At 48.5% G+C, this 50,483-nt stretch carries 61 protein-coding genes and 1 tRNA gene; 47 read left to right on the top strand and 15 right to left on the bottom strand.

What is annotated here, in order from left to right; genetic code table 11:
• Positions 1-25 precede the first annotated feature (25 nt).
• On the bottom strand, positions 26-3,511 hold the full coding sequence (locus ACQ5ES_RS11550) for a translocation/assembly module TamB domain-containing protein (RefSeq protein ID WP_445017000.1): 3,486 nt from the start codon (positions 3,509-3,511) through the stop codon (positions 26-28).
• Positions 3,508-5,283 (bottom strand): autotransporter assembly complex protein TamA, encoded by a 1,776-nt coding sequence (locus tag ACQ5ES_RS11545; RefSeq protein WP_445016998.1) that lies wholly within the window; start codon positions 5,281-5,283, stop codon positions 3,508-3,510. The genes ACQ5ES_RS11550 and ACQ5ES_RS11545 overlap by 4 nt, the downstream gene beginning before the upstream one ends.
• Positions 5,284-5,439: 156 nt before the next feature.
• Between ACQ5ES_RS11545 and ACQ5ES_RS11540 the strand changes: the two genes are divergently transcribed.
• The 3 genes from ACQ5ES_RS11540 (at position 5,440) to rimI (ending at position 6,397) form a co-directional block, all read left to right on the top strand.
• A tRNA-Trp gene (locus ACQ5ES_RS11540) sits at positions 5,440-5,516 on the top strand.
• Positions 5,517-5,553: 37 nt separating this feature from the next.
• Positions 5,554-5,958: a hypothetical protein gene (locus tag ACQ5ES_RS11535; RefSeq protein ID WP_445016996.1), complete on the top strand. Its 405-nt coding sequence runs from the start codon at positions 5,554-5,556 to the stop codon at positions 5,956-5,958.
• Positions 5,951-6,397 carry a ribosomal protein S18-alanine N-acetyltransferase gene (rimI, locus tag ACQ5ES_RS11530; RefSeq protein ID WP_445016994.1) on the top strand — a complete coding sequence of 149 codons (447 nt, stop codon included), beginning with the start codon at positions 5,951-5,953 and terminating at the stop codon, positions 6,395-6,397. Before ACQ5ES_RS11535 ends, rimI begins: the two co-directional genes overlap by 8 nt.
• Here the strand turns inward: rimI and ACQ5ES_RS11525 are convergent.
• Both ACQ5ES_RS11525 and ACQ5ES_RS11520 read right to left on the bottom strand, forming a co-directional pair.
• On the bottom strand, positions 6,394-6,705 hold the full coding sequence (locus ACQ5ES_RS11525) for an ArsR/SmtB family transcription factor (protein ID WP_445016992.1): 312 nt from the start codon (positions 6,703-6,705) through the stop codon (positions 6,394-6,396). The genes rimI and ACQ5ES_RS11525 overlap by 4 nt on opposite strands.
• Positions 6,706-6,714: 9 nt before the next feature.
• Positions 6,715-6,930 (bottom strand): YgaP family membrane protein, encoded by a 216-nt coding sequence (locus ACQ5ES_RS11520; protein ID WP_445016990.1) that lies wholly within the window; start codon positions 6,928-6,930, stop codon positions 6,715-6,717.
• 170 nt (positions 6,931-7,100) lie between these two features.
• Between ACQ5ES_RS11520 and ACQ5ES_RS11515 the strand changes: the two genes are divergently transcribed.
• Genes ACQ5ES_RS11515 through deoD form a run of 5 tightly spaced genes read left to right on the top strand, consistent with a single transcriptional unit; the run spans position 7,101 to position 11,599 of the window.
• Positions 7,101-7,532: a cytidine deaminase gene (locus tag ACQ5ES_RS11515; protein WP_445016988.1), complete on the top strand. Its 432-nt coding sequence runs from the start codon at positions 7,101-7,103 to the stop codon at positions 7,530-7,532.
• Positions 7,529-8,305: a deoxyribose-phosphate aldolase gene (gene deoC / locus ACQ5ES_RS11510; RefSeq protein WP_445016986.1), complete on the top strand. Its 777-nt coding sequence runs from the start codon at positions 7,529-7,531 to the stop codon at positions 8,303-8,305. Before ACQ5ES_RS11515 ends, deoC begins: the two co-directional genes overlap by 4 nt.
• A 1-nt stretch (position 8,306) precedes the next feature.
• Entirely contained in the window at positions 8,307-9,644 is a 1,338-nt protein-coding gene (deoA, locus tag ACQ5ES_RS11505; protein ID WP_445016984.1) for a thymidine phosphorylase, read from the top strand.
• A gap of 4 nt (positions 9,645-9,648) precedes the next feature.
• Positions 9,649-10,875 (top strand): phosphopentomutase, encoded by a 1,227-nt coding sequence (locus tag ACQ5ES_RS11500; protein ID WP_445016982.1) that lies wholly within the window; start codon positions 9,649-9,651, stop codon positions 10,873-10,875.
• A gap of 16 nt (positions 10,876-10,891) precedes the next feature.
• The gene (gene deoD / locus ACQ5ES_RS11495; protein ID WP_445016980.1) at positions 10,892-11,599 is read left to right on the top strand and encodes a purine-nucleoside phosphorylase; all 708 of its coding nucleotides are present in this window, start codon (positions 10,892-10,894) and stop codon (positions 11,597-11,599) included.
• A gap of 18 nt (positions 11,600-11,617) precedes the next feature.
• On the opposite strand, the gene ACQ5ES_RS11490 is transcribed toward deoD, so the two are convergent.
• A complete protein-coding gene (locus ACQ5ES_RS11490; protein WP_445016978.1) occupies positions 11,618-14,080 on the bottom strand; it encodes a S8 family serine peptidase in 2,463 nt (820 codons plus the stop codon).
• 169 nt (positions 14,081-14,249) lie between these two features.
• On the opposite strand from ACQ5ES_RS11490, the gene prfC reads away from it, so the two are divergent.
• Positions 14,250-15,839, top strand: coding sequence for a peptide chain release factor 3 (prfC, locus tag ACQ5ES_RS11485; RefSeq protein WP_445016976.1), 1,590 nt, complete (start codon positions 14,250-14,252; stop codon positions 15,837-15,839).
• 15 nt (positions 15,840-15,854) lie between these two features.
• Positions 15,855-16,652: a TatD family hydrolase gene (locus tag ACQ5ES_RS11480; protein WP_445016974.1), complete on the top strand. Its 798-nt coding sequence runs from the start codon at positions 15,855-15,857 to the stop codon at positions 16,650-16,652.
• On the opposite strand, the gene ACQ5ES_RS11475 is transcribed toward ACQ5ES_RS11480, so the two are convergent.
• The gene (locus ACQ5ES_RS11475; protein WP_445016972.1) at positions 16,612-17,175 is read right to left on the bottom strand and encodes a hypothetical protein; all 564 of its coding nucleotides are present in this window, start codon (positions 17,173-17,175) and stop codon (positions 16,612-16,614) included. The genes ACQ5ES_RS11480 and ACQ5ES_RS11475 overlap by 41 nt on opposite strands.
• 41 nt (positions 17,176-17,216) lie before the next feature.
• Here ACQ5ES_RS11475 and serB point away from each other — a divergent pair, with 41 nt between their 5' ends.
• From serB to ACQ5ES_RS11450, 5 genes are read left to right on the top strand one after another with little or no spacing between them, the layout of a single operon-like run.
• Entirely contained in the window at positions 17,217-17,876 is a 660-nt protein-coding gene (gene serB, locus ACQ5ES_RS11470; RefSeq protein WP_445016970.1) for a phosphoserine phosphatase SerB, read from the top strand.
• A 1-nt stretch (position 17,877) separates the two neighbouring features.
• Positions 17,878-19,239 (top strand): DNA repair protein RadA, encoded by a 1,362-nt coding sequence (gene radA / locus ACQ5ES_RS11465; protein ID WP_445016968.1) that lies wholly within the window; start codon positions 17,878-17,880, stop codon positions 19,237-19,239.
• A 2-nt stretch (positions 19,240-19,241) separates the two neighbouring features.
• Complete coding sequence (locus ACQ5ES_RS11460) at positions 19,242-20,003, top strand: substrate-binding domain-containing protein (RefSeq protein WP_445016966.1); 762 nt, start codon at positions 19,242-19,244, stop codon at positions 20,001-20,003.
• Positions 19,990-20,943, top strand: coding sequence for a FecCD family ABC transporter permease (locus ACQ5ES_RS11455; protein ID WP_445016964.1), 954 nt, complete (start codon positions 19,990-19,992; stop codon positions 20,941-20,943). The genes ACQ5ES_RS11460 and ACQ5ES_RS11455 overlap by 14 nt, the downstream gene beginning before the upstream one ends.
• Complete coding sequence (locus ACQ5ES_RS11450) at positions 20,940-21,692, top strand: ABC transporter ATP-binding protein (protein WP_445016962.1); 753 nt, start codon at positions 20,940-20,942, stop codon at positions 21,690-21,692. The genes ACQ5ES_RS11455 and ACQ5ES_RS11450 overlap by 4 nt, the downstream gene beginning before the upstream one ends.
• Here ACQ5ES_RS11450 and ACQ5ES_RS11445 read toward each other — a convergent pair.
• Complete coding sequence (locus ACQ5ES_RS11445; protein WP_445016960.1) at positions 21,689-23,017, bottom strand: S41 family peptidase; 1,329 nt, start codon at positions 23,015-23,017, stop codon at positions 21,689-21,691. The two genes, ACQ5ES_RS11450 and ACQ5ES_RS11445, sit on opposite strands and share 4 nt — an antisense overlap.
• A 146-nt stretch (positions 23,018-23,163) precedes the next feature.
• On the opposite strand from ACQ5ES_RS11445, the gene nagZ reads away from it, so the two are divergent.
• Positions 23,164-24,174, top strand: a complete 1,011-nt coding sequence (gene nagZ, locus ACQ5ES_RS11440; protein WP_445016958.1) for a beta-N-acetylhexosaminidase — start codon at positions 23,164-23,166, stop codon at positions 24,172-24,174.
• 1 nt (position 24,175) lies between these two features.
• On the opposite strand, the gene queC is transcribed toward nagZ, so the two are convergent.
• A complete protein-coding gene (queC, locus tag ACQ5ES_RS11435; RefSeq protein WP_445016956.1) occupies positions 24,176-24,832 on the bottom strand; it encodes a 7-cyano-7-deazaguanine synthase QueC in 657 nt (218 codons plus the stop codon).
• Positions 24,833-24,843: 11 nt separating this feature from the next.
• On the opposite strand from queC, the gene queE reads away from it, so the two are divergent.
• The 14 genes from queE (at position 24,844) to ACQ5ES_RS11365 (ending at position 34,709) form a co-directional block, all read left to right on the top strand.
• Complete coding sequence (queE, locus tag ACQ5ES_RS11430) at positions 24,844-25,596, top strand: 7-carboxy-7-deazaguanine synthase QueE (RefSeq protein WP_445016954.1); 753 nt, start codon at positions 24,844-24,846, stop codon at positions 25,594-25,596.
• 94 nt (positions 25,597-25,690) lie between these two features.
• Entirely contained in the window at positions 25,691-25,969 is a 279-nt protein-coding gene (locus ACQ5ES_RS11425; protein WP_445016952.1) for a Flp family type IVb pilin, read from the top strand.
• The gene (locus tag ACQ5ES_RS11420) at positions 25,969-27,165 is read left to right on the top strand and encodes a hypothetical protein (RefSeq protein ID WP_445016950.1); all 1,197 of its coding nucleotides are present in this window, start codon (positions 25,969-25,971) and stop codon (positions 27,163-27,165) included. Before ACQ5ES_RS11425 ends, ACQ5ES_RS11420 begins: the two co-directional genes overlap by 1 nt.
• Positions 27,158-27,694, top strand: coding sequence for a hypothetical protein (locus ACQ5ES_RS11415; protein ID WP_445016948.1), 537 nt, complete (start codon positions 27,158-27,160; stop codon positions 27,692-27,694). Before ACQ5ES_RS11420 ends, ACQ5ES_RS11415 begins: the two co-directional genes overlap by 8 nt.
• Positions 27,694-28,194 (top strand): hypothetical protein, encoded by a 501-nt coding sequence (locus ACQ5ES_RS11410; protein ID WP_445016946.1) that lies wholly within the window; start codon positions 27,694-27,696, stop codon positions 28,192-28,194. Before ACQ5ES_RS11415 ends, ACQ5ES_RS11410 begins: the two co-directional genes overlap by 1 nt.
• Before the next feature lie 4 nt (positions 28,195-28,198).
• A complete protein-coding gene (locus ACQ5ES_RS11405; protein ID WP_445016944.1) occupies positions 28,199-28,354 on the top strand; it encodes a hypothetical protein in 156 nt (51 codons plus the stop codon).
• A 3-nt stretch (positions 28,355-28,357) separates the two neighbouring features.
• Entirely contained in the window at positions 28,358-29,095 is a 738-nt protein-coding gene (locus ACQ5ES_RS11400; RefSeq protein WP_445016942.1) for an SAF domain-containing protein, read from the top strand.
• Between the two features lies 1 nt (position 29,096).
• Entirely contained in the window at positions 29,097-30,311 is a 1,215-nt protein-coding gene (locus ACQ5ES_RS11395; protein WP_445016940.1) for a type II and III secretion system protein family protein, read from the top strand.
• Entirely contained in the window at positions 30,304-31,491 is a 1,188-nt protein-coding gene (locus tag ACQ5ES_RS11390) for a TadA family conjugal transfer-associated ATPase (RefSeq protein WP_445016938.1), read from the top strand. Before ACQ5ES_RS11395 ends, ACQ5ES_RS11390 begins: the two co-directional genes overlap by 8 nt.
• Positions 31,481-32,344 (top strand): type II secretion system F family protein, encoded by an 864-nt coding sequence (locus tag ACQ5ES_RS11385; protein ID WP_445016936.1) that lies wholly within the window; start codon positions 31,481-31,483, stop codon positions 32,342-32,344. Before ACQ5ES_RS11390 ends, ACQ5ES_RS11385 begins: the two co-directional genes overlap by 11 nt.
• Positions 32,331-33,122 (top strand): type II secretion system F family protein, encoded by a 792-nt coding sequence (locus tag ACQ5ES_RS11380; RefSeq protein WP_445016934.1) that lies wholly within the window; start codon positions 32,331-32,333, stop codon positions 33,120-33,122. Before ACQ5ES_RS11385 ends, ACQ5ES_RS11380 begins: the two co-directional genes overlap by 14 nt.
• A gap of 9 nt (positions 33,123-33,131) precedes the next feature.
• The gene (locus tag ACQ5ES_RS11375) at positions 33,132-33,506 is read left to right on the top strand and encodes a DUF192 domain-containing protein (RefSeq protein ID WP_445016932.1); all 375 of its coding nucleotides are present in this window, start codon (positions 33,132-33,134) and stop codon (positions 33,504-33,506) included.
• A gap of 43 nt (positions 33,507-33,549) precedes the next feature.
• Positions 33,550-33,978, top strand: coding sequence for a hypothetical protein (locus tag ACQ5ES_RS11370; protein ID WP_445016930.1), 429 nt, complete (start codon positions 33,550-33,552; stop codon positions 33,976-33,978).
• The gene (locus tag ACQ5ES_RS11365; RefSeq protein WP_445016928.1) at positions 33,975-34,709 is read left to right on the top strand and encodes a hypothetical protein; all 735 of its coding nucleotides are present in this window, start codon (positions 33,975-33,977) and stop codon (positions 34,707-34,709) included. The genes ACQ5ES_RS11370 and ACQ5ES_RS11365 overlap by 4 nt, the downstream gene beginning before the upstream one ends.
• On the opposite strand, the gene ACQ5ES_RS11360 is transcribed toward ACQ5ES_RS11365, so the two are convergent.
• Genes ACQ5ES_RS11360 through ACQ5ES_RS11335 form a run of 6 tightly spaced genes read right to left on the bottom strand, consistent with a single transcriptional unit; the run spans position 34,706 to position 40,476 of the window.
• On the bottom strand, positions 34,706-35,068 hold the full coding sequence (locus ACQ5ES_RS11360) for a Na+/H+ antiporter subunit G (protein WP_445016926.1): 363 nt from the start codon (positions 35,066-35,068) through the stop codon (positions 34,706-34,708). The two genes, ACQ5ES_RS11365 and ACQ5ES_RS11360, sit on opposite strands and share 4 nt — an antisense overlap.
• A gap of 13 nt (positions 35,069-35,081) precedes the next feature.
• The gene (locus ACQ5ES_RS11355) at positions 35,082-35,351 is read right to left on the bottom strand and encodes a K+/H+ antiporter subunit F (RefSeq protein WP_445016924.1); all 270 of its coding nucleotides are present in this window, start codon (positions 35,349-35,351) and stop codon (positions 35,082-35,084) included.
• On the bottom strand, positions 35,345-35,833 hold the full coding sequence (locus ACQ5ES_RS11350; RefSeq protein ID WP_445016922.1) for a Na+/H+ antiporter subunit E: 489 nt from the start codon (positions 35,831-35,833) through the stop codon (positions 35,345-35,347). The genes ACQ5ES_RS11355 and ACQ5ES_RS11350 overlap by 7 nt, the downstream gene beginning before the upstream one ends.
• Positions 35,826-37,343: a monovalent cation/H+ antiporter subunit D gene (locus ACQ5ES_RS11345; protein ID WP_445016920.1), complete on the bottom strand. Its 1,518-nt coding sequence runs from the start codon at positions 37,341-37,343 to the stop codon at positions 35,826-35,828. Before ACQ5ES_RS11345 ends, ACQ5ES_RS11350 begins: the two co-directional genes overlap by 8 nt.
• A complete protein-coding gene (locus tag ACQ5ES_RS11340; RefSeq protein ID WP_445016918.1) occupies positions 37,343-37,687 on the bottom strand; it encodes a Na+/H+ antiporter subunit C in 345 nt (114 codons plus the stop codon). The genes ACQ5ES_RS11345 and ACQ5ES_RS11340 overlap by 1 nt, the downstream gene beginning before the upstream one ends.
• The gene (locus ACQ5ES_RS11335; RefSeq protein ID WP_445016916.1) at positions 37,687-40,476 is read right to left on the bottom strand and encodes a monovalent cation/H+ antiporter subunit A; all 2,790 of its coding nucleotides are present in this window, start codon (positions 40,474-40,476) and stop codon (positions 37,687-37,689) included. The genes ACQ5ES_RS11340 and ACQ5ES_RS11335 overlap by 1 nt, the downstream gene beginning before the upstream one ends.
• 443 nt (positions 40,477-40,919) lie before the next feature.
• Between ACQ5ES_RS11335 and rplN the strand changes: the two genes are divergently transcribed.
• From rplN to rplQ, 17 genes are all read left to right on the top strand, one after another.
• Positions 40,920-41,288 carry a 50S ribosomal protein L14 gene (gene rplN / locus ACQ5ES_RS11330; protein ID WP_445016914.1) on the top strand — a complete coding sequence of 123 codons (369 nt, stop codon included), beginning with the start codon at positions 40,920-40,922 and terminating at the stop codon, positions 41,286-41,288.
• 10 nt (positions 41,289-41,298) lie between these two features.
• Positions 41,299-41,613, top strand: a complete 315-nt coding sequence (rplX, locus tag ACQ5ES_RS11325; protein ID WP_445016912.1) for a 50S ribosomal protein L24 — start codon at positions 41,299-41,301, stop codon at positions 41,611-41,613.
• A 21-nt stretch (positions 41,614-41,634) separates the two neighbouring features.
• Positions 41,635-42,174, top strand: a complete 540-nt coding sequence (rplE, locus tag ACQ5ES_RS11320) for a 50S ribosomal protein L5 (RefSeq protein ID WP_445016910.1) — start codon at positions 41,635-41,637, stop codon at positions 42,172-42,174.
• 11 nt (positions 42,175-42,185) lie between these two features.
• Entirely contained in the window at positions 42,186-42,491 is a 306-nt protein-coding gene (gene rpsN, locus ACQ5ES_RS11315) for a 30S ribosomal protein S14 (protein WP_301722172.1), read from the top strand.
• A gap of 26 nt (positions 42,492-42,517) precedes the next feature.
• Entirely contained in the window at positions 42,518-42,910 is a 393-nt protein-coding gene (gene rpsH, locus ACQ5ES_RS11310) for a 30S ribosomal protein S8 (protein WP_445016908.1), read from the top strand.
• Positions 42,911-42,924: 14 nt separating this feature from the next.
• Positions 42,925-43,458: a 50S ribosomal protein L6 gene (gene rplF / locus ACQ5ES_RS11305; RefSeq protein WP_445016906.1), complete on the top strand. Its 534-nt coding sequence runs from the start codon at positions 42,925-42,927 to the stop codon at positions 43,456-43,458.
• A 9-nt stretch (positions 43,459-43,467) separates the two neighbouring features.
• Complete coding sequence (rplR, locus tag ACQ5ES_RS11300; protein WP_445016904.1) at positions 43,468-43,821, top strand: 50S ribosomal protein L18; 354 nt, start codon at positions 43,468-43,470, stop codon at positions 43,819-43,821.
• Positions 43,822-43,830: 9 nt separating this feature from the next.
• Positions 43,831-44,337, top strand: a complete 507-nt coding sequence (gene rpsE / locus ACQ5ES_RS11295; RefSeq protein WP_126764563.1) for a 30S ribosomal protein S5 — start codon at positions 43,831-43,833, stop codon at positions 44,335-44,337.
• Between the two features lie 6 nt (positions 44,338-44,343).
• Positions 44,344-44,526, top strand: a complete 183-nt coding sequence (gene rpmD / locus ACQ5ES_RS11290) for a 50S ribosomal protein L30 (RefSeq protein ID WP_055439827.1) — start codon at positions 44,344-44,346, stop codon at positions 44,524-44,526.
• A gap of 4 nt (positions 44,527-44,530) precedes the next feature.
• The gene (gene rplO / locus ACQ5ES_RS11285) at positions 44,531-44,965 is read left to right on the top strand and encodes a 50S ribosomal protein L15 (protein ID WP_445016902.1); all 435 of its coding nucleotides are present in this window, start codon (positions 44,531-44,533) and stop codon (positions 44,963-44,965) included.
• Positions 44,966-44,970: 5 nt separating this feature from the next.
• The gene (secY, locus tag ACQ5ES_RS11280; RefSeq protein ID WP_445016900.1) at positions 44,971-46,299 is read left to right on the top strand and encodes a preprotein translocase subunit SecY; all 1,329 of its coding nucleotides are present in this window, start codon (positions 44,971-44,973) and stop codon (positions 46,297-46,299) included.
• 24 nt (positions 46,300-46,323) lie between these two features.
• Positions 46,324-46,437, top strand: a complete 114-nt coding sequence (gene rpmJ, locus ACQ5ES_RS11275; protein ID WP_055439830.1) for a 50S ribosomal protein L36 — start codon at positions 46,324-46,326, stop codon at positions 46,435-46,437.
• 132 nt (positions 46,438-46,569) lie between these two features.
• Positions 46,570-46,926 (top strand): 30S ribosomal protein S13, encoded by a 357-nt coding sequence (gene rpsM, locus ACQ5ES_RS11270; protein ID WP_445016898.1) that lies wholly within the window; start codon positions 46,570-46,572, stop codon positions 46,924-46,926.
• A gap of 11 nt (positions 46,927-46,937) precedes the next feature.
• Positions 46,938-47,327 (top strand): 30S ribosomal protein S11, encoded by a 390-nt coding sequence (rpsK, locus tag ACQ5ES_RS11265; RefSeq protein WP_026861007.1) that lies wholly within the window; start codon positions 46,938-46,940, stop codon positions 47,325-47,327.
• A gap of 30 nt (positions 47,328-47,357) precedes the next feature.
• Positions 47,358-47,978 (top strand): 30S ribosomal protein S4, encoded by a 621-nt coding sequence (gene rpsD, locus ACQ5ES_RS11260; protein WP_445016896.1) that lies wholly within the window; start codon positions 47,358-47,360, stop codon positions 47,976-47,978.
• Between the two features lie 25 nt (positions 47,979-48,003).
• Positions 48,004-48,993, top strand: coding sequence for a DNA-directed RNA polymerase subunit alpha (locus ACQ5ES_RS11255; RefSeq protein WP_126764569.1), 990 nt, complete (start codon positions 48,004-48,006; stop codon positions 48,991-48,993).
• Between the two features lie 38 nt (positions 48,994-49,031).
• Positions 49,032-49,433, top strand: coding sequence for a 50S ribosomal protein L17 (gene rplQ, locus ACQ5ES_RS11250; RefSeq protein WP_445016894.1), 402 nt, complete (start codon positions 49,032-49,034; stop codon positions 49,431-49,433).
• Positions 49,434-49,516: 83 nt separating this feature from the next.
• Here the strand turns inward: rplQ and ACQ5ES_RS11245 are convergent, their stop codons facing one another.
• Positions 49,517-50,323 carry a hypothetical protein gene (locus ACQ5ES_RS11245; RefSeq protein WP_445016892.1) on the bottom strand — a complete coding sequence of 269 codons (807 nt, stop codon included), beginning with the start codon at positions 50,321-50,323 and terminating at the stop codon, positions 49,517-49,519.
• Positions 50,324-50,483: the final 160 nt, after the last annotated feature.

Raw genomic sequence — 50,483 nt, 5'->3', positions numbered from 1 at the left:
GCCAACATCGCCTTTGCTCTTTCTTCTAACGTTCAAAGGTATAAAAGATATCGCCGCCTTGGGCTCTACTGCTGGTCATTGTTTCGATCAATAACCGTTCGGTCAGTTGATAACGAACCATAAAGGTGTTGGTACTATCAAGTAAGCCGATGCCGTATTTTACGTAGAGCTTGGGTGATAGGTATTTACCAACGTAAAAAGAGGTTTCACGCGTACCTGAGTCAGAGTCAAGACCAAATTCGTCAAAGCCGAAAGTATCTTGTAGTGACTCACCGATAGCCTCAGTTCCTTTGGCACCCAACATCAGTAAGGCTTGCAGTTGTAAATCATTGGAACTGGTAGAAGAAGAGGCGGACTGCATGCTGCGCCCGAGTATTAAATAAGATAAGACTTCGGAGTCGGGCATCGCTGGTGTTGAAAACAATCTAAAGTTTGGCTCAATAAGCGTACCGGCAACTTGAGCACCTACATTAACATTTCTTGCCGCAGCACCGCCCGCGATTTCCCTTTGTACTCTGAGGTTGAGCCCCGGGTTGCTGATAGTGCCGCCATTATAGATAAACGATCCTCGGTCAATCGTAAGCTCTTGTCCATATAACGTATAAAGCCCCTCGGTAACATTAATACTGCCGACCGCAGTTAATGGGCGTCGTGGTTGTTCAACGACCTCTAAACTCCCGGAAAGCTTGCCTTCAAAACCATAGGCGTTAACACTAACATTGTCGCTCAGATTGACCCTTACTGCCGCCTGCACCTGTATTCCGCCGAGATTGTTATTAGCAGCAGAGACTTGTTCACCATTACGAGTAACGACAACATCGGGAGAACGGCTTACAGCATTGTCGAACTCAGGTGCAGTTATAGTGGCAAAAGGGACATCTACGGTGCCAGCAATATCAATCAGCTGATCTTTTAAATAGACCCGTAAGTTTGGACTGATGTCGACGGTCGCCGTTGGAAGTTGTAGCGCCCGAAAATCTTGACCTTCAATCGCCAAGTAAGCCTCTTGCGCTAAGGGTACTGCGAGCCCTTCTATCAGTAACCATCCCTTATCACCAGAACGCGCCTGACCGAGTATTTCTAGTTCGCCTTGAGTTTCGGGATTATCTATCAGAGCAAGTCGCACCTCTTTAAATACCAAGTTGGTTTGCGCGAAGCCTACAGTTTCGGCAAATACTTCCATATCTCCCTCAAGTTGAGGATACCCCAGTGTGCCATTCAACGTGAGAGCCGCTGTTGCCTTACCGCCCTCATAGCGAAGGCCCGGAAGTACCCAGTCCAACATTGCTAAATCATCTAATTGAAATAGTAGCGAGCCTTGGACGTTTTGTTCTCCATAAAGGTCGGAGAGTTGGAAATCGCCAATTAACCCGCCTTGGTCCTCGGTTAGTGTTCCGGATAATGTTGCGGTAATTGCATTAGCATCGCCTTTGGCCTCAAGTTCCCAATAGGCAAGACGTGTGCTGGTTTCTTGGTCAAGTGCGAAGAAAACGGTAGTGTCACTATTTAAGGTTGCGGTGAAACCAACCAGATTAAAGGTATCCCGTTTGAGTTGTGCATTGGCAAATACATTAATATGGCCAGCAACACGCTGCGCAACGTCTTGCTCACGGAAACGATTTAACAGCCGAAGTGATAGTCCCCGGCCTTCAAACTCAACAAATAGGTTAGCTTGATTAGAAGTTAGAGTTTGACAAATTGAACCCAAACTTCCCTCGTCGTGATGAAGGCAAATCGCCTCAGATTGGAACTGCCAATGTGTATCGGTCTGACTAACCTTCAACGAACTCGCGTTTGTTGTTGACCAGCTGTCTAAGCTCTCGGTGGCGATCGCCAGTTCACTTATTAGTACCTCAAAGTTTTCAAGACTATCGTCGGCGGTAAGTTCGAAGTTTAACGTCAGACTTTCCAGCTCTGTAACTTCCACAGGCATACCAGGAAGTTCTTGCAGAGCGCCTATAACAAGTTCGGCATAAACCTTATTGTCACCGGCAGTAGTCCCGTTCAGTAACATACGTGATTGACCTACGGCCAAAGTTAACTCGTCGGCACTAATCACGTCACCGGTTACTAGTACTCCACCAGCAATGCTCACCGAGCTAGACTGATCGTCGTCAGCTAAAACTGCTGTGCCGTTTGAAATATCTAAGCGTACAGCCAACTCAGGTTGCCAGGCAACGTGAGCCGTTGCAGCTAGGTCGAAATTGTTACTTGACGCTTCCAGCTTGTCTAGCGTGATCTCTTGTAAATCACCCGATCCGACGGCAACAATCTTGCTAAGCATCTGTTGCGGTTCGGCATCTTTAGTTGTCAAGTAATAAGAAACCTGATTCTCGGTCGCAAATTTATAATTTTCAGGTGTTCCGTTTAAGTTTACGTCACCTTTAATGATGGCCAGGCTATTGGCTGCTAGCGTCTCAGCAATGGGGCCTAATGAAAGGTTGGTGTAGTTCGCCGTAAAATCAAAGTGTTGCGAGTTATAATTTGTGGAAAAGTTGTTGTGCTGCCAAGCACCATTCAATCTAACACTACCGTTACCTGGCCCAAAATCGATCAATGAGACTTCTATCAACTCGATCAACGCTGTCGTGGCGGTTACTTCACCGGATAGCTCAGTGGACGCATTAATATATTCAGGCAACTGTGGAGCACGCTGTTTGATGACATCGTCAAAAAGCTGCAATGGCAGCTCTTGCAGTTGTAACCTGAGCGCCCATTGAAGGTCGTTCAGGGGCTCTGAGAGGGTCGCAGTAATACGTTGAGACGCAATTCCATCAGCGCTAAAGTTACTTTGTAGTTTAATAGGTGTTTCTTTTAACGCGCCATCAAGCTCGATTGTGCCATTGATTGCGTTCACGGCTATGGCATCTTGCTCGACTTGCCATTGATAATCGGCTTGGAACGCAAACGGATAATTTTTTGCTGTTGTCAGTATTCCTTTCCCACGAAGTGATGATGTTTGGTAGACAATAACAAGTTGATTTAAACTGAGTGTAGTGTCCTGCCATTGTAGCTGGGTGACCAAGTCGGTTACTAGCAGCTGAGCGGGCTCGGGTCCGTCCGACTCTAACCATGCATCCGTTAGTCGAAACTCATTAACACTGAGGCTGATGGGTAAACGTAAGGTAGGCAACTGTATTTCTTGTTTGGGGTTTTGCTCTGGATTCTGACTACTGATGAGGGTTAGATGCACACCCTCAAGGGCGAGGCTATCGATCAAGAGTTCGTTATCGAGCAGAGCCAAGGGTTGCCAGTTTAGTTTGGCAGTTGCCATTTGAATTGTGATCGCGTCGGTTTTGACGGTTGCATCGCTCAGCTGCAGTCCGTCTAACAAACGTCCATCGAACTTGTCGTAAGTAACACGGATACCCGCCGGTTCGAGACCCAGCTCAAGCGCGTAGTCCAACACCCATTTTGAACCTGTGGTTGTGCCGACCAGAAGTAAAGCTGAAACCGGAATCAGTATAAATAATGCAACAACGGTGATCGCCAGACCTTTGAGCCATCTCATAAATCAGGTCCTATGGTTAGGTGCAGACGCCAAGGTCGATCAGGTTCATCAATCGCTTGGGCTACGTCAAGTCGAACCGGACCGATAGGGGATAACCAGCGAGCTCCTATACCTATTGTCTGCCGCCACGGCATAGACCACTTCATACCGGTGTTACCGAAATCGGAAAACAAGGCAACACGCCATTTTGGCGCGATGAGATAGTCAACTTCAGCACTTGCTACGCCAAGATACTGTCCGCCAATGACAACACCTTCAGCATTGGTTGAACCGAGTTGCTGATAAGCATAGCCGCGTACACTATGGTCACCTCCAGCGAAGAACCGTAACGATGGCGAGAGTTTAGAAAAATCTGAGGTTGCAATTGCCCCAACTTCACCGCGCATCAGCAAACGCCACTTCGGATTAAAGGAATAAACAGCTTTAGCACTGAACGACAGAGATAGAAAGCTTGCATCAGAAAGTAAGGCATCGCTTGCGCCTTGTATACGGGCACTGAGTCGATATCCGTTATCAATGAGATTACGGTTATCGTGGTCAAACTCGGTTGAGACTAAACTAAATTCTGCGCTAGGCACAAAGAATCCCGAGGTTTGCCGCGCTGCGGTACCGAACCTATAGTCTTCACTCTGGTAAGCGAGTTGATAAGTGCGTTGCCATGAATCGTAATGACGCGCATCACGAACACTTGCGCGATAGAGCGTTGAATCGATGTCTTCATAAGTACGGTCAAGAATTTCGCCGGTAATGCTGTATTGATCACGGCTTGGGTTTTTACCCGGAATAATGTAATCAACGAAGCCGGTGTTCTGCACTTCCGATAAACGCAGAATACTACTTAAGCGATGACCACGGTCGTTCACCCAGCGGCGATCGAAACCAAGTGTTAAACGTGCACCCGTATCGGTGCCGTAGCCAGGGCCTATTTGGTAATGATCACGTTCGTTTGCAGTAACCCGCACCGAAACCGGAACGCGTAGTCCGTCGGCTTGACTCCAAAGTGGTGCAACTTCGACGGTTTCGAAATAGTCACTTCCAGCCAGCGCTACCTGCAAATCAAGCAGTTCTCTGGTATGAAAGTTATCTCCTTCTTCGAATTGAAAATAGCGTTGCAGGAAATCAGTATCGAGGTGATTGCAACAAATAGTGACTTCGCCGAATTGGTAACGCTCGCCACTATCAAAATGCAAACTAATGGTTGCGCTTTGGTTAGCTAGTTCAACAGCAATTTTTTGCTGGGTAAATTGAGCATCATAATAGCCGCGCTCTGCGGCCAAACTCCGCAGCATACTCTTGCTACGTTCATAATCACTATGCAGTAAAACGTGGCCTTGTTTTAGCGGCAGTTCGCGCCGTAGTCGGCGAAATATATCGTCGTGGGTGGCGGCGCCGGTTAATTGATAATCGATGTTAGTAATTCTTGTGGCTGGACCCGGAACTATGCTGTAACTGACTGTTGTTACCTCTGCGTCGGAGGAAATAGTATGGTTGACCTCACTGTGGTAATAGCCAAAGGGTTCTAGTGCTTGCTGAATCGAAGCGTCACCGCGGCGAGCCAGATAGCGTAATCGGAATGATGCCGGTGTCGGTTTACCATTGTAATGTAGCAGCTCGAGATAGCTACGAACGTTTTCAGCAAGCGCGCCATCAACGCCAGCAAAGACGACATTTAACGTCGTTAAGTCACGTTGTGGTTGTTGAGCAACAACAGTTTGACTGAACCCACAACCGATCAGTACTACCAGCAGCCATCCAAATCGGCTCAATGTCATCCGTTCCTACCTTAATCAGTGCTAAAACTTGATGTTAGCTAGAGTATATCAAAGCAAAGCAGATAAATCGGTGAAAAAAACCGCAAGTGATTGGTAAAGTTCTATAAAAGACTTGCCAGTGCACAAGGTGCCAGTATAATTCGGGTTCTACGTTGCAGGGGTGTAGTTCCAATTGGTAGAACAGCGGTCTCCAAAACCGACGGTTGGGGGTTCGAATCCCTCCACCCCTGCCACTTCCAAGTTTCTCCGAAATTGGCTAAGCTGGTCTTCATGAACGAAGCATCCACACCATCGACAGCAGATCCACAATCTCAGCTCTGGACTAAATCTCAGCGCGAAGCTTTGGCTGCGCTTAAGTTACCGCTTTGGCAGAAAGCTGCTGCGAAAGTAGCGGATGCAAGTGATGCGGCAACAGCAACAAGCTATTTTTATAAACTTCAGGATTGGCTTTTGATTTGCCCGGCGCCATTGCCCGTTACCCTACAAAGCTGGCAGCAAGATGTCTTGCGCACGCTTGCACCGGATAATCCGCAACAACCGACAGAAGTTTCAGCATCGGTAGCTAATAATAGCGCAAACGCGAAATACCTGGAGCTTCCTGAGCTAACCTTGGCAGAGCTTAGTGCTGTGCAAAAGCGCGACTTATGGATGCGCATCTGCAAAATCGATGATTAAACGCATATCGGCCTACCAAAAACAACTCTATGTTATAGAACAATCGAGCCATCAAATGCCCTGGAGCGAGGGCATGCTGCAGGGCTGTTTTACCGATAGTTATGAGCTCTATGGTTGGTTTTCTGACGCTCAAAGCGTACAAGGTTTCTCTATCCTACAGCGGGTCTGCGATGAGTTTACCTTGATGAATATTGCGGTAATTCCGGAGTATCAAGGGCAGGGGATTGGTGGCCAGCTTTTGCGGCACGTTCAAGACCTTGTTGCGCGGCAACAGGCAAAACTTTGGCTGGAAGTTCGCGCTTCTAATGCATCGGCTTTACGGTTATATGAGCGTCATGGCTTTGATGAGATCGGGCGCCGGTTGAATTATTATCCCTTGGGCGACAAACGTGAAGACGCTATTGTAATGAGCTGGCAGACCAAAGTTGCGGACGATTAATAGTCAGGGCAGAACTTAGTCTTGAGTAGCTGCATGAATTTCAGCGTATCCTGATCCTTTATAGAGTAATAGATGGTCTGAGCCTGTTTTCTGAACTTAACCAGATCTTGCTGTCGCAATACCGCCAAGTGTTGTGAAAACGCTGACGCACTTAATGGGAAATGCTGATTTAACTCACCGACACTCTGTTCGCCACCGGCAAGATGGCAGAGAATTTGGAGGCGATGCTCATTGGCAATGGAACGCAAAAATGTTGCTGCGTTCTGTGCTTCATCTTGTTGCATTTCTTCAATTGTCAGCGTTGTCATTAATGCTTCCTATTCATATTTCGCAAGTTCTCGTTCAGTTTTTAAACCAAAAAGCTTACGTAATGCAATACTTGCCGGACAGAAGCCTGTAAACGATTGTTGAAACAGGTTGGCCCCCACAAATACCGTCAGCCAGATAAAGTTCGGGTGAACCCAAACAGTTAAAGCGACCGATAATACTATCATAAAGCCAGCAAAAGCTGTTAACGCGCGTTCTACACTCATGATGAATCCCAATTTAGGCATCTCTAATTTAGAGGTAACTAAATAATAGAAGGTGCAATTGAATTTGTCCATATTTTTGTGCAGAAAGGACATAAGCCGTGGCGCCAGCAACTTGGCTTAAAGTTCTTAAAAGAGTAAGCTGTCCTGCCATAGAACAAGAATGCAACAGTATGAGTAAAACAATCGAACAGGTAGAGTTCCTTCGCCAACATGCAAAGCGAGCTAGTGAAAAAGCTTACGCTCCTTATAGTCAATTTCCGGTTGGCGCTGCAATTTTGATGCGTAATGGCGATGTCGTCATCGGCTGTAATGTTGAAAACGTTTCTTATGGATTATCGAATTGTGCCGAGCGAACCGCTATTTTCAGCGCGCTTGCGCAAGGGTATGAGGCTAAGGATATGGAAACTGTTATGGTTTACACTCCCGGACCGAAAGCTTATGCCCCCTGCGGTGCGTGTCGACAGGTATTAGCCGAGTTTTTTAAGGCTGAATCTACAGTTTCCTCTACCTGTGACGGCCAGTTACGGCAATGGCGAGTTGCTGAGCTACTGCCTGACGCATTTGAATTTGATATCGAAGCCTATCGGAAACCTGTCTCATGATTGAAACAGCAGCAGCCGCTAAGCTAGCAATCCAACTGATGGATTTAACTTCGCTAAATTTGCAGGATACGCCAGCAGCAATTACCGCACTGTGCGAGAGCGCCCACACACCATTTGGTCAGCCGGCGGCGCTATGTGTTTATCCTGAGCATGTCGTATGGGCGCGACATGAGTGCAAACGGCTTGCGTTAACCAACATTAAAATCGCCACAGTGACAAACTTTCCCGGTGGCTATGAAGACGCTCACCGTGCGGCAGAAGAAACTGAACGAGCCGTGTACGCAGGCGCTGATGAAGTCGATGTAGTATTTCCCTATCAAGCATTTTTGACGGGAAACAAAAACCTTGCAGAGCAACTTGTAGCAGCCTGTAAGCAGGCTTGTGGTGACCGGTCGAAACTCAAAGTCATCCTTGAAACGGGGGTACTCGAGCAACCAGAACTGATTCGCGAAGCGAGTTATTTGGCCATAGGCTCAGGCGCAGATTTTATTAAAACATCGACCGGCAAAGTCAGCGTAAATGCAACTTTATTAGCGGCGCGAGAGATGTTAACAGTAATTGCGGAAACCGGTGGCACGTGTGGCTTCAAAGCAGCTGGTGGGGTACGCACGGCGACCGATGCTCAGAGCTATCTGGAACTTGCTGAAGAGCTACTCGGCCGCGATTATCTAACTCCAGACACTTTTAGGTTTGGCGCTAGCGGATTGTTGAAAAATATTCAAACAATGCTTGCAGGCGATGAGTCTGGAGATCAATCAGGGACGAATTATTAATATGTTTTTACCGCAAGAAATTATTCGTAAAAAACGTGATGGCGGCACTCTAAGTCGTGCAGAAATTGAATTTTTCGTAGACGGATTAACCGACCAATCTATTTCTGAGAGCCAGATATCGGCACTCGCCATGGCTATATTCTTTCAAGATATGAATATGGACGAACGGGTTTATTTAACCGAAGCCATGCGTGATTCGGGACAAGTATTGCAATGGCAGGATCTTCAGCTCGATGGCCCAGTGCTCGACAAACATTCGACTGGTGGTGTCGGTGACGTTGTAAGCCTGATGCTTGGGTCAATCATTGCAGCTTGTGGTGGTTACGTGCCGATGATATCAGGACGTGGTCTCGGGCATACCGGTGGTACTTTGGACAAAATGAATTCAATTCCAAACTATCAGACCTTGCCGAGCGATAAGAAATTTCGCCAGGTGGTGCAAGCTGTCGGCGTGGCCATAATTGGTCAAACCGGTAGCCTCGCGCCTGCGGATAAACGCTTTTATGCAACGCGAGATGTGACCGCGACGGTCGAGTCCATTCCGTTAATCACCGCCTCAATTTTATCTAAAAAACTAGCTGCCGGACTTGATGGTTTAGTTCTCGATGTAAAAGCAGGCAATGGTGCAATTATGCCTGACGTAGCCGCCGCCCAGGAGCTGGCGAAAAGTTTGGTGCAAGTCTCACAAGGTGCGGGGCTGGCGACGAGTGCGTTAATCACTGATATGAATCAGGTGTTGTCTTGTTCTGCTGGCAATGCGGTTGAGGTGCGTGAGGCAATACGTTATTTGCGTGGCGATTGGCGAGCACCTAGGTTGCACCAGGTGACGGTATCCCTGGCAGCGGAAATGTTGGTTTTAGGTAGCTTAGCGAAAGACTTGGACGAAGCACGAGCGCAAGTTGAGAAGGTTCTGGCCAACGGTAATGCCGCCGATAAGTTCGCACAGATGGTGCGGGCGCTCGATGGACCAGCTGATATTCTCGAAAATTACCAGACACATTTGCCATTGGCGAAGGTTGCAGCGCCGATCTACGCTTCAGCTGAACAGCTTGCGGTGGGGCCTTGGGTGACCGATATCGATACCCGACAAGTGGGCATGGCGGTTGTTGCATTGGGAGGCGGTCGTCGGCGTAGCGAAGATCAACTCGACTATAGTGTCGGGCTAGATGAAATCATTGGTGTAGGTACTAAAGTAGATGAGCAAACCCCACTTGCCATGGTGTTCGCGACCGATGAAGCAAGTTGGCAAGCCGCGGCGGAGACAGTACGTAACGCCTATACTTTTGGCAGCGAGCGAACTGAACTTCCACCTGCGGTATACCAGCGCATAGGAGATTAGCGAAATGGCTCGCGTTGTGGTTATGGTCCTAGATTCATTTGGTGTTGGCGCAGCGGAAGACGCCGCAAAGTTTGATGATGTTGGGGCTGATACCTTCGGACACATCGCCGAGCTATGCGCGGCGGGTAAAGCAGACCAAGGGCGCAGCGGCAGACTTTATGTGCCAAATCTGGTCAATCTTGGTCTTGCGGAAATTAGTAAGGGCGCGACAGGTGGTTATCCTGATGGTATTGACCCAATCGCGAAGCCTGTCGGGCGTTATGGCTGGGCTCAAGAAATTTCGTCGGGCAAAGATACTCCCTCGGGTCACTGGGAAATGGCCGGCGTACCAGTATTGTTTGACTGGGGCTATTTTTTACAACAACAAGATTCGTTCCCGTCAGAATTACTGCAACAGATGGTCAAGCAAATGCAGTTGCCAGGTTACCTTGGAAACTGCCACGCGTCGGGTATAGAAATTATTGAACGCCTTGGTGAAGAGCACTGCGAGTCTGGTAAGCCTATTGTCTATACTTCGGCTGATTCAGTATTTCAAATTGCCTGCCATGAAGAGTCTTTTGGCTTGGGGAGACTTTACCAGCTATGCGAGTGCGTACGTGCGCTGCTTGAACCCTATAATATCGGGCGTGTTATCGCGCGCCCATTTATTGGCAGCAAAAAAGATGGTTTCCAGCGCACGGCAAATCGCCGTGATTACTCCGTTCCTCCGCCGGCACCAACGGTATTGGATAAATTAAAAAATGCCGGTGGTCATGTCATCAGTATTGGTAAAATCGCGGATATTTTTGCGCATCAAGGTATTACTGAAACGCACAAAGCTGATGGCCTTGAAGCATTGGTCGCCAAGAGTATTGAAGTTGTTAACAAAGCCCCTCAACGCAGTTTGATTTTTACCAATCTAGTCGACTTCGATACACTTTATGGCCATCGTCGTGACGTTGCCGGTTATGCGCGCGCTTTAGAAACCTTCGATGCTTTGCTGCCAGATATCATGGCTGCACTGGCAGAAGACGACGTGCTGATTCTAAGCGCTGATCATGGTTGCGACCCGACGTGGGAAGGTACAGACCACACCCGCGAATTTGTGCCAATAATGATGTATGGCAAAAATTTACCTGCTGCGGCTCTCGGCAAAAGAGAAACCTTTGCTGATATAGGTCAAAGTATTGCTGAGCTACTAGAGCTCGAGTCCATGGACTATGGTACATCTATGCTCCCGCAAAAATTCTGAGGCGAGGACGACTATTGTGGCAACCCCTCACATTAATGCCGCGGATGATGCTTTTGCAGCTACCTGCTTACTGCCCGGCGATCCATTGCGAGCAAAGTTCATTGCCGAGAATTATCTTGAAGCTGTTACCTGTGTCACTAGCTTAAGAAATATGCTGGGATTTACTGGCTATTATAAAGGTCACCCTATTTCCGTAATGGGGACCGGCATGGGGATGCCATCATGCGTACTCTACAGTACCGAGCTGATGAAGTTTTACGGGGTGCAACGACTGGTACGTGTCGGCAGTTGCGGTGCCATCGATGCAACACTTCGACTTAATGACATCATTATCGCCCATTGCGCAAGTACTGATTCGAACATGAACCGCAAATGTTTCACTGGCATGGATTACAGCGCCGCCGCATCGCCAAGACTGTTGCAAAAGCTACTTAATTATGTGGACAGGGAAGAAGTTGATGTTGCCGTAGGGCAGGTTTTTTCTACGGACAGTTTTTATAACTTTCCAGCAGAGCAATTGCAGGTGCTGCAAGACATGGGAATTGTCGCGGTGGAAATGGAGGCTGCGGGGTTATACGCTGCTGCAGCTAAATATAAAGCGCAAGCTTTAACCGTCTTAACTGTCTCGGACAGTTTGCTTACCGACGAGCACCTTGCAGCAGCTGATCGGGAAGCAGGTTTTTCTAATATGATCGGATTGACGTTAGAAGCGCTGGTGACCTAGGCCACCAGCGCCTTGTTATTAGTTACCGATGCGCGGTAACAAAAAACTTAGATCACGAGCCAATTCAGCCCGAGTCACCGTTCTTTCTGCGCCAAATGTCGCTGTCAGTTGTGGAGTTAATTCAAACGGGTCTTGCTCGACACTCAGTTCAACTTGGGCAATTCCTAAGTTGAGCGCCAATTGTACATGGCCACGTTTGTCAGCGGGGATGTCAAAGCTATCTTCAAGCTCAATAATCTGATCAAACCGAGTGACTTGAATCGGTTGTTCCGGATCAAAGCTGGCGGCAAGTTGCTCAAGTCCTAGTGCTTGGACAAGTGCGAAAGCAACGTCGACGCGCGAAACTTGTTCGTTAGCACCGAACCATTGACCTGAGCCTGGTTCTAGCAGGGCTGCGCTCGCATCAGCTCCGGCAAGCAATGCACCATTTTCCGCAGCTGCAGCGTTGGCAAACGCAGCATTCTCTGCCGTGGTGTCAAAATACTGTTGCGTAGATCCTTGCTGTGACTGACGGAGTAAGCCACTAAGCGATAGTGCATCGGCGAACTCGATTTTGGTTACTGCAGCATCAGGCGCAAAGCCACTGGCTTGCGCATCCATCAGACGCTCGTTGATGGCAAGTTCGACAAACGCGCGAGCTGGATGTGTCTCGGTGTCGTCGATACCTGTGACGCCGGCTGATTCAACAGTGCGGATTGAGACTTCAGTGGGTAGTGGTAAACCGATGCCATTAGTTACACCCAATGGGTCGAGTGAAAGCCCACTAATTGAGCCAATGCCTCGGGCATAAACTTTCCATGTACCAGCTACAGCAGGTGCGGTAACGCCTACAGAAGAGCCCAGCAAGGGCAGACCAATACCAGAGCCATAGCGATTACCGAGTGGATCCTCAAGTACAAATGCAGTACCCGATTCAATTTGAGCACTTGCTAGCACCATGGTCGCTTTTTCATCGACCACGAAGGTTTCTGCAGAGGTAGTACCGACAGGAAAATATTCCACTGTACGGGTGAAGCTATCGCCTTGAGAGAGTTGCACGTTGGCATTGAAAGTACGATTCTGTTTGACCGTATCACCGAAGGCATCGGCATTTTCTTGAGCGGCTTTTACTGCAGCATGCGCATTGATATAGCCAGCTCCAGCCTCCCAGGAGTCGCGCCCCGGCATTACCGTCGCGGTGTCTTGAATTATTTGCTTAACCTGTTGCCATTGCAAGTTTGCATTGGCCTCAAGCATTAATGCAACTATACCGGATACGTGCGGAGCAGCCATTGAAGTACCGCTGGAAATGGTATAGTAAGCAAGTTGATCGGCTGGGATTTCCTCGGCATCCTTTTCTGCACTCAGGCCACCTAAACTAGAAAGCGAAGCGCGGGCAGAGATAATGTCAACACCAGGTGCGGTGATGGTAGGACGGTCCAACCAGGTGTAATTCTCGCCGTCGACGACAACCTCTCCGGATTTGCCATCAACCCCACGCGAACTAAAGTCGGCAAGTTTACCGCTCTTATCACCTGCTGCGACCGTGATAACCCATGGAGCTTTTTTGAAGTTACCGGTAATCGTTGATTCACCGGCACCAGAATTACCAGCCGAAAATACGGTGATAATGCCATTATCTGCCAGTTGCTTAGTGGCAACGTTGGTTGGATCATCAGGGTTGAAATCTGTGCCGACATCACCGGTGTTACCAAATGAGTTTGAAATGACTCGAATATTATAGGTAAATTGGTTATGTAAAGCGTAATCAAAACCGCCAATGGTATCTAGAATGAAAAGACCCGCTCCTGAACCATAGCCAATTAACGAAGCACCAGGAGCTACGCCTGTGTGTTCTCCTTTACTCATACTACCACTACCGCCGACAGTACCGGCAACGTGGGTACCGTGACCACCAAGAATGTCGGTATTGGCAACGTTCTCTTGGTATGTAATTGGGAGCATTCCGCTTAGGCTGTTGAGATTGACCTGAGCGAGCACGTTTTGTACCACATGCTGCGGGTACATCAAATCGCTATGGGTACCATCTACGCCTGAATCGTTAATTACGACGCCGATACCACGACCAGAGAAAGGAATACCATTGTTTCGTAAATCGTGGTCAGCGCGAAGGTTTTGCACGCCCGTAATGGCCGTGGCGTCGCCGTTTTCTAAGGACAGCGGGTCATTGTGCCAAACCGATCTTACGTCATCACGTTGATAGATGGTTTCGATTTGGCTACGAGTCGCTAACACCCCTACCATAGGAAGTTCTTTAAGCACTAAGCCGCTAAGGCCAAGTTGCTCAAGAAAATCGACTTGGTTTTCGGTCGGCGCTTTGGATTGTTCAAAGGTTACAATGACCGAATGTAACGTCGCGTCGTCCGACGCTTGAATAATTGAGCGTAAGTCTGGGTCGAATGTTTTTGCGACACCGACACTGGTTGATAATGAAAACGCAAGAGCGAGCGTGATACTCGATAGTTTGGTTTTGTTCATCATGGTTGCAGTCCTGTTTTATTGGTTTAATTGACCCCGTCAGACTGACATGATGTTGAGAACTGAATATATAGGGGTAAACCCCCGTTTTTTAGTTTTCTAAAAAGCTCACGACTGGCGTTTTTTTGCTGGATCAGCGACAATGCGCGGATAGCTAAAAAGGAACGAATTGATGTCGCAATCTGCAATCGCAAAAGAAGTCGCCAAACGCCGAACCTTTGCCATTATCTCGCATCCTGATGCGGGTAAGACCACCATTACTGAGAAGGTATTATTGCACGGTAAGCGCCTGCAGAAAGCCGGAACGGTTAAAGGCAAAAAATCCGGTCAGCATGCTAAGTCTGACTGGATGGAAATGGAGAAGGAGCGTGGTATCTCGGTAACCACCTCGGTCATGCAGTTTCCTTACCGAGAGTCTCTGGTCAACCTGCTTGATACTCCGGGACACGAAGACTTTTCGGAAGATACCTATCGGACGTTAACCGCGGTTGACTCTTGTTTGATGGTCATCGATGGTGCCAAAGGTGTCGAAGATCGCACCATTAAACTTATGGATGTCACGCGCCTTCGTGATACACCGATCATTACCTTCATGAATAAACTCGATCGCGATATCCGTGATCCACTTGAGTTGCTTGATGAAGTCGAGAATGTCTTAAAAATCATGTGCGCACCTATCACCTGGCCAATTGGTTCCGGGAAGAACTTTAAAGGTGTTTACCATTTACTCGACGACCAAGTGATTCTTTATAAAACCGGGCAAGGGCACCGTATTCAAGAGCGGGAAGTTATCAAAGGGTTGGATAACCCAGAACTCGATAGCCGTCTGGGTGAGTATGCCGCAGAGTTGCGCGAACAAATAGAGTTGGTACAGGGCGCTTCGAACGAATTTGATCTTGAGCTATTTCTCGCTGGCGAGCTAACTCCGGTCTATTTTGGTACCGCATTAGGGAATTTTGGTGTCGACCACATGTTAGACGGATTAGTACAGTGGGCACCGAGACCTTTGGCGCGTGAAACCGACATTGGCGAAGCTATTGCGGCAGCTACACCGGAATTTTCAGGCTTTATTTTTAAGATCCAAGCGAATATGGATCCTCGCCATCGTGACCGCGTCGCATTTATGCGTATCGTCTCAGGTAAGTATGAGAAAGGTATGAAAATGCACCAGGTACGATTGGGTAAAGACGTTCGTATTGTGGACGCTCTGACGTTCTTAGCCGGTGATCGTGAACATGTGGAAGAAGCTTATCCGGGCGATATCATTGGTCTGCATAACCACGGGACCATTCAGATTGGTGACACCTTTACCGCTGGTGGAAAGTTTAAGTTCAGCGGCATTCCTAATTTCGCACCGGAATTGTTCCGTCGTATCCGTTTGAAAGATCCGATGAAGCAAAAACAACTATTAAAAGGCTTGGTGCAGCTCTCGGAAGAGGGAGCGGTACAAGTATTTCGCCCGCTAGCAAATAACGATCTGATTGTTGGTGCGGTCGGCGTACTGCAGTTTGATGTGGTGGTTCACCGGCTCAAATCTGAATACAATGTTGACGCCGTTTATGAAAATATCAATGTTGCGACAGCGCGTTGGGTTACCTCCGACAGCGAGCGTAAGTTAGATGAATTCCAGCGTAAAGCTGAGGTGAATTTAGCTTTAGATGGTGGCGACAATCTCACTTATATTGCGCCGACGATGGTCAACTTGAATCTTGCTGCAGAACGCTACCCAGACATCGAGTTCCATCATACGCGAGAACACTAATCCGTCGGACTCGCTATGGATAACAACCTTTTTGATAGTCACTGCCATTTAGATTTTGAGGTTTTTGACGACGATCGCGAAGAAGTTGTTGAACGCGCTTACGCCGCAGGTGTAAGAGCGATTTTCATTCCAGGTACGCGGCGGGATACCCCGCGAATTCGGCAGCAGCGTATTGCCAGTGTTGAACTTTACTATGGCGTTGGTTTACATCCTTACTTCATTGACGAGCACAAGCTCGGCGATATCGATTGGGTTGAGCAGCAGTTGCAGCAGCATTCGGCGTATTGGGTAGGTGAAATCGGGCTCGATAAAACCTGCTCCGACTGGGATAAACAGTGCAAGCTGTTTGTCCGTCAAGTCGAGTTAGCGGTAGAGCATCAACGTTCGTTAATTTTGCACCACCGTAACTCGCAAAATGATTTATTGCACCACTTAAAGCCTTATCTTGATGACTTGCCTCAGCATAAGGGGATTTTGCATGCTTTCAGTGGTAGTTATGAACAGGCGCAAGATTGGGTGAGTAAAGGTTTTAAGTTGGGAATTGGCGGAACCATTACCTATACCCGAGCGAAGAAAACCAGAGCTGCGGTACAAGCAGTCCCGCTTGACGCTTTGGTGCTTGAGACCGATGCTCCGGATATGCCTTTAAGGGGTCATCAAGGCCAACGTAATGAGCCTTGTCGGGTCGCAGAGGTTATCAGTGTGCTGGCTGAGTTGCGCGGTGAAGCCTATCAAGATGTCGCTCGTCAGCTGTGGCAAACCAGTCGGCAACTTATTCCTTCGCCCGTAACCGACGATAACGCCACTTGTTGAAGGTAAGCGCAACCAGCACACCAGCTAACACGGCAAAAAATAACAGGAACTGACCGTAATAGCTTAAATACTGATGCACCGATAGCGGTTCGGCGAGCAACATCGGCTGATTAATGGCAATATGCAGGTAACCGTGGATGAGTTGGTCCTCACGGATTTCTTCAATCAATACAAAAACGTTATTGGCGCGCTCGGCGATAGGATCTGCACTTACCATCGGACGGCCATAGTTATCGTAAATTGCACTGTAATCGATCAGAGGATGTTGCGATAAGTTCGTAACTAACGTCTGCAATTTAGCTTCGTCATTGTCGATAAGCCAGTAACGTGCTTCATTTGCAGCTTGTTTAGCCGTAAGCTCGACCAGTTGCTGGCTGTGCGACTGTAAGTCGGCCAAACTCGTTTCCTGCATCGTACTCCAGAGGTTTTCGATCAAGATAATGAGCAGCACGGCGACCAGAAGTCGGCGTCCACGGCGATAGACAAGCTTGATGATATTGATAACATGTTGTGCTGTTGTCATAACAAAACTATACGCTGAGCAACCCTACAAGAGCAACAATAATGGTAAATATCGACGCCCCTGGCATCGTTCTATTTGATATGGATTCTACACTTATTACGATTGAGTGTATTGATGAACTTGCGGCACTAGTGGGCCAAAAAACACAAGTAAGCGCCATAACAGAGGCGGCGATGCGCGGCGAGCTCGATTTCGCCGCAAGTTTGCGCGCTCGCGTGGCATTGTTAGAAGGGGTCAATGAGCAACAATTACAGCAGTTACTGGAGCCGATTCCGCTGTCACCGGGAGCGCTCACTCTTGTGCAATGGTTTCAGCAACGCGGCTGGCGCGCTGCAGTTGTTTCTGGTGGATTTACCTGGTTTAGCGAAAAGATAGCGACCGCATTGCAACTTGATGCTCACAAAGCCAACGAATTACAGTGGCGCGATCACTTACTCACCGGGCAAGTCGCCGAGCCTATCGTTGACGCACAAAGTAAGGCAGACTATTTGCGTGTACTTGCCGAGCAATGGCAAATTCCGATGGCAAATACCATTGCCGTGGGTGATGGCGCAAATGATCGGGCCATGCTGGAAGCTGCTGGAATGGGCGTTGCCTACTGTGCGAAGCCTGCGTTACGAGAGGTTGCTGATTGGTGTATTGAGCAACCTGACCTTATGCAACTTGCTCATCATTTAGCAGTACTTAACGAGACCAATTAACATGGCAAAAGCAAAAACAGCGTACGTGTGTAATGAATGTGGAGCAGATTTTGTCCGTTGGCTTGGACAATGTAAAGAGTGTAAAGCGTGGAACTCATTGACTGAGGTGCGCCTTGCCAGTGCTAAAGCAGCAAGTGTTGAGCGTCGTGGCTTTGCCGGATCAACCCAAGCCAAAGTACAAACGCTCGGCGAGGTTGATTTACAAGATTTACCGCGGTTCAGCAGTACCTACAAGGAATTCGATCGGGTGCTGGGTGGTGGGATTGTGCCAGGCTCAGCTATTCTCATAGGTGGTTCGCCAGGTGCTGGTAAAAGCACCTTGTTATTGCAAACCATGTGTCAGCTAGCTGCACAAATGAAAACGCTCTATGTAACCGGTGAGGAATCCTTGCAGCAGGTTGCGTTAAGAGCACAGCGGCTAGGGCTGGCCACTGACCAGTTACGGATGCTAGCGGAAACCTCAGTTGAAACGATTTGTGACTTGGCTGACAAAGAACAACCTAGAGTTATGGTTATCGATTCAATTCAAGTGATGCATCTTGCTGATATCCAATCTGCACCGGGTAGTGTTTCGCAAGTGCGAGAGTCGGCAGCCTATCTAACCCGTTATGCCAAGCAAAAAGGGGTTGCCATCATTATGGTAGGCCATGTCACAAAAGATGGCTCCCTCGCGGGTCCGAAAGTTCTGGAACACTGTATTGATGCTTCCATCCTGCTTGAAGGGACAGCGGATTCGCGCTTTCGTACGTTACGAGGTAATAAAAACCGTTTCGGGCCTGCCAATGAACTTGGTGTCTTTGCTATGACGGAGCAAGGTTTGAAAGAAGTGAGTAACCCATCGGCGATCTTCCTACAACGGGGCGAAGAACATGGTAATGGTTCGGTGGTCATGGTCATTTGGGAAGGAACACGACCGCTGCTGGTTGAGCTTCAAGCGTTGGTTGATGCCAGCCAGTTGGCGAATCCAAGACGGGTTGCGGTAGGCACAGAAGCCACCCGCTTAGCCATGTTGTTGGCAGTGTTGCATCGCCATGGCGGTTTGCACATGTCGGACCAAGATGTCTTCGTTAACGTGGTTGGTGGTGTGCGGGTGACGGAGACTGGCGCGGATTTGGCGCTATTGCTGGCCATCGTTTCCAGTTTCCGCGAACAGCCGCTACCGCGAGATCTCATCGTTTTCGGTGAAGTCGGTTTGGCCGGGGAGATCCGACCGGTACAAAATGGTCAGGCACGCTTGAATGAAGCAGTGAAACACGGGTTTACCCGCGCCATCGTACCTGCTGGCAATCGGCCGAAAGCAGCGATTGAAGGCATGCAAGTGACGGTAGTAAAAAACTTGCAACAAGCACTAGAGGCCATTTAAAGGTGATGTATTGGCTAGCGCTAATTGCGCTGCTGGTTAGCGCTACAGCTACGGCAGCTAACCAGCGTCTGGTAAGTATAAACCCCTGCTTTGACGATTGGTTACCGCAATGGGTTGAACACGCTTGGCACGTGATCCCTTCCAGTGACCATGGTAATCGCCTGGAGCAGGTTCTTGCGCTCGAACCTGATCGGGTCGTAGCCGGGAGCTTTGTCGGACGTCAGTTACGTCTGGCGTTACAAGAACACACGCAATTAACCACCATGCCCTATGTTGCCAACTGGCAGGACTGGCGTGCTGCGGTACTCCGCCTGGGCGCAGAACTCAAGCAATCATCAAATGCAGAAGCTTGGCTGAGAACTCAGGAACAAGCGCTGCAAGAGCTTAATCTAAATGGCCTAAATGAGACCTTGGTGCTGATGCCGAATGGTTTTACTTGGGGACGTAAAAGTTGGATTTATCAGTTGTTAGAGGGGCAGGGTGTGCGCCTTTCAGCGCTATCAGGGGAAAATGATTTAGTACGTCTGAGCCTTGAAGATGTTCTGCAAAGTAACCCGAGTACAGTCATCCTGGAAGGCTTCTCAGATCGCTACGCGCGCGCTCACGATTGGCTCTGGCATGATGGCTTACAAGACTGGCTAGCGCAACGCCGGGTGATCGAGGTTGCGGGTGACCTCAGCAGTTGTGCCGACAGTCGCGCTATCGAGTATCTGAGAATTTTGCATAACGGTTTAGCTAAGGAGTTAGCTGATGCGCCGCTATAGTTTAGTGCTATGCCTGGCCTGCTTGGTGTTGCTGGTTGTGCACTTATTAATGGGGAGCAGCGGTTGGGGCTATCGGTATCTTGGCGATGCCGCTGCTGTCATCTTATTTGATATTCGTCTACCACGAGCGGTGCTGGCAATGTTAAACGGCATGGCACTAGGTGTTGCTGGCGCAGTACTGCAGGTGATGTTTCGCAATCCTCTGGCTGAGCCCGGTATTACTGGCGTCGCTGGGGGCAGTGCATTAGCCATAGTACTTGTGCTGTATACCGGATTAAGTTTGCCGGTGAATGGCCTGTTGCCTTTAGTCGGAATGTTGGGTGGCTTATTAAGCCTGCTCGCGTTGTGGCTTATCGCTGGTGGGCATACCAGTGGATTACGACTGATTTTAGCAGGGGTGGCCGTGGCTTCGTTTTGTGGTGCCTTGCTGGCCTTAGTACTCAACTTGGCACCCAATCCATTCGCTTATTTGGAGTGGAGTCTGTGGTTGCTCGGGTCGGTGGCGAATCGTGGCTGGGAGCAAGTGTATTTGCTACTACCGAGTATGGTTGTTGCATTCGCTGTGTTGACGTGGCAGAGAAATTTTATAAATGCACATATTTTTGATCAGCATACCCTTGCGAGTCTTGGTTTTCGCCAAAACTGGTCGGCATGGTGGGTGTTGGCGAGTGTCACCTTATTAATTTCAGCATCAGTGGTGACCGCTGGTGTGATCAGCTTTATCGGACTACTTGCTCCGCACCTGGCGCGCTTGGTGGGTGAGCATCGACCGCCACAGTTGATGCTTTTAAGTGGTCTTGGCGGGGGAGCTTTGTTGTTGATTATTGATGCAATCGTCAAACTTGTACCAACGACAGTCGAGCTCCAACTGGGAGTAGTAGCTGCTTTTATTGGCGCCCCCTGGTTAGTCTATTTATTGATGAGGCAAGCACGACTATGACCCTGGAAGTAAACAACTTAGGTTATTTCGAGCGGCTTCAGCACGTTAGCTTTACTGCGCAGCCGGGTGAATTAGTCGGTGTGCTGGGCGCAAATGGAGCTGGTAAAAGCACCTTGCTGCAACTGCTTTGTGGTCTGTTGGCGCCAAGCTCAGGACAGCTGAGGTTTGGCGGTAGTCATATGAGTCAGATCAGCGCCATCGAGCAACGGCAGTTGCTAGGTTACTTACCGCAAGCTCCGAATGTGGAGGCGGCGGTTAGCGTTCGCCATTTCTTGCGGGCAGGGCTAGTGAATCTGCAGATAAGTTCGCCTGATACCGAGTTGCTGCGGGTGGTTCAAACCTTAAGGATTGAAGCTTTTCTCGAGCGTGGGGTAAATCAGTTGTCAGGTGGCGAGCAACGTCGGGTGCACATCGCTCGGGCGTTACTCGGCGACCAACCCTGGCTGATTTGTGATGAACCCACCGCGAGCCTTGATCTCTATTATCAACTACAAGTGATGGCAATTTTGCGCGAGCAAGCGGAACAGGGAAAATTGGTCACCATCGCCATGCATGATTTAGGTTTAGCTGCACGGTACTGTGACCGCTTGCTGCTGTTGGATCACGGAGAGCTGTTGGCGCAAGGTACGCCGGCAACGGTACTCACCGATGCCAACCTCGCTCAAGCCTACAAAATTAAGGCGCGGTGGCTCTGCACCGAAGATGGCGTGACCTTGCTACCTAGCCTGCTAGAAAACTCTAAATCTTAGTGTTCGCGTGCCCATTGCTCGAGTAAAGGATGGCGCTTTTCTTCGCTCTGGGTTAGGGTTTGCAGGCTGACCTGACCTACGGCACTGCAACTGTTGTTGGCGATGTAGTACTTAGCCTCGTCTAGTAAAGGATCACCATTCACTCCCCAATCTCCAACTAAAATGTCACTGGCGGCGCAATCGGCAGGTATACCGTCGAAATAACGTCCTTCACCATTGGCGTTCACAGTTTCAAAATTAATTACAAAACTGCGTTTGTCGCAAAATGGATCGGGCGATTGACCGACGGGCTTGCCACACGTCGTCTGGCCGACTACCACCACATCGATAAAAGGTGTTAACCCATTGATAATAAGCTCAGAGGACGAACAACTGGATGCTGTAGTGAGTACGAACACGCGGTTGAGGTCAAGCTGTTGAATTCCATCGATAAGCTCAAATAATGCCGTGTAATTACTATCGCTATTTTTATCATTGAAACGTAATGATACGAACGGATGACCAATGACGTTGTTGCCGGCCGCTTGGGTTGCGGCTTGATTGGCGTAACGAATTAAGCCACCACCGTTGTAGCGCACATCAATAATTAACTCATCCACTCCAGCAAACGTATTATAGGCTTGATTCAAATCTTCACCGGTGCGACCAATAAAGCTGTTCAATACGTAATAGCCAATATCGCGGTCGCCGATCTGGAAGCGTTCAGTTGCCAGCACTGTGTTGGTGTCAACTTCGGTCTTAGTCAGAATTTCTGTGAACTCACTACCATCAGGACGGCGCCAACTTAGTTCTCTCGTAACTCCAATATCGCTTGGACCGAAGGCTTGACTGTAATTACCGCTAGCGATTAACGAGGCGACTGAAACGCCATCGATTGCCGTAATCTCATCGGCGCGTCTGATACCGGCTTGCGCTGCAGGGGATGCGTCGAAAACGTAGTTGATAAATACCTGATCGTCAATCATTCGGGTGGAAAAGCCGAAGCCAATGTATTCGGCGTTGACGAATCTGTCCTGATACTCCTGTTCTGTCAAAATATAGCTGAAGCGATCATTGTCGCTTCGGATAGCGTCGAGGAGCGTATAGACCGACGCATAATCGTCAGGATTAATTGCGCTTGGAATGTCTTCATACCAAAAATAATTCTCTCTCATGTAATCGAGGAAATAACGATTTTGCTCAATCACCGAACAGCTGCTGGAACCTCCGCCATTGCCGCCGGTTGAGCTATCGTCATTACCACCACCGCCGCAACTTATGAGCAGGCTGGAAGCAAGTAGTAGTGTTACTGCTTTGATTCGAACTAGCAGGATATTGGGTTGCATAAGATAACCTCGATAACATGATCCAAGACATTGTTATATTCGCTCCGGCGGCGTAAGTCCAGTGCCAGTAAATTGTCTAGTGACGTGCTGGTGAATTTTTGGCAAACTGCCAGCTTGGTTTCATCAAGGTAGTGTGAGTAGCATATATGACAGCAGTAATGATCGATCTGCAGGGCACCGAAATCACGAGCGAAGAGCGAGAGCTGTTAGCGCACCCTGCGGTGGGTGGAGTGATTTACTTCACGCGCAACTTCGCCGATATCGATCAGTTAAATGAGTTAGTGCGACAAACTCGAGCTGCAGCAAGAAACCCGTTAATACTAGCGGTCGATCATGAAGGCGGGCGAGTACAGCGTTTCCGCCAAGGCTTTTCTACCATCCCGGCAATGGGACAAATTGTGGAGCAAGCCGATAACTTTGAACATGCTCAACACATGGCTCAAGAGTTAGGCTGGTTGATGGCGAGTGAAATTCTCACTATGGATATCGATCTTAGTTTTGCGCCTGTACTCGATGTTAATGGGATCAGCGAGGTTATTGGAGAACGTGCCTTTGCGTCAACTGCCGAGCAGGTGACTTTACTTGCGCGTGGTTTTATTAAAGGCATGCACCAAGCGGGTATGAAGGCTACGGGGAAACATTTTCCTGGACACGGTTCGGTGCAGGCAGACTCGCATATTGCAATGCCGGTCGATGAGCGCGCTTGGGAAGATATTTTAGCGACGGATTTACCGCCATTTATTGAGTTGGCGAACTGTCTTGATGCAGTGATGCCTGCGCACGTGATCTACCCCGCCGTTGATGATCAACCTGCCGGATTTTCTGAGCGTTGGTTGCAAAATATCTTGCGTGCTCAGCTAGGCTTCAAAGGCGTCATCTTCAGTGACGATCTCGCGATGGCCGCTGCTACTGCCGCTGGAACTATGCCAGAGCGTGCTATTGCCGCCCTAAACGCAGGCTGTGATATGGTTTTGGCTTGCAATGATCGCGCCGGCGCAAGCGCTGTACTCGAGGCCCTCGAGCCACGTTTTACCGAAGCAGAAAAACGTGCCAATCGGTGCTACGAACAACTTGCCAAATGCGCTGGACTAGGCTGGCAGACACTACACAATCATCCTCGATGGCATCAAGCGCAAAGCTTGCTAGAGCGTTTTTAAGTTACTTTTCGTAGGGTAAAGGGTCACGCGTCTGGTTGGCAGTGAAAGCTTCCAGGCGTTCGACACAAGCCCCGCATTTACCACACGCCTGATGACGACCGTTGTAGCAGGTCCATGTTTGACTGTAATCAAGTCCCATAGCTAAGCCGTCAGCGAGGATTTGAGCCTTGTTATTCTCAAGGTAAGGCACTTCGATAGCGATCGGTTCATAGTTGGCAATTAAACTGACATCATTCATGCGTTTTACAAACTCCGGACGACAGTCAGGATAGATCGCATGGTCCCCGGAATGAGCACCATAGTAAACAGCGTTTGCTTCAAGTGATACGGCATAACCGATCGCTAATGACAATAAGATCATATTGCGATTGGGAACCACGGTAGATTTCATTGAATCTTCTTCATAATGGCCTTCCGGAATCGCATCGTCAGACGAAGTGAGCGAGCTGGTAAGTAGTTCATTGATTGACGTTATGTCCACAATTTTGTGAGGTACACCTAGTTCAGAGGTGACTCTCGCAGCAACATCGAGCTCTTTCACATGACGTTGACCATAATTAAAGGATAGGGCGTGTACATCGTGTCCCTCCCGTATAGCACGGTTGAGTACGGTAAATGAATCCATTCCACCAGAATAAATAACGACTACTTTCGCCATAACAGAGCTCCATGATTACTGCTTTTTTCGCTAGCAACTTGCGGTACAATAAGGCCTATAGTTTACCGCAAATCAGGACGAATCCCATTACTACTCTTTATCCAGTCAATGAATTATTTGAAACCATTCAGGGTGAAGGCGTTTATACCGGTACGCCGGCGGTGTTCCTGCGTCTACAGGGCTGTCCTGTCGGCTGTCCTTGGTGTGATACGCAACACACCTGGGAGAAGTCGCCGGCGGCACAAGTCGATGCACAGGTTATGCTTAAAAAAACTGAAGCAAGTGCTGCTTGGGCAGAATTGTCTGCGCAGCAATTGCTTCAACTGTTTGCTGAGCAAGGGTTTAAAGCAAAGCATGTTGTGATCACCGGTGGTGAACCGGCGATGTATGACTTACGTGAACTAGGTCAGGTGTTGGAGCACGCTGGGTATCAACTGCAGATTGAAACGAGCGGAACCTTTGCCTTGCAAATTACTGCAGCCACTTGGGTTACGGTTTCTCCGAAGTTGGATATGCCGGGGGGCTATTTAGTGCGTCCTGACTGTATGCAAAGAACGAACGAGATCAAGCATCCGATTGCCATGCAAAAACACATTGATGCGCTGGACAACCTCTTACAAAGGTGTCCGCCGCGAGCCGGGGCAATCATTTCTCTGCAGCCGATATCGCAGCGTCCGCGGGCAACGCAACTGGCGATCGAAACCTGCATAGCACGCAACTGGCGTTTATCAGTACAGCTGCATAAGTATCTCAATATAGAGTAAGTTACTTCTCCCATATCTCCTGCCAGCATAATCCCTGCACTATAGTTTAAGAGCTGACTCAACAGCTTGATTAAACTTTTTGCAAGGAGGCGTTATGCAACAGGGAAGTTCTCTTTTATACACTCGTGGTCAAGGAATGACCGAATACATCATTATTGTTGCGCTCATTGCTGTCGCTGCTATCGGTGTCTATTCGTTGCTCGGCAAGACGGTGCGCAATCAGGTTTCCGGTATTGCCCATGAAGTGAGCGGGCAAAGCTCATCGCAACAACTGAACCAGGCGCGCTCAGCAGCGCGACGCTCAGGTACCGTGGCGCGACAGGATGTCACTCTCGGTAACTATGACGAAGCTACGGAATCCGGTGACAACTAATGCGAGCTCGCGGCTACACTAGCGCTTGGTTCCTGCCGGTCCTTGCTGCATTAATGGTGTTAACTATGGGAGTCATGCAGGGGAGCGCAACGCTTCGTGCAACCTGGTATGAGCAGAGCGTTGCCGATAATATGGCGAGCTCGGCTGCGACGTTGCTGGCGCGGGAGTTGAATTTGCTGGCGCTAATTAATCGAGCGTTGCTTGCCAATGAGCTGACCTTAGCACAGTTAGCTGGAATCTATAGTTGGTACCTGATGATGCGTGATGTGGCTGATCGCAGCGCCACCATTTCGAGTTGGATCCCTTATCTTAATGCGGTCACCCGACAAATTTCACAAACCATCCGACAGCTGGAACAGCCGCTTGCTACAGTCCTCCGCGGGGCAATTTATTTCCAAGCATTAATCACTACCGCGCTGCGCGCGACACAGTGGTTTGCCCGACTCAGTTTCAGTTTGGAAATACCTCGAACCCTCAGCGAAGTTTTGGCTCGTCATGATCTTAAGCAGGCGGATTGGCAAGTGTTACATGCCCCCGGACTAGTGCCACTACCTTGGTTGTGGTGGACTTACGTGCCGCCACAGCACTCAGGTAAAGATCAAATGCTCGCAAAAAACTTGATGTTGGCAAGTCTCGATGGTTTTAGTCGCCGTCGCAGTTATCGATGGCTGACAGCGGTTCAAGTAAGTATCCGAAAAGCGGGTGGGGCGCGCTTAAAAAATGATAAACAAGGGCGTTGGAGTTGGCAGTCCATGGATACTGTTGCGGTACATATCTCCGGCTTGCTCGACTCGGAGGAGCTGCCTTGGGGCGATGGCTTGAGCTACCTAGGTAACCGAGTACAAGACTACAGGAACAAAGACTTCGGTGAGTCACCGCGAATTAATCCGCTGACGACGGATTGGGCAGAGTCGTTACAGACGAGCCTGACGACCACTGCAAGACAGTTCAGCTACTTCAATCGTACTGATGATCTTAAACCGGATGATTGGCCACAAGTTATCGTTTCACTCAATGATGTGACGGCAAAAGCGGGGGTATATTTCTCTCGCCCAGCGAAGTTATTCCCGCGAACAGATGGCAAACAGGAGCAGGCAAATTTGTTTAACTCGTTGTGGCAGCCGGAATTAATGTCGCTAACCCTGACCGAAAAGCTGTTACTCGCAACCTTACGTAATGGAGCAGAAAATGACTAGACACGATGGTCAGGCGCTAATCGAGAGTATTGGAATTTTAATGCTGCTTGCGTTGCTTATGACTTTATTACAAGACGTGATCCATCCGACCAACGTCGCGCAGCAGCAACGCATAGATGAGAGTCGTAAGCTTATATGGCGAACTAGACCAGATCCGCAACTGCTGCAAAGTGATGATTACGCATTTGCTGAGCGGGCACAATCAGTGCTCGCGCCGATAACGCAACTGACCAAATTAACACTGAGTAATGATAATTTGCGTCAGTTGGAAGCCGACGAAAAATACGTTGCGATGGCTCGCATCACTGATGCGTGGCAGCCTCAACAAGCAGCGGATTTGACCCAGCGTGTGGAATTTCTTACCCCGGTAACGAAGCTCAATGACCTTGGCATGCCGCAACTGCAGCGCTTACTTGGTTGGCTGCATTTTACGGAGGAGTTTGCACCGGAGCAGCTTCGGTGGGGCTATGTGAATGCGGATGCGACGCCAGCTGAGGTTGCCTGCGCTAGTAGTCAAGGATGTCGCTGATGGACTTACCGCTGAATTGGCAGGGAGAGCTATTAGCACAGCAGCCGAGTCATGTGACCTGGCGGATTAGCCATCCACAACAACCACAGCTAACTGTGTTGGGGTGCGATGTACAAGAGCTACCAGCAGTCGGTTTTTGGTGTGAGCATCAGGGCAAAATGTGGTTGTTGCAAAAGCAACAGAATGACTATTGGCTTACGCAATTTTCTGCCACCGCAAAACGGTCGTCGTTCACCCACAGCAACTGGCGTGGAAAACAGTTACAGCAACTGCTCAGTGAGGGACAAGTGTTAAGCGTTTACTTATCTAAACAACATCCCACGCAGCTTTTGCAATTTGTTGAATTTCGTCATCGCGGCCGCGCGCCGCGTCTTTTGGAGTTAGACCATGGAAGGTTTCATTTATCGATGCAACACCCGACAGAAGAACTTTTTTTGTACCCGCAGGGTGGACAAACGTTGGTGGTATCTGCACTTGCAGTCAGGGCAAGCAAGTTTTGAGTTAATGATCGTCAGCTTAGCACTACTACTTATCGTTATCGTTCCGGTGACGGTCAAGGAACAAACTTTGTTGGTGTGGCTGGAGTATATGGTGATGAGCTGGATGCTAGTTTATAACGCCGTTTGGCAGCAGTTCTTGCTCAATCCGTGGGTGAGTTGAGTTATGGGAGTGCAACTGAAACTGAAATGGACGCTGAGTTTATTACTGTTGCTGGTGATGGCGTTGGTAATAGCTAGCTATCAATTAATGGCCGTTTATGTTGAACAACAATCGCGAGCCAGGGAACAGCAGCGAAGTGCTGCGATGGAGTGGGTACTGGTTTTCCGAACGGATCTGGAGCAAGGGCACACGGTGAGTTTGGATGATCTTCAACAGCGCAAGTACCCGCCTGATTATATCAGTGAAGATTGGCTTCGCCCGCAAGATGCTATGGCAATTGTTGGCAATGTGACGCAGCACTTTGTTAGTCGAGGGGAGCCTGCAACCCTAAGCGCATTGCAACAAGCTCGCCGGGCCTCTTTCAGTGATGTGCTGCAGGCTGGTGAATACGCCGTTACTGCGACAGTCGGCATCGATCAAATTCATCATGGCCTGCTGGCGATAGGTAATCGCGTCAGTATCGTCGCGCAACAGTTTGGTTCTGGCTCAGCGCCAGAGAGTCAGCTCACGAGTATTGCTAATGTGGAAATTATCGCTATCGACAATGCCACCAATGAAGCCTGGCATCAGGGGCTTGCCAGTACCCTCACGTTTCGCTTAAAAGCAGCACAGGCTGTAGCGTTCGAGAAAATTCGTAACAGCGGTTACGCAATTTGGTTACAGCACCCAGAATCCGACTATCCGACCTTGCCGGAACAGCGACTAATAAGAGTTTATACAATTAACGGCGGGGATATATAAAATGCTAAAACAGTGTCTTGTGCTGGTCTTGTTAGTTGTGTGTTTTGCGTTGCAAGCGGAACCGGAAATCCATGAAATCAATGCCCACGAGTCGTTGGTCTGGCAGCTGGATAAGGTGGATGAAGTAGTCATTACTAATGAAGGAATTGTGGGTTACCAGCAACTCGATCAGGGCTCTATCGTGGTAACCGGAAAGCAAACCGGCACCACCGAAATTTTACTTTTTACTGAAAATAGTTTGCTTGCCAGTCATCGTATAAGGGTGCGAGCGCCTATCGATCAGCGCCTAAAACTGGAGTTGATCGCATTACAGCGCAGTTTTCCGCAGTTGAAAATCCATCACCATGATGCGCTGGTTAGTATTAGTGGGCAGCTTGATGTACAACACCAAGCGCAAGTGGATGAACTGTTGAGTCGGCATCCAAAACTTATCTCACAGATCGAATTCATCGGCGAGCAACAGCGGGCTATGTTAGTTGTTGAGGTTCGCATAGCGGAAGTGAAACGCTCCTTTGCTCGTCACCTTGGTATCCGTTGGCCCGCTCATATTAATGGACCATTGATAGAAGATGTTGGCCAGTGGTTACATCTGCCATTAAGTGCGCAATCAACGATTGATGTAATGGAACGTGAAGGGCAGGCGCGACTGCTTGCCACACCGACATTGTCGGCGGTGAGCGGTGGCGAGGCAGACTTTTTAGTGGGTGGAGAGTTTCCGGTACCTCAGGTGCTGGCGCAGGGCTTGCAGGATGTCAGCTTTCGGCCTTATGGAATTCAACTGCGTGTGGCACCGCAATTGCTCGCTAATGGTCAGATTCAAACCAGTTTGGTAGCTGAAATGAGCTCAATTGATCCGGCCACTGCAGTCAACGGTATTCCTGGACTGCTAACTCGAAAGGTTGCTTCAACATTGGTGGTTGCCGCGGGCGAGACACTGATCCTCTCGGGCCTGATGCAGCATGAGCAAGCTCAGCAGGCAGATCGCTTTCCGGCGCTACACAATCTACCTGTGCTAGGTGCACTGTTTGCTTCGAAACAATTTCGCCGCGCCGAAACTGATTTGTTAATTATGGTCACACCGAAATTAGCAAGTGACGCTGAGGACCAACGAGCCCGCGCGAAAAACGTAAAGCAGCAGATAAATGCTTTTCGTCGAACCGTGGGTTGCACCGGATTGCTTGAACCTTTTTTCCATGGAGGGGGAGATCATGATTGAAAAAAACGAACTCATTCAAGTGCTGAAATCGCAGATCCAACGGGCGACACTACATCGAGATTTGGGCACCACCGCAAATCTTAGAGAATTCGCGGAAGACTTGTTAAAGGCTCATATAGTTCAGCACCAAGGTTCAAACCCAAACCAACAGCAACTCGATCTGCTACGTGAAGTGGTTGAGACTTGTATCGGCTTTGGGCCACTCAGCCCGTTGCTTAGCGACGATAGCATAAGCGAAATAATGGTGAATCATTTCAGTTCAGTATTCATCGAGCGAGCTGGGCAGTTAGTAGCGACTGACATTAGATTTCGTAGTGAAGAAGAGTTGCTGCAAATAGTTGAACGCATCGTTTTACCATTGGGGCGTCGAATTGATAGTGCGCAACCCATGGTTGATGCCCGTCTTCCCGATGGTTCACGTGTTAATGCGGTCATCGCGCCATTAGCCTTACGAGGAGCTTGTTTGACGATTCGTAAATTTGCGCGACGAGCTATCAGCTTTAGTGATTTATTACGAGTCAACGCCATTAGTGAGCCTGCTGTAGCGTATCTGAGGGAAATGATCGAAGCTCGAAAGAATGTGCTGATCGTTGGTGGTACAGGTACAGGTAAAACCACTCTACTTAATTTGCTCGCTGGTGAGGTGCCTGAAAGCCAGCGAATAATTACGATCGAAGACGCGGCAGAATTAAAATTACAACACGCCAACCTTATTTCGCTTGAGGCACGACCGGCCAATGCTGAAGGTCGTGGTTTAGTAACAATTCGTGAGTTGTTGATTAACGCCCTGCGGATGCGGCCAGACAGAATTGTGGTGGGTGAATGCCGGGGAGCCGAAGCGCTTGATATGTTGCAAGCGATGAATACCGGGCATGAGGGGTCATTGACGACCTTGCATGCCAACAGTCCGCGAGAAGCTTTGCAGCGGTTAGAGGTGATGGTGATGTTAGCAGGATTCGATATGCCGCTCACAGCTATTCGCCAACAAATCGCCAGTGCCATCCAAGTTGTTGTACAAATTGCACGACTATCCGATGGGCGACGTGTGATTACCGCGATAAGTGAAGTGGTTGGTCTCGAAACTCAAGCCTACCAGATAAGCCCTCTGTTTCAGTGGCGCAATGAACAGCTACAAAGCACCGGAATTGGTTCGGAGTGGGGGCGGCATCGTGGAAGTTAAATTTTGGCAGCTTGTGCTAATGGTTATCTTAACCGTGCTTGCGGTTGGCAGCTTGCTATGGGTTGTCATGCGTCAGCCGTTTCGGGAAATCGGCCGCAGTATTGAACGCGACGCTGAATCGTCACTTGCCGCCTTTTTAATATTTATTCCGGCACGGCTGTTTTGGTCAGTTTTGCTCATTACTGCGTTGCCAGTAGCAGTTGCTAGCTTGCTGATTTTTGATAACTGGTGGTGGGTGACTATTGCAAGTTGCGGTTATTTTTCCTGTTTACCCTGGTTGCGGAGCTACCTCTTTAGACGCCGGCGGCAGCGAGTCGAGAAACAATTACCGAATGCTCTGCAGCTTTTGGCCAACAGCTTACAGGCAGGGCTTAGTTTAACACCGGCAATTGAACTGGCGTCCCAGCAACTAGCCTCGCCGTTAAAGACCGAGTTTTGGCTATTGGTACAACGGCAACGGACGGGAGACAGTCTGGCTATGGCCCTAAATGACTTTTACCGGCGGGCACCGTCACCCATAGTACGTTTCTTTACCTTTTCCTTAGCAACCGGCAATAAGTATGGTGGCCAACAAGTGCAAATGCTAGAGCGTATGGCGAGGGCGATACAACAGCAACAGTATGCAAAAGAACGTATGTTAAGCCTTTCGGCACAAGCACGGTTGCAGGGTAAAATCATGTTTGTTTTACCCATAGGACTATTCTTTGCTATTGGCGCCGTGCAGGAACAATCAAAAACCATACTTCTGAGCACCAAGAACGGGCAATTGTTACTTCTTCTTGCGGGGTGTCTGATGATGATCGGTTTGCTGCTGACGCGCAGAATAATGGGGCGTTTCAATGATGATAGTTGATTGGCGTTTGCTGCTTCTGCTGGTCGCTCTGGGGACCCTACTATTAACTTTTTTACTGATAATTCAGGATCCGACTCGAGCGTATTGCCGTTCATTGTTGAGCAAGCTACTTGCTTATTTGCCCCTGGCTTGGCAACGGTGGTTACAGGCTTATGCGAAATCACAAGATGCTTTTATTGAACCTGTGGATGTCCTTTTGCGGCAGTTAGCCGCCGCTATAGTTATCAGTATCTGTCTGGTTTTGCCATTACCGGGTGTGGTGCGTCTGGCTATTCTCGGCGGCGTAATGCTGCTGCTTTTAAAACGGCGCAACAGTCGTCGTTTGCAACTCCGCAGATTTAGTCAACAATGGCCCGCTTGCTTAGATATGTTGGCTATGTTGTTGCATGCGGGATTGTCTTTTCGTGCCGCGTTACACGCTTTAACTGCCCTACAGGGAGACGCTATTGCCTTAGTTCAGTTGCGTATGCTGCACCAACAGCTGCAAGCGGGAATTAGGATTGAAGAGGGCCTTGCAGAACTGAAACTACGTATGCCGCATAGTCTGACCAATGTTTTTGTAGCCGCAGTGCTGCAAGCTCAATTCACCGGCGGCACACTAGCAGCAACGTTGAGTGCACAGGCAGAACAAGCTCGTACTGAGCAGCAGCTTGAGGCGGAAAAATTAGCCCAAGAGATAGGTGTAAAGTTGTTATTACCGCTCGTGACCTGTTTTTTTCCGGTCAGTTTTTTACTTATTTTAGGACCGATTTTTATCGGGTACATGCAATCTCAATAAGGACGAATAATGAAACAAGGACGTTTTATTCTGGAGCCGGAGCGCTTTTGCGTTTGGCGAGAAGTAAAAGTACTTACAAGTTTTCCGCAACGTTTGGTAGGTTTGCTTATGCAGCATGGGTTGCCATGTGGACAAGCGTATTGGTTTCCAAGTTGCACTGCCGTGCATAGCTGGGGCATGCACTTTGCAATGGATATTGTTGGACTCGACGCACAGCAACGGATTGTTGAAGTGCGTCGCAATGTGCAACCAGGGATGATGATACGGCTGCGTGGCACACGGTCAATTATCGAATGTGAATCAGGTTTCCCTTATCCATTGGAACAATGGTGTGGACGACAGTTGCAATTTGAAGAAAAGGAGGTCGACGATGGCGCGGACTAAGCCTTTATTCATGTTGGGCTTGTTGTTTTTAGGAGGGTGTCAGATGACGTCAGAACTGAAGCATGAACTCACGGTAAATACTGAGCAACAACGAGCGGTTGCGATGCAGGCCTACCAGCAGGGCGACTATCATCTTGCGCAAGGACTGTTACGCAAGTTAGCGGAGCCACCTATTGCTGACCCCCAAGCGTCTTGCTATTTGGGTTCTATTTATTTCCGGCAACACGAGTACGAAGCTGCATTGCGGAGTTTTCGTGGGTGTCGGCAGAATCAACCTGAGCAGCTTGAGATCTGGTTTAACTCAGCCGCAATCCACTTACGTCTGGCGTCAGAGCTGTTGCTTACGGGGCAGAGCTATGCTGCGCTTGACGCTGGCGCAGTGCCTACAGAGCTACAGGCAAACTATTCGCTATTGCTGCAGACTTTATTAACGCTGCAACGCAGTGCGCAACTTGAGAGTACAAAGCAATGATTAGGGGACGCGGATTTGTCCTTCCAATCGTCGTGTTGATGTTGACCTTAATGGCTCTAGTGTGGAGTTATGCACCGACTCCGCTAAATGAGCAACGCCGGGAAAGTCTTGAACATCAACGTTATCAAGAGATTCTTGTTTTTTGGCAAAAGGCAGTGATTGCGTATTCGTTCAAGTACGGGCGAGTTCCGTTAAGCGCTAGTATTTTAGCTTTCGCCTATGATCTCAGGTTACCGGACGGTACAACAGGCTACAGTGATTTAAATATTAACGGCTATGGACTGCTGCAAAATGAATTCCAACTAGATATTTATGGTTTGCCCGAGCATGTGTTAGCAACTCTTAGTTCAGAGTATGCACCGTACATGAGTCTTGGTAATTTCGGGAATCTAAAACTTGCCGTATCCACAGTAGATAATTGGTATTTTTCTGAGAGTTTTTTGCCTCGTGAAGCTGATTATAATGATCGTTTCTATACTGATCTTAATTTCAATCAACATAATATCATCGGACTTCTCCGTATCGGCGGGGTTATTCATACTGATCGGTTAGAATTAAGTAATTATTCTAACTTTACTGAGGTGCGAGCTTCGTCAGCGAACATTGAACGATTGTGGGCTGACGAAGCGACCGTTGCTGGGCAAGACTTTGACAGTGCATTACGCCAATTTGAACAGCTGGAACAACTAATGAACACTTGTCTTGCTACTGGTGGAGGTTGCCGGGATTAGTCGTCCTTGTCGCTGTATTGCTCGGGCTTTTTGCGTAAATCCTGGGTATTTTCATTGAGCTCCAATTCGAGGTGAAGACCAGCTTTAGCAAGTAGATGTGCACTTATTGGTGCGGTCAGGAAAAGGAAGATCGCAATCAGCAGTTCGTGCAGACTTAATGAGTCTGTGATGGAAAAGTACAATATTGAGCCGACGATAATCCCGCCTACACCAAGAGTTGTATTTTTAGTGGGAGCGTGTAATCGCGCCATAAAATCAGGCAGGCGTAAAAGTCCAAGCGAACCGATAAAGGCAAAGCTAGCGCCAAGCACGATAAAAAAGGAAATCAGCAAATCTGCCCATAGTGGTAAGTTGGTCATAAGATCTCCTTAACTACTCAATAATGTCGCCGCGCAACAAAAACTTCGTTGCAGCAACGGTTCCGATGAAACCAAGCATGGCAATCAATAGTGCTGCCTCAAAATAGAAAGCTGTATTGTGCCAGACCCCTAACAGGATAAGTAAGGCTAAAGAGTTAATGTAAATTGTATCTAAAGCCAGAATACGATCCGGCAAATTAGGTCCGAGTATGAGTCGTATAATGTTCATCAATAACGACACACCAAAAAGTCCGAAGGCGAACTGCAAAGCATAAACTAACATTGGAATATCTCCTTCAAACGGCGCTCGTAACGTTGCTTGATCTGTTGCACTGTGGCTTCAGGATCCTGCACGTTTAATGCGTGAATAAGTAGACTCCGACCATCTCGCCCAAGCTCAGCAGAAATGGTTCCGGGAGTTAAGCTAATTGTACTGGCTAAGATTGTAATGGGCACAGCGCCACTTAGCTCTAGCGGAAACTCAATTAGCGCCGGTTGAATGCGTTTGCGCGGCATTAAAATAATCGCCGCAATATTGAAATTGGAGAGAATGATATCCACTAACAATATAAAGAAGTACTGTATTGCCAACCAAGGTTTGTGCATTGTCGTGCGATGGTCCCGAGCCCGCAATGTGTACATTGGTATCACTAATGCGAGAATCAGGCCAAGTAGTGTTGTTCCAAACGACACTTCGTTTTGTAACAACAACCAGAAGCAGAGTAGGAACAGGCTCCACCAGGGCGCTGGAATAAATTTACTCATTACGACCTCCAGTTTGTAAAACCGAAGAAATATAGTCTGTAGGGGTAAGCAGCTGGGTAGCAATGGCATCGGTGTATTGCGAGACTGAATTGGCAAATACAGTTAAGGCTACAGCGCCAACCAAAAGCATTATCACAGCTGCGTGCTGCCACATCGGATGCGTTGTTTCATTCGATTTTCCCTCAAAAGTGTGCCAGAACATTCGGCTACCGGCGCGTGAGAGAGCAATCATCATCAAAAAGGTTGCTCCTAGAATTAACGGCCATAGGAGCAGCACCTGAGCTCCTGTGCGGGCAGCTTCAAGAATGAAAAGTTTACTCAGGAAACCGGACAACGGCGGTATTCCAATTATGGTAATCGCAGCGATAAAAAATAACGCACCGAGCAGGTTGTGCTGAGCCATCTTTTGGCCTTTGACTATTCTCGAGGCTGTTTTACCCCGTTGCTCTGCGATCAGATCGGCCAGCAAGAAGAGTGCACCGGTAATGAGGGTTGAGTGGACTAGATAAAATAACAGAGCGCTTACTGCATCAGTATGACCGAGGCTCAAGGTGGTTAACATAGTCCCCACCGATACCATCACCAAATACGCGATGACCAGTCTCAAATCTCGGCTACCGAGAACTCCCAGCGCACCAAGCAAAATTGTGAACAAGCCAAGCCACCAGAGCCACTCTTGGCCGAGGTAAGCGGATTCGCCAGCGTCTGCACCAAAAATCATAGTGAATACTCGGATGATGGCGTAGATACCGACTTTAGTCATGATGGCAAACAAAGCTGCAACGGTGCCAGTGGTGTTCGCGTACGCTTGTGGCAACCAGAAATACAGAGGTAGCAGCGCTGCTTTTAAGCCGAAAACGACGAACAGTAACATACCACCAGCCCGTGCAATTGCTGCGTCATCACCCTGTAGCACAGCAACTTTGCCAGCCATGTCTGCCATATTCAGGGTTCCGGTGATGCCATAAAGCACCCCTAGACTTATTAGAAATATAGCTGAACCGGTAAGGTTGAGAACCACATAATGCAATGTCGCTCGCAATTTCAATTTACCGCCACCATGCATAAGTAGTGCATAGCTCGAAATCAATAAGATCTCAAAAAACACAAACAGGTTAAACAGATCGCCGGTCAGAAATGCGCCCATGATACCCAGTACCTGGAATTGGTATAGAGCTTGAAAATGAGAGCCAAGATTGTCTTCGCCGTGGCAGGCAAAAATTAGCACTGGTAGAGCCAGTACCGCAGTTAAAGCGACCATCAGCGCCGATAGTTTATCCGCGACTAGCACGATGCCATAGGGTGCCTGCCAGCTGCCCAAAGCATAAACAAGAATCTGATCTTGTACACTAATAACCAGCCAAATAGACAGTAACAGCGTTACCGATGACGCTGTAATACCGATAATACGGCGATAATATTGTGGCTTTTCACCCCAAGGTAATAACTGCAAAAGTGCTGCCAGCAATGGCACCAATATAGGTAAAATCACCAAATGATTAGCAAGCATTAACGCTGTCCTTCTTGCTCAGCATAATTATAATCATTGACTTCATCTGAGCCGATTTCCCCGCGTACGCGTACGGCTAGAATAATCGTGTAAGCGGTCATGGCGAAGCCGATAACGATGGCCGTCAACACCAGTGCTTGTGGTAATGGGTCAGTGCTAGCTTCGCTCATTCCGACTAGCGGCAGCTGGTTGATAACCAAGCGTCCGGTCGAGAACAGAAATAAATTAACAGCATAAGAGAGCATGGTTAAACCGATTACAATCGGAAAAGAGCGTCCCCGTAAGATAAGAAACACACTACATGCGGTTAAGGTACCTACTGTAATAGCGTACAAAGTTTCCATTAGTAACCCTCCTGACGTGGACGATGGCGCGTGGTCATCTGACCGAAATTCGCTAATATCATTAAGGTTGCTCCGATTACGGTTAAATACACACCTAAGTCAAACAAAATAGCCGTCGCAAGTTCAAATTCGCCAATTAATGGCCAATGCACATGAGTGAAGCTTGAGGTTAAGAAGTTATGGTCGAAGAACCAGCTTCCGACTCCGGTAAATAACGCGATCATGACCCCAACCGAGGTTAGGGTTTGGTAGTTATAATCAAATCTGGATTTCACCCAATCCACACCATTGGCAATGTATTGCAAGATCATCGCTGCAGCAGTCACCAGACCGGCGATAAAGCCACCACCAGGCAGGTTATGCCCACGCAGGAAGATATAAACCGACACCATCAGTGCGAGCGGTAGAATCGCCTGTGCAACGGTCTGCACCATCAACGGGTGTTTAACTCGGTGCCATGGTCGCGCTTCGACGTCACTCGATGGCATGAATGGCCGGAGATTATTGAGAAGTTTATGAATACCGGCGGCGGCAATGGCCAGTACCGTGATCTCTCCGAGGGTATCGAACCCGCGGAAGTCAACCAGGATAACGTTGACGACATTGGTGCCGCCACCACCTGGAACCGAGTTTGCCAAGAAGAAATCAGAAATACTCTCAAGCGGTCGAGTGAGCAAGGCGTAGTTCAAGGTGCCAACGATGCCACCGATGGTACCAGCAAGTAAAACATCGCGAGCAACTCGGCGGCCACTTGATGCCCGTGGGATACGTTGGGGCATGAAAAATAACGCCAATATCATGAGAATAATACTGACAACTTCGACAACCAGCTGTGTCATCGCTAAATCTGGTGCTGAAAAGTGAATAAAACTTAAGGAAACAACCAGACCTACCACCGAAAGCATCATTAGCGAGGTCAGCCGTTGTCGGTGCAGCATTGCGGTTGCCAATGCGGCGAGCATCAAAATGACCGCGCCGACTAAACTAATCGCGTCGATAGGTAATTGAGGGCGCTCCCCAGCCAACTGCCGAATAGCGGCCAACTCGGGAATAACCAGGACTAAAGTAAACACGAGTAAAAAAGCGATGTAGCGCTGTAGGGAACCGTTTTCGATTCGTTGCATTGCGTTGTCACAAAGGCGCGTGGTGCCACTAATGATTCGTGCGAACACCTCTTTCGCGTCATGTGGGTCGAACTGGCGACTGAAAGTAAGCAATTCCGAACGGCCAACATAAATAACAATACCGCCGCTGAGCGCTAATGCACTCATCAATAATGGCATGTTAAAGCCATGCCAAATCGCAATATCCAAGTCCGGCGCCGATAAGGTTATGGCGGCGACGGTGGGCGCTAAAATATTTGCCGCCATGAACATTGGAGCAATCCCGATGGCAATACATAAAAACGCAAAAATAATTACGGGAACGCGCATCATTAATGGTGGTTCATGTGGCTGTTTCGGTAAATCGTGTGGGGGTTCCTGGAAAAATACATCGTGAACAAAGCGCACGGAATAGGCCACCGAGAGCATAGCGCCAAGTGTCGCTAATACCGGTACAAACCACGACAGACCGCCAAACAAATCTTGTTGGTAGGCTTCGGCGAAGAACATTTCTTTTGACAAGAAGCCATTGAAAAATGGAATGCCTGCCATTGACGCTGATGTGATAACAGCTAAGACCATGGTGAACGGCATGGCTTTGCGCAGGCCACTTAACTTGCGCATATCACGACTACCCGTCTCGTGGTCAATGATACCTGCGATCATAAATAAACCGGCTTTGAAGGTGGCATGATTGAGAACATGAAACATTGCCGCAGTCACAGCGCCCGCATTACCGAGTCCCAACAACATGGTGATGAGGCCTAGGTGGCTGATGGTCGAGAACGCTAGTAATCCCTTCAGATCAGTTTTCAACAGAGCAAAATAAGCCCCGAAAAGCAGGGTTGCAAGGCCGGTGAGTGTCACAATAGTGAACCACTCCGGCGTTCCTCCGAGCACCGGCAACAACCGCGCCATCAAGAAGATTCCAGCTTTCACCATAGTTGCAGAATGCAGATAGGCGCTTACCGGTGTTGGCGCTGCCATTGCATGGGGCAACCAAAAATGAAACGGAAACTGTGCTGATTTGGTAAAAGCGCCAAGCAGCACGAGTATGAGTGCCGGTAAATAGAGGTCGTGTTCGCGAATGGTATCGGCAGCAGCGAATACCGCATCTAGCTGATAGCTGCCGGCAATATTGCCGATGAGTAACAGCCCGGCAAGTAGCGCAAGTCCCCCTGCACCTGTCACCGCTAAAGCCATACGAGCGCCGCGACGGGCACTACTTTGATGGGACCAGTAGCCAATCAGTAAAAATGAGGAGATGCTGGTAAGCTCCCAGAAGAACCACATCAGGAGCAGGTTATCTGCGGTGACAATACCCAGCATGGACCCCATGAACAGCAACAAACAGGCAAAGAACCTTGAGGCGCTATCCTTGTTACTGAGGTAATAATGGGCATAGATAATAACGAGTATGCCAATTACCAGAATTAATCCGGCGAAAAACAATGCCAAGCCATCGAGTCGAAAGGCAATGTGCAGTCCGAGTGTTGGCAGCCATTCGGCGAAGTAGTGTGTTGTACCACCTGCTAGCGCAGTCGGCGCTTCGACTACTAGTAACGCCAGGCCCGCCATTGCTATCAAGGCGGTCGCCAAGGTGATGTGCAGCCGAGCACGGTTCGCCAAAAGCAGTGGGATGACAGCACCAATAAACGGCAAGAAAACGATCGCTGCTAAATTCATTTAACCTCGTTACCTTTATCTAATTGGCTGGAGTTTGCCACTGAGCTCACTTGAATAGGGTTGAATTTACCACTTCGATCAGCCGCTTGCCAACTGATTCGGTCGCACTGCTTGGTGCTTTTAACCTAACTCGGGAGTTTGATGAACTCATAAATAAGTACAGTTATAGCGTCAAACTTTAGATAGCCGTTCGACGCGTTGTTTGCTAGACTGGGTTTCGCTTGGAGTGGCTTTAGATTGTGCCGACCAAGCTGTAATAAACCTCTCCTAAGAAATTCCGATTAAGCACTATCATCCACGAATTTTATCTGTTACAATTCGCCGCCCTTTTTAATAGGGGAAAATCTTTTATTCTCTATGATTTGTTCTGCAAATTAATCGCGAATAAAAGGACGGACAGCGACCCGAGAGGGTCTCTTTAATTAATCAAGCGGAGCACTGCAATGATCCAAATGCAAACTACACTGGACGTGGCCGATAACTCGGGCGCTCGCAGCGTACAATGTATTAAGGTTCTGGGTGGCTCGCACCGCCGTTACGCGAAAATCGGCGACATCATTAAAGTTTCTGTTAAAGAAGCAATTCCTCGCGGAAAAGTGAAGAAAGGTGATGTTGTTAACGCGGTGGTCGTTCGCACCAGAAAAGGCGTCCGTCGTCAAGACGGGTCAGTCATCCGTTTTGACCGCAACGCGGCTGTGTTGTTGAATAACAACCAACAGCCTATTGGCACTCGTATCTTTGGACCAGTGACTCGTGAATTGCGCTCTGAGCAGTTTATGAAGATTGTTTCTCTGGCACCAGAAGTACTGTAAGGAGTCAATTATGGCGGCAAAAATAAAACGTGATGACGAAGTAGTAGTCCTGGCAGGTAAAGACAAAGGCAAGCGTGGTAAAGTGCTGAAAGTCGACACCGCTAAAAATCGTGTTTTCGTTGAAGGCGTAAGCATTGTCAAGAAACACCAGAAGCCAAATCCGGCTTTAGGCGTTGCTGGCGGTGTGATTGAGCAAGAAGCTTCAATCGACGTTTCTAACGTGGCGGTTTATAACCCAGAGACTGGTAAAGCAGATCGTGTTGGATTCAAACTTGAAGATGGCAAGAAAGTTCGCTTCTTCAAATCAAACAACGCAATCATTTAATTTTTAATTTGGAGTTTTACGATGGCGAAACTGCATGATTTTTACAAAGAATCAGTAGTTCCTGATCTGGTTAAACAGTTCGGCTACGACAGCGTCATGCAAGTCCCTCGGATTGAAAAAATCACCCTTAACATGGGTGTTGGTGAAGCTCTGGCTGACAAAAAGATTCTCGACAACGCAGCGGCAGACCTGGAAGCAATTTCTGGTCAACGTCCGATAAAAACTGTAGCTCGTAAATCTGTCGCTGGCTTCAAAATCCGTGAAGGCTACCCAATTGGCTGTAAAGTGACTCTGCGTGGCGAACGCATGTGGGACTTCTTGCAACGTTTAATTACGATTGCAATCCCACGTGTTCGCGATTTTCGTGGTCTGAACCCGAAATCATTCGACGGACGTGGAAACTATAGTATGGGTGTGCGTGAGCAAATCATTTTCCCAGAAATTGACTATGACAAAGTCGACCGGGTACGTGGTTTGGATATCACTATCACTACAACTGCAGGCACTGATGATGAAGCTCACGCTTTGCTCTCTGCCTTTAGCTTCCCGTTCAAGAAGTAAGGTGTAGAGTTATGGCTAAAGAAGCAATGAAAATGCGTGAGCTCAAGCGTCAAAAGCTTGCAGCTAAATACGCAGAGAAACGCATCGCACTTAAAAATGTGATCAGCGATCCGAGTACTTCGGACGAAGAGCGTTGGGAAGCCGTGCTTAAATTGCAAAGTCTTCCTCGTGATTCGAGCCCAAGCCGTCAGCGTAACCGCTGCCGCGTTACGGGCCGCCCACACGGTTTCTTACGTAAGTTCGGCATGAGCCGGATTAAAGTACGTGAGAAAGCGATGCGCGGTGAAATTCCTGGCTTGAAAAAAGCTAGCTGGTAAGCCACGAGTCACGGGAGAAAGCAAATATGAGCATGCAAGATCCAATTGCGGATATGTTCACTCGCATCCGCAACGCTCAGGGTGCTAACAAAGTTGCCGTGCGCATGCCTGCTTCTAAACAGAAAGTGGCTATTGCCCAAGTTCTTAAAGAAGAAGGTTATATCACGGATTTCGGCGTATCTGGTGAAGTGAAAACTGAACTAGAAGTTACGTTGAAATACTTTGAAGGTAAGCCTGTTATCGAATCAATTGAGCGCGTAAGTCGCCCTGGTCTGCGTATCTATAAGAAACGCAACGAGCTACCTAAAGTAATGGGTGGTTTAGGTGTGGCTGTCGTCTCAACTTCTAAAGGCCTGATGACCGATCGTGCCGCCCGCAGTGCGGGTCTTGGCGGTGAAGTTATCGGTTACGTAGCGTAACGAGGAGTTAGGAAATGTCACGAGTTGCTAAAGCACCGATTGTCATTCCTGCTGGCGTTGAAGTTACGCTAAATGGCCAGGAAGTGACAATTAAAGGTACCAAAGGCTCATTGAGCCGTGTAGTAAACAACGCTGTCGAATTAGTTCAAGAAGATAGCGTTTTGCGTACGATTCCTCGCGATGGCGTTGCTGATGCAACTGCTCAAGCGGGTACCGCACGCGCGTTACTACAAAACATGGTGGTTGGTGTTGCGCAAGGTTATGAGCGCAAGCTGCAGTTGGTTGGTGTTGGTTACCGTGCAAATACTGCCGGTTCTAAACTCAACCTTACGCTGGGCTTCTCTCATCCTGTTGCCTTCGATATTCCTGAGGGAATTACGATCGAAGTCCCAACACAAACTGAAGTAGTCGTTAAAGGTGTAGACAAGCAGTTAGTGGGTCAAGTTGCCGCTAACATTCGCGCATACCGCAAGCCTGAACCTTATAAAGGTAAGGGTGTACGTTATGCCGATGAGCAAGTACGCCGTAAAGAAGCCAAGAAAAAGTAAGGTAGGACGATGGACAAGAAAACAGCTCGCTTACGCCGCGCAACTCGCGCCCGTAAGAAAATGCTTGAGTTGGGTGCAAACCGCCTGGTCGTTCACCGTACACCACGGCATATTTACGCACAGCTCATTGCACCGAACGGTTCTGAAGTACTGGCATCAGCATCAACTGTTGAAAAGTCTGTTCGCGACGAGGTTAAAGCAACCGGTAACGTCGACGCAGCAAAAACAGTTGGTAAGTTGATCGCTGAACGAGCGATGGAAAAAGGCGTGAAAAACGTCGCTTTCGATCGCAGTGGTTTCCGTTATCACGGACGTGTCGCCGCATTGGCCGACGCAGCTCGTGAAGCCGGACTTCAGTTCTAGGAGACGAACATGGCAAATGCAAATGTAGAAGCTCAACAAAGTGACCTGCAAGAAAAGCTAATCACAGTAAACCGTGTAGCGAAGGTTGTTAAAGGTGGTCGCATCTTTAGCTTCACTGCACTGACTGTGGTTGGTGATGGTCAGGGTAAAGTGGGTTTCGGTTATGGTAAAGCGCGTGAAGTTCCAGCGGCTATTCAAAAAGCAATGGAAAAAGCACGTCGCAATATGGTAACCGTGCAGCTGAAAGGCGACACCCTGCAGCACCCTGTAAAAGGCCGTCATTCAGGTTCACAGGTATTCATGCAGCCAGCCTCTGAAGGTACAGGTATCATCGCCGGTGGTGCGATGCGTGCAGTACTTGAAGTAGCAGGCGTGCACAACGTGCTGTCAAAAGCATATGGTTCAACCAACCCAATCAACGTTGTACGTGCCACAATCAAGGCACTTCACGACATGAAGTCGCCTGAGCAAGTCGCGGCTAAGCGTGGATTGCGCGTTGAAGACATTTTGGGGTAGTGAACAATGGCGAAAAAGACAATCAAAGTAACACAGACGCGTAGCTCAATCGGTCGTTTGCCGAAGCATAAAGCTACTCTACGTGGTCTTGGTCTACGCCGGATTGGTCACACGGTCGAGCTGGAAGATACTCCAGCCGTCCGTGGCATGGTTAACCAAGTCACATACATGGTAAAGGTGGAGGACTAATACGATGTTTTTGAACTCAATCTCCCCTGCACCTGGTGCTAAAACCAGCAAAAAACGTCTCGGACGTGGTATTGGCTCAGGCTTAGGAAAAACTGGTGGACGTGGTCATAAAGGCCAGAAGTCGCGTTCAGGCGGCTCAGTGAAACCAGGTTTCGAAGGCGGCCAAATGCCAATCCAACGTCGCTTGCCGAAGTTCGGTTTTACTTCACGTAAGTCATTCGTGACTGCTGAAGTGAACCTGGCTGAGATAGCGAAAGTTGCTGGCGATACTGTAAACATGGCGAGCTTGAAAGAAGCTGGCTTGATTCGCAATGACATCTTGCATGTTAAAGTGATCAAATCAGGCGAACTCAGTCGTGCCGTTTCAGTACAAGGCATTAAGGTCACCAAAGGCGCCCGTGAAGCTATTGAAGCTGCTGGCGGCAAAATCGAAGGATAGAGCAAATGGCTAAACCAGGACTGGAATCTAACAGAGCTCAAGGCGGCACCTCGGAACTAAAACGACGTTTGCTGTTTGTACTCGGCGCGTTAATCGTGTTCCGTGCGGGCTCCTTTGTGCCTATTCCTGGTATTGATGCCGCTGTATTGGCGCAGTTATTCGACCAGCAAAAAGACACCATCGTTGCCATGTTTAACATGTTCAGCGGTGGTGCACTTGAACGTGCATCGGTATTCGCTTTGGGTATCATGCCGTACATCACCGCTTCGATTATTATGCAATTAGCCTCCGTGGTTCATCCACGTTTGGCTGAGCTTAAGAAAGAAGGTGAGGCGGGTCGACGTAAGATTAGTCAATACACGCGTTGGGGTACGTTAGTACTCGCAACGTTCCAATCTGTTGGTATAGCCACTGGCTTACCAAGTCTGATGCCTGGGTTGGTTATCGACCCAAGTTTCGGATTCTACTTTACAGCGGTTGTGAGCCTGGTCACTGGAACAATGTTCCTGATGTGGTTAGGTGAGCAAATCACTGAGCGTGGGATTGGTAACGGTATCTCTATTCTTATCTTCACCGGTATTGTAGCGGGCCTACCGTCGGCCATTGGTCAGACGGCAGAGCAAGCACGTCAGGGTGATTTACATTTATTGTTGTTATTGTTGATCGGTGTCATCGTATTCGCAGTGACCTATTTCGTAGTATTTGTCGAGCGCGGCCAACGCCGCATTGTGGTAAACTACGCAAAACGTCAGCAAGGCCGTAAGGTTTTTGCAGCGCAGAGTACGCACTTACCACTGAAAGTTAATATGGCAGGTGTTATTCCACCGATTTTTGCATCGAGTATTATTTTGTTCCCAAGCACTATCGCAACTTGGTTCGGCCAAGGCGAAGGCATGGTGGCAAACTTCTTACAAGAGGTCTCGTTGACATTGTCACCGGGACAGCCTTTGTACGTAATGCTTTATGCTGCGGCAATTATCTTCTTCTGTTTCTTCTATACCGCGTTGGTATTTAACCCACGCGAGACGGCAGATAACTTGAAGAAGTCGGGAGCGTTTATCCCTGGTATTCGTCCAGGTGAGCAAACCTCACGTTACATCGATAAAGTAATGACCCGTTTGACTCTTGCAGGCGCGATGTACATTACCTTTGTCTGTTTGGTTCCTGAGTTCATGATGATTGCGTGGAACGTTCAGTTCTACTTTGGCGGTACATCGTTATTGATTATCGTAGTAGTTATCATGGACTTTATGGCGCAGGTCCAAACTCATCTGATGTCTCATCAGTATGATTCGGTCCTGAAAAAAGCTAACCTTAAGGGCTTCGGCCGTTAGGTTGGATAATTACGGAGTGTAGCAATGAAAGTTCGTGCTTCCGTGAAGAAAATCTGCCGTAACTGCAAAGTTATTAAGCGCAACGGTGTTGTGCGTGTAATTTGCAGTGACCCTAAGCACAAGCAACGGCAAGGTTAATTCGATGAAGAAGTCCGCGGCCTTGAGAATTATTCTAGGCTGCGGCTTTGATATGTTTGCAATCTGGCGACCGGTTGAGTTATCCTAACGGGCTTTTCAACTGGTCACCCATAAACAAAAGGAGACGTGTTAGTGGCCCGTATCGCTGGCATTAACGTTCCTGACAATAAGCATGCAGTCATTGCCTTGACTGCGATTTATGGTATTGGTCGTACCCGCTCTCAGCATATCCTTGCTGCGGTCGGTATCGAAGAAAATACTACGATCGGCTCTTTGTCAGAAGATAAACTGGATCTACTTCGTGAAGCAGTAGGGAAGTTCGCTGTTGAAGGCGACCTACGTCGTGAAGTATCGATGAATATTAAACGCTTGATGGATCTCGGATGTTTCCGTGGCCTTCGTCATCGCCGTGGCTTGCCTCTACGTGGACAGCGCACTAAAACCAATGCGCGCACCCGTAAAGGTCCGCGTAAACCAATTAAGAAGTAGGGAGTTGAGAAATGGCTAAACAACCAACTCGTACTCGTAAGCGCGTTAAAAAACAAGTCGCAGATGGTATGGCTCACATCCATGCATCTTTCAATAACACCATTGTGACCATTACCGACCGTCAAGGTAATGCGTTGTCATGGGCAACTGCAGGTGGTTCTGGTTTCCGTGGTTCACGTAAATCAACGCCGTTTGCTGCACAGGTTGCTGCTGAACGCGCAGGGGAAATGGCAAAGGAATATGGGTTGAAAAACCTAGAAGTGTTCGTTAAGGGCCCAGGCCCCGGTCGCGAATCATCAATTCGCGCGTTGAACGCTGTAGGCTATCGCATCACGAATATTACTGATGTGACACCTATTCCTCACAACGGTTGTCGTCCGCCTAAGAAACGTCGCGTTTAATAGGCGCCAAACGATAGTTGGAGAAAGATCATGGCTAGATATTTGGGTCCAAAACTCAAACTGAGTCGTCGCGAAGGAACAGATTTGTTCCTGAAAAGCGGCGTACGCGCGATCGAAACGAAATGTAAACTCGAGAGCGCTCCGGGTCAGCACGGTGCACGTCGTGGCCGCTTGTCTGATTACGGTGTACAGTTACGTGAAAAGCAAAAAGTACGCCGTATGTACGGTGTATTAGAAAAGCAATTCCGTAACTATTACAAAGAAGCTGCCCGTATTAAGGGCAACACTGGTGAGAACCTGCTGCAATTGCTTGAGCAACGTTTAGATAACGTCGTTTACCGCATGGGATTCGCGTCAACACGTGCTGAAGCCCGTCAGTTGGTCAGTCACAAAGCAGTGGTAGTGAATGGCCAGGTAGTCAACATTCCGTCGTTCAAAGTTCGTCCGGAAGATGTTGTGTCCGTTCGCGAAAAAGCGAAAAAGCAGGCACGCATCGGCGCTGCACTCGATCTCGCAGACCAGCGTGAGAAACCAGTGTGGTTAGAAGTAGACGGGAGCAAACTGGAAGGTCAATTTAAACGTCTTCCAGAGCGTTCAGACTTGTCTGCTGAAATTAACGAACAGTTGATCGTAGAGCTTTACTCTAAGTAAAGCTTAAGCATAAAGAGAGGACACAATGCAGGGTTCTGTTACCGAATTCCTTAAACCAAGGCTAGTCGACATTGAACAAATTAGCCCGACTCATGCAAAAGTGACGTTGGAGCCTCTTGAGCGTGGCTTTGGTCACACGCTGGGCAACGCGTTGCGCCGCATTTTACTTTCGTCTATGCCGGGTATGGCAGTGACCGAAGTTAAAATTGAAGGTGTGCAACACGAGTACAGCAGCAAAGAGGGTGTTCAGGAAGATGTCATCGAAATTCTGCTGAACCTCAAAGGTCTAGCGGTTACCATGGAAGGTAAAGATGAAGCGATTCTGACCTTGAAAAAATCTGGAGCGGGCCCTGTCAAGGCTGGCGATATTACGCACGATGGTGATGTCGAAATTATTAACCCTGACCACCTTATCTGTACTTTAACAGGTGACACTGAGATTGAGATGTCAATCAAAGTGGAACGTGGTCGTGGTTATGTTCCAGCTTCGGCACGTCAGTCTGCTGACGATGAAGAGCGTCCGATCGGTCTTCTACTTGTCGACGCTTCTTTCAGTCCAGTTGAGCGCATTGCGTACAACGTCGACTCAGCTCGTGTTGAACAGCGTACCGACTTGGACAAACTGGTTATCGATATGGAAACGAATGGCACTCTGGATCCAGAGGAAGCGATTCGCCGTGCAGCAACAATTTTGGCTGAGCAGTTAGAAGCGTTTGTTGAGTTGCGCGACATGAGCGAACCAGAAGAGAAAGAAGAGAAACCGGAATTCGATCCGATTTTACTACGTCCGGTAGACGATTTGGAATTAACTGTGCGTTCTGCGAACTGTTTGAAAGCAGAAGCTATTCAGTACATTGGTGACTTAGTTCAGCGTACTGAGGTTGAGTTGTTGAAGACTCCAAACCTTGGTAAAAAATCGCTGACCGAGATCAAAGACGTACTTGCATCACGTGGACTGTCTTTAGGCATGCGCCTAGAGAACTGGCCACCAGCAAGTCTTGTTGATCGCGACTAAGGCATCTTTTACAGAGATTTACTGAGAAGGGTATAGGTATGCGCCATCGTAAGAGTGGTCGTCAACTCAACCGCAACAGCAGCCATCGTAAAGCGATGTTCAGCAATATGGCAAGCTCACTTGTGCGTCACGAAGTGATCAAAACGACACTTCCTAAAGCCAAAGAACTTCGTCGTGTTGTTGAGCCGCTCATCACTTTAGCGAAACAAGATAGCGTTTCGAATCGCCGTTTGGCGTTCGCTCGCACTCGCGATAAGGATGTGGTTGGTAAACTGTTCAATGAATTAGGCCCGCGTTATCAAGAACGCGCTGGCGGTTACACTCGCATTATGAAGTGTGGCTTCCGCGCCGGTGACAATGCACCAATGGCTTATGTTGAGCTAGTTGACCGTCCGGAAGTTGAAGCTACTGAAGCTGAAGAAGTTGCAGTAGTAGAGTAAGTTCTCGTTAAGAGATCAAAAAAGCCGCTCCTTGGAGCGGCTTTTTTTTGTCTATAGTTTTTGTATTGCTAAGTTAGGACAGGCTATTTGACTGTTGTTTTTATTGCAGCGTCAAGTTCATGATGTTCAATGCCGTGTGTTGCAGCTAACGTTTGTAATTCTTCGTAATTCATACCAGCGCGATATGCACCTTTAATTACCGACATTGCTTCACGTTTTGTTGTGACAGAAGTCGAATCGGCATCGGAGTCGCGCATGAGTGAAATGAGATCGTCCAACGAGGTAACTAAGTAATCACCCAACGCTGGGAGCATACTTAATGTTGCGTGAACTATACCTTCGACTTGCTCGGGTTGAGATGTGCTAGCAGACCGCATGATACTATCTGCCATTTCAGGTTCAACACGTACGGCAACTCGAACGAGTTCTTCTACATTTGTGGGATCAATGCGTGATGCTTCAGCGACGATCTCGTCTGCATAAGCGGGTTCAGCTTCGACGGCAATTCGTACAAGCTCAGTAGGCGGGGCAACATTAAGATGTATCGCCACTGCCATTATGTCTTGGGTAAATCCGGGCTCGGCGTTAATCGCAGCTTTTATTATGTGTTCGTATTTCTTCGGGTAACGCTCTAATGCGGCGTACAATATAGGTTCTACGTGCTGGGGATAATTGCTCATCAGCACCCGAACGGTTCGAGTGACTGAGAAATTACGTTTCGTATAGTAGCGAAACATTCTCAAATAGGTATTAACTAATCGCTCATTATCTTCGGTCATAGCATAACCAACACGTTCAGTTGGGGATACGCCACTATCAAAGCTCATCGCGTTTGCGCTGAATGGGAGTATAAAGCTCGTCGCGAGAATAAGCGCTGTCGTCGTTCTCATCTGTTGCGCACCTTTTAGTTATTTATTATTAGTTAGTTGTTCAGTGTCGTTCGCAGGAAGACGTGTAGAACGTTTATGAACACTAGCAACCTTTATAGACAATAGATAGTTAAAGAACGTTCAATTTGCTCAAAAAAAAAGCAATCAGAAGACGAATTGA

Source organism: Pseudidiomarina xizangensis (genome assembly GCF_052541995.1).
This window is presented reverse-complemented; position numbering and strand designations above follow the sequence as displayed.

Coding starts and splice junctions, on each gene's coding strand:
- ACQ5ES_RS11550 (WP_445017000.1), bottom strand. CDS start 3,511: ATGAGATGGCTCAAAGGTCTGGCGATCACCGTTGTTGCATTATTTATA.
- ACQ5ES_RS11545 (WP_445016998.1), bottom strand. CDS start 5,283: ATGACATTGAGCCGATTTGGATGGCTGCTGGTAGTACTGATCGGTTGT.
- ACQ5ES_RS11535 (WP_445016996.1), top strand. CDS start 5,554: ATGAACGAAGCATCCACACCATCGACAGCAGATCCACAATCTCAGCTC.
- rimI (WP_445016994.1), top strand. CDS start 5,951: ATGATTAAACGCATATCGGCCTACCAAAAACAACTCTATGTTATAGAA.
- ACQ5ES_RS11525 (WP_445016992.1), bottom strand. CDS start 6,705: ATGACAACGCTGACAATTGAAGAAATGCAACAAGATGAAGCACAGAAC.
- ACQ5ES_RS11520 (WP_445016990.1), bottom strand. CDS start 6,930: ATGAGTGTAGAACGCGCGTTAACAGCTTTTGCTGGCTTTATGATAGTA.
- ACQ5ES_RS11515 (WP_445016988.1), top strand. CDS start 7,101: ATGAGTAAAACAATCGAACAGGTAGAGTTCCTTCGCCAACATGCAAAG.
- deoC (WP_445016986.1), top strand. CDS start 7,529: ATGATTGAAACAGCAGCAGCCGCTAAGCTAGCAATCCAACTGATGGAT.
- deoA (WP_445016984.1), top strand. CDS start 8,307: ATGTTTTTACCGCAAGAAATTATTCGTAAAAAACGTGATGGCGGCACT.
- ACQ5ES_RS11500 (WP_445016982.1), top strand. CDS start 9,649: ATGGCTCGCGTTGTGGTTATGGTCCTAGATTCATTTGGTGTTGGCGCA.
- ACQ5ES_RS11490 (WP_445016978.1), bottom strand. CDS start 14,080: ATGATGAACAAAACCAAACTATCGAGTATCACGCTCGCTCTTGCGTTT.
- prfC (WP_445016976.1), top strand. CDS start 14,250: ATGTCGCAATCTGCAATCGCAAAAGAAGTCGCCAAACGCCGAACCTTT.
- ACQ5ES_RS11480 (WP_445016974.1), top strand. CDS start 15,855: ATGGATAACAACCTTTTTGATAGTCACTGCCATTTAGATTTTGAGGTT.
- ACQ5ES_RS11475 (WP_445016972.1), bottom strand. CDS start 17,175: ATGACAACAGCACAACATGTTATCAATATCATCAAGCTTGTCTATCGC.
- serB (WP_445016970.1), top strand. CDS start 17,217: ATGGTAAATATCGACGCCCCTGGCATCGTTCTATTTGATATGGATTCT.
- radA (WP_445016968.1), top strand. CDS start 17,878: ATGGCAAAAGCAAAAACAGCGTACGTGTGTAATGAATGTGGAGCAGAT.
- ACQ5ES_RS11455 (WP_445016964.1), top strand. CDS start 19,990: ATGCGCCGCTATAGTTTAGTGCTATGCCTGGCCTGCTTGGTGTTGCTG.
- ACQ5ES_RS11450 (WP_445016962.1), top strand. CDS start 20,940: ATGACCCTGGAAGTAAACAACTTAGGTTATTTCGAGCGGCTTCAGCAC.
- ACQ5ES_RS11445 (WP_445016960.1), bottom strand. CDS start 23,017: ATGCAACCCAATATCCTGCTAGTTCGAATCAAAGCAGTAACACTACTA.
- nagZ (WP_445016958.1), top strand. CDS start 23,164: ATGACAGCAGTAATGATCGATCTGCAGGGCACCGAAATCACGAGCGAA.
- queC (WP_445016956.1), bottom strand. CDS start 24,832: ATGGCGAAAGTAGTCGTTATTTATTCTGGTGGAATGGATTCATTTACC.
- queE (WP_445016954.1), top strand. CDS start 24,844: ATGATTACTGCTTTTTTCGCTAGCAACTTGCGGTACAATAAGGCCTAT.
- ACQ5ES_RS11425 (WP_445016952.1), top strand. CDS start 25,691: ATGCAACAGGGAAGTTCTCTTTTATACACTCGTGGTCAAGGAATGACC.
- ACQ5ES_RS11420 (WP_445016950.1), top strand. CDS start 25,969: ATGCGAGCTCGCGGCTACACTAGCGCTTGGTTCCTGCCGGTCCTTGCT.
- ACQ5ES_RS11415 (WP_445016948.1), top strand. CDS start 27,158: ATGACTAGACACGATGGTCAGGCGCTAATCGAGAGTATTGGAATTTTA.
- ACQ5ES_RS11410 (WP_445016946.1), top strand. CDS start 27,694: ATGGACTTACCGCTGAATTGGCAGGGAGAGCTATTAGCACAGCAGCCG.
- ACQ5ES_RS11405 (WP_445016944.1), top strand. CDS start 28,199: ATGATCGTCAGCTTAGCACTACTACTTATCGTTATCGTTCCGGTGACG.
- ACQ5ES_RS11400 (WP_445016942.1), top strand. CDS start 28,358: ATGGGAGTGCAACTGAAACTGAAATGGACGCTGAGTTTATTACTGTTG.
- ACQ5ES_RS11395 (WP_445016940.1), top strand. CDS start 29,097: ATGCTAAAACAGTGTCTTGTGCTGGTCTTGTTAGTTGTGTGTTTTGCG.
- ACQ5ES_RS11390 (WP_445016938.1), top strand. CDS start 30,304: ATGATTGAAAAAAACGAACTCATTCAAGTGCTGAAATCGCAGATCCAA.
- ACQ5ES_RS11380 (WP_445016934.1), top strand. CDS start 32,331: ATGATGATAGTTGATTGGCGTTTGCTGCTTCTGCTGGTCGCTCTGGGG.
- ACQ5ES_RS11375 (WP_445016932.1), top strand. CDS start 33,132: ATGAAACAAGGACGTTTTATTCTGGAGCCGGAGCGCTTTTGCGTTTGG.
- ACQ5ES_RS11370 (WP_445016930.1), top strand. CDS start 33,550: ATGACGTCAGAACTGAAGCATGAACTCACGGTAAATACTGAGCAACAA.
- ACQ5ES_RS11365 (WP_445016928.1), top strand. CDS start 33,975: ATGATTAGGGGACGCGGATTTGTCCTTCCAATCGTCGTGTTGATGTTG.
- ACQ5ES_RS11360 (WP_445016926.1), bottom strand. CDS start 35,068: ATGACCAACTTACCACTATGGGCAGATTTGCTGATTTCCTTTTTTATC.
- ACQ5ES_RS11355 (WP_445016924.1), bottom strand. CDS start 35,351: ATGTTAGTTTATGCTTTGCAGTTCGCCTTCGGACTTTTTGGTGTGTCG.
- ACQ5ES_RS11350 (WP_445016922.1), bottom strand. CDS start 35,833: ATGAGTAAATTTATTCCAGCGCCCTGGTGGAGCCTGTTCCTACTCTGC.
- ACQ5ES_RS11345 (WP_445016920.1), bottom strand. CDS start 37,343: ATGCTTGCTAATCATTTGGTGATTTTACCTATATTGGTGCCATTGCTG.
- ACQ5ES_RS11340 (WP_445016918.1), bottom strand. CDS start 37,687: ATGGAAACTTTGTACGCTATTACAGTAGGTACCTTAACCGCATGTAGT.
- ACQ5ES_RS11335 (WP_445016916.1), bottom strand. CDS start 40,476: ATGAATTTAGCAGCGATCGTTTTCTTGCCGTTTATTGGTGCTGTCATC.
- rplN (WP_445016914.1), top strand. CDS start 40,920: ATGATCCAAATGCAAACTACACTGGACGTGGCCGATAACTCGGGCGCT.
- rplX (WP_445016912.1), top strand. CDS start 41,299: ATGGCGGCAAAAATAAAACGTGATGACGAAGTAGTAGTCCTGGCAGGT.
- rplE (WP_445016910.1), top strand. CDS start 41,635: ATGGCGAAACTGCATGATTTTTACAAAGAATCAGTAGTTCCTGATCTG.
- rpsN (WP_301722172.1), top strand. CDS start 42,186: ATGGCTAAAGAAGCAATGAAAATGCGTGAGCTCAAGCGTCAAAAGCTT.
- rpsH (WP_445016908.1), top strand. CDS start 42,518: ATGAGCATGCAAGATCCAATTGCGGATATGTTCACTCGCATCCGCAAC.
- rplF (WP_445016906.1), top strand. CDS start 42,925: ATGTCACGAGTTGCTAAAGCACCGATTGTCATTCCTGCTGGCGTTGAA.
- rplR (WP_445016904.1), top strand. CDS start 43,468: ATGGACAAGAAAACAGCTCGCTTACGCCGCGCAACTCGCGCCCGTAAG.
- rpsE (WP_126764563.1), top strand. CDS start 43,831: ATGGCAAATGCAAATGTAGAAGCTCAACAAAGTGACCTGCAAGAAAAG.
- rpmD (WP_055439827.1), top strand. CDS start 44,344: ATGGCGAAAAAGACAATCAAAGTAACACAGACGCGTAGCTCAATCGGT.
- rplO (WP_445016902.1), top strand. CDS start 44,531: ATGTTTTTGAACTCAATCTCCCCTGCACCTGGTGCTAAAACCAGCAAA.
- secY (WP_445016900.1), top strand. CDS start 44,971: ATGGCTAAACCAGGACTGGAATCTAACAGAGCTCAAGGCGGCACCTCG.
- rpmJ (WP_055439830.1), top strand. CDS start 46,324: ATGAAAGTTCGTGCTTCCGTGAAGAAAATCTGCCGTAACTGCAAAGTT.
- rpsK (WP_026861007.1), top strand. CDS start 46,938: ATGGCTAAACAACCAACTCGTACTCGTAAGCGCGTTAAAAAACAAGTC.
- rpsD (WP_445016896.1), top strand. CDS start 47,358: ATGGCTAGATATTTGGGTCCAAAACTCAAACTGAGTCGTCGCGAAGGA.
- ACQ5ES_RS11255 (WP_126764569.1), top strand. CDS start 48,004: ATGCAGGGTTCTGTTACCGAATTCCTTAAACCAAGGCTAGTCGACATT.
- rplQ (WP_445016894.1), top strand. CDS start 49,032: ATGCGCCATCGTAAGAGTGGTCGTCAACTCAACCGCAACAGCAGCCAT.
- ACQ5ES_RS11245 (WP_445016892.1), bottom strand. CDS start 50,323: ATGAGAACGACGACAGCGCTTATTCTCGCGACGAGCTTTATACTCCCA.